This window comes from Lachnoanaerobaculum sanguinis (genome assembly GCF_033242365.1).
Taxonomy (GTDB): domain Bacteria; phylum Bacillota; class Clostridia; order Lachnospirales; family Lachnospiraceae; genus Lachnoanaerobaculum; species Lachnoanaerobaculum sanguinis.
Map to the genome: position 1 here is coordinate 1 of NZ_BTHK01000020.1, position 57,476 is coordinate 57,476.

General features: G+C 34.6%; 53 protein-coding genes and 1 pseudogene. 9 read left to right on the forward strand and 45 right to left on the reverse strand.

Translation table 11 applies throughout. The features are described from left to right. Positions 1 to 368: 368 nt before the first annotated feature. From SBH76_RS11565 to SBH76_RS11605, 9 genes are all read right to left on the reverse strand, one after another. Positions 369 to 1,508: a Fic family protein gene (locus tag SBH76_RS11565; RefSeq protein ID WP_317977910.1), complete on the reverse strand. Its 1,140-nt coding sequence runs from the start codon at positions 1,506 to 1,508 to the stop codon at positions 369 to 371. Positions 1,509 to 1,555: 47 nt separating this feature from the next. Beyond that, entirely contained in the window at positions 1,556 to 3,955 is a 2,400-nt protein-coding gene (locus SBH76_RS11570; RefSeq protein ID WP_317977911.1) for a cation-translocating P-type ATPase, read from the reverse strand. A gap of 9 nt (positions 3,956 to 3,964) precedes the next feature. After that, positions 3,965 to 4,645: a DUF1287 domain-containing protein gene (locus SBH76_RS11575; protein WP_034211737.1), complete on the reverse strand. Its 681-nt coding sequence runs from the start codon at positions 4,643 to 4,645 to the stop codon at positions 3,965 to 3,967. A gap of 8 nt (positions 4,646 to 4,653) precedes the next feature. Next, positions 4,654 to 5,364, reverse strand: coding sequence for a hypothetical protein (locus SBH76_RS11580; protein ID WP_317977912.1), 711 nt, complete (start codon positions 5,362 to 5,364; stop codon positions 4,654 to 4,656). A 33-nt stretch (positions 5,365 to 5,397) separates the two neighbouring features. Then, the gene (locus SBH76_RS11585) at positions 5,398 to 6,129 is read right to left on the reverse strand and encodes a DUF6652 family protein (RefSeq protein ID WP_317977913.1); all 732 of its coding nucleotides are present in this window, start codon (positions 6,127 to 6,129) and stop codon (positions 5,398 to 5,400) included. Positions 6,130 to 6,144: 15 nt separating this feature from the next. Then, positions 6,145 to 6,744 (reverse strand): peptide chain release factor H, encoded by a 600-nt coding sequence (gene prfH, locus SBH76_RS11590; RefSeq protein ID WP_034211733.1) that lies wholly within the window; start codon positions 6,742 to 6,744, stop codon positions 6,145 to 6,147. Beyond that, entirely contained in the window at positions 6,741 to 7,910 is a 1,170-nt protein-coding gene (locus SBH76_RS11595) for an RtcB family protein (RefSeq protein ID WP_331678156.1), read from the reverse strand. Before SBH76_RS11595 ends, prfH begins: the two co-directional genes overlap by 4 nt. A 183-nt stretch (positions 7,911 to 8,093) precedes the next feature. Continuing rightward, on the reverse strand, positions 8,094 to 8,876 hold the full coding sequence (locus tag SBH76_RS11600) for a YhfC family intramembrane metalloprotease (protein WP_317977914.1): 783 nt from the start codon (positions 8,874 to 8,876) through the stop codon (positions 8,094 to 8,096). 17 nt (positions 8,877 to 8,893) lie between these two features. Next, entirely contained in the window at positions 8,894 to 9,451 is a 558-nt protein-coding gene (locus SBH76_RS11605) for a putative ABC transporter permease (protein ID WP_317977915.1), read from the reverse strand. A 167-nt stretch (positions 9,452 to 9,618) separates the two neighbouring features. Between SBH76_RS11605 and SBH76_RS11610 the strand changes: the two genes are divergently transcribed. Further along, positions 9,619 to 10,380 (forward strand): CPBP family intramembrane glutamic endopeptidase, encoded by a 762-nt coding sequence (locus tag SBH76_RS11610; RefSeq protein WP_317977916.1) that lies wholly within the window; start codon positions 9,619 to 9,621, stop codon positions 10,378 to 10,380. 44 nt (positions 10,381 to 10,424) lie between these two features. On the opposite strand, the gene SBH76_RS11615 is transcribed toward SBH76_RS11610, so the two are convergent. Then, positions 10,425 to 11,519 (reverse strand): M14 family zinc carboxypeptidase, encoded by a 1,095-nt coding sequence (locus SBH76_RS11615; protein ID WP_317977917.1) that lies wholly within the window; start codon positions 11,517 to 11,519, stop codon positions 10,425 to 10,427. 382 nt (positions 11,520 to 11,901) lie between these two features. On the opposite strand from SBH76_RS11615, the gene SBH76_RS11620 reads away from it, so the two are divergent. Continuing rightward, complete coding sequence (locus SBH76_RS11620; protein WP_317977918.1) at positions 11,902 to 13,386, forward strand: aldehyde dehydrogenase family protein; 1,485 nt, start codon at positions 11,902 to 11,904, stop codon at positions 13,384 to 13,386. Between the two features lie 67 nt (positions 13,387 to 13,453). Here the strand turns inward: SBH76_RS11620 and SBH76_RS11625 are convergent, their stop codons facing one another. Together SBH76_RS11625 and SBH76_RS11630 are read right to left on the reverse strand one after the other, a co-directional pair. Next, on the reverse strand, positions 13,454 to 14,152 hold the full coding sequence (locus SBH76_RS11625; RefSeq protein ID WP_317977919.1) for a hypothetical protein: 699 nt from the start codon (positions 14,150 to 14,152) through the stop codon (positions 13,454 to 13,456). Between the two features lie 18 nt (positions 14,153 to 14,170). Continuing rightward, positions 14,171 to 14,962, reverse strand: coding sequence for a 4Fe-4S binding protein (locus SBH76_RS11630; protein ID WP_317977953.1), 792 nt, complete (start codon positions 14,960 to 14,962; stop codon positions 14,171 to 14,173). Positions 14,963 to 15,087: 125 nt separating this feature from the next. On the opposite strand from SBH76_RS11630, the gene SBH76_RS11635 reads away from it, so the two are divergent. From SBH76_RS11635 to SBH76_RS11645, 3 genes are all read left to right on the forward strand, one after another. Then, a complete protein-coding gene (locus SBH76_RS11635; protein WP_317977920.1) occupies positions 15,088 to 15,891 on the forward strand; it encodes an Nmad3 family putative nucleotide modification protein in 804 nt (267 codons plus the stop codon). A 206-nt stretch (positions 15,892 to 16,097) separates the two neighbouring features. Next, a complete protein-coding gene (locus SBH76_RS11640; protein WP_317977921.1) occupies positions 16,098 to 17,246 on the forward strand; it encodes a double-cubane-cluster-containing anaerobic reductase in 1,149 nt (382 codons plus the stop codon). Positions 17,247 to 17,266: 20 nt separating this feature from the next. Further along, positions 17,267 to 18,052, forward strand: a complete 786-nt coding sequence (locus SBH76_RS11645; protein WP_317977922.1) for an acyl-CoA dehydratase activase — start codon at positions 17,267 to 17,269, stop codon at positions 18,050 to 18,052. A 61-nt stretch (positions 18,053 to 18,113) separates the two neighbouring features. Here the strand turns inward: SBH76_RS11645 and SBH76_RS11650 are convergent, their stop codons facing one another. From SBH76_RS11650 to SBH76_RS11680, 7 genes are all read right to left on the reverse strand, one after another. Further along, positions 18,114 to 18,713: a T6SS immunity protein Tdi1 domain-containing protein gene (locus SBH76_RS11650; RefSeq protein ID WP_317977923.1), complete on the reverse strand. Its 600-nt coding sequence runs from the start codon at positions 18,711 to 18,713 to the stop codon at positions 18,114 to 18,116. 8 nt (positions 18,714 to 18,721) lie between these two features. Next, positions 18,722 to 19,468: a Fic family protein gene (locus SBH76_RS11655; protein ID WP_317977924.1), complete on the reverse strand. Its 747-nt coding sequence runs from the start codon at positions 19,466 to 19,468 to the stop codon at positions 18,722 to 18,724. A 116-nt stretch (positions 19,469 to 19,584) separates the two neighbouring features. Then, positions 19,585 to 19,902, reverse strand: coding sequence for a thioredoxin family protein (locus SBH76_RS11660; RefSeq protein WP_035619806.1), 318 nt, complete (start codon positions 19,900 to 19,902; stop codon positions 19,585 to 19,587). Positions 19,903 to 20,111: 209 nt separating this feature from the next. Then, entirely contained in the window at positions 20,112 to 20,798 is a 687-nt protein-coding gene (locus tag SBH76_RS11665; RefSeq protein WP_317977925.1) for an alpha/beta hydrolase, read from the reverse strand. Between the two features lie 32 nt (positions 20,799 to 20,830). Next, positions 20,831 to 21,304 (reverse strand): DUF3841 domain-containing protein, encoded by a 474-nt coding sequence (locus tag SBH76_RS11670; protein ID WP_317977954.1) that lies wholly within the window; start codon positions 21,302 to 21,304, stop codon positions 20,831 to 20,833. A 121-nt stretch (positions 21,305 to 21,425) separates the two neighbouring features. Then, on the reverse strand, positions 21,426 to 21,986 hold the full coding sequence (locus SBH76_RS11675) for a restriction endonuclease (protein WP_317977926.1): 561 nt from the start codon (positions 21,984 to 21,986) through the stop codon (positions 21,426 to 21,428). 99 nt (positions 21,987 to 22,085) lie between these two features. Further along, positions 22,086 to 22,682 (reverse strand): SdpI family protein, encoded by a 597-nt coding sequence (locus tag SBH76_RS11680; RefSeq protein ID WP_314097217.1) that lies wholly within the window; start codon positions 22,680 to 22,682, stop codon positions 22,086 to 22,088. Positions 22,683 to 23,225: 543 nt separating this feature from the next. Here SBH76_RS11680 and SBH76_RS11685 point away from each other — a divergent pair. Continuing rightward, positions 23,226 to 23,942 carry an alpha/beta fold hydrolase gene (locus SBH76_RS11685; protein ID WP_317977927.1) on the forward strand — a complete coding sequence of 239 codons (717 nt, stop codon included), beginning with the start codon at positions 23,226 to 23,228 and terminating at the stop codon, positions 23,940 to 23,942. A 25-nt stretch (positions 23,943 to 23,967) separates the two neighbouring features. Beyond that, on the forward strand, positions 23,968 to 26,553 hold the full coding sequence (mprF, locus tag SBH76_RS11690; protein WP_317977928.1) for a bifunctional lysylphosphatidylglycerol flippase/synthetase MprF: 2,586 nt from the start codon (positions 23,968 to 23,970) through the stop codon (positions 26,551 to 26,553). A gap of 31 nt (positions 26,554 to 26,584) precedes the next feature. Here the strand turns inward: mprF and SBH76_RS11695 are convergent, their stop codons facing one another. From SBH76_RS11695 to SBH76_RS11800, 22 genes are all read right to left on the reverse strand, one after another. Next, positions 26,585 to 27,496 (reverse strand): carbohydrate ABC transporter permease, encoded by a 912-nt coding sequence (locus SBH76_RS11695; protein ID WP_314097211.1) that lies wholly within the window; start codon positions 27,494 to 27,496, stop codon positions 26,585 to 26,587. A 9-nt stretch (positions 27,497 to 27,505) separates the two neighbouring features. Beyond that, positions 27,506 to 28,420: an ABC transporter permease gene (locus SBH76_RS11700; protein WP_314097208.1), complete on the reverse strand. Its 915-nt coding sequence runs from the start codon at positions 28,418 to 28,420 to the stop codon at positions 27,506 to 27,508. 19 nt (positions 28,421 to 28,439) lie between these two features. Further along, positions 28,440 to 30,191, reverse strand: a complete 1,752-nt coding sequence (locus SBH76_RS11705; RefSeq protein WP_317977929.1) for a type 2 periplasmic-binding domain-containing protein — start codon at positions 30,189 to 30,191, stop codon at positions 28,440 to 28,442. Between the two features lie 331 nt (positions 30,192 to 30,522). Then, a complete protein-coding gene (locus SBH76_RS11710) occupies positions 30,523 to 32,280 on the reverse strand; it encodes a sensor histidine kinase (protein ID WP_317977930.1) in 1,758 nt (585 codons plus the stop codon). Further along, complete coding sequence (locus SBH76_RS11715; RefSeq protein WP_317977931.1) at positions 32,259 to 33,395, reverse strand: response regulator transcription factor; 1,137 nt, start codon at positions 33,393 to 33,395, stop codon at positions 32,259 to 32,261. Before SBH76_RS11715 ends, SBH76_RS11710 begins: the two co-directional genes overlap by 22 nt. Positions 33,396 to 33,435: 40 nt before the next feature. After that, a complete protein-coding gene (locus tag SBH76_RS11720; protein WP_317977932.1) occupies positions 33,436 to 35,322 on the reverse strand; it encodes a beta-N-acetylhexosaminidase in 1,887 nt (628 codons plus the stop codon). Between the two features lie 24 nt (positions 35,323 to 35,346). Continuing rightward, the gene (locus tag SBH76_RS11725) at positions 35,347 to 36,783 is read right to left on the reverse strand and encodes an alpha-L-fucosidase (RefSeq protein WP_317977933.1); all 1,437 of its coding nucleotides are present in this window, start codon (positions 36,781 to 36,783) and stop codon (positions 35,347 to 35,349) included. Positions 36,784 to 36,998: 215 nt separating this feature from the next. After that, positions 36,999 to 38,495, reverse strand: coding sequence for a carboxypeptidase M32 (locus SBH76_RS11730; protein ID WP_317977934.1), 1,497 nt, complete (start codon positions 38,493 to 38,495; stop codon positions 36,999 to 37,001). 215 nt (positions 38,496 to 38,710) lie between these two features. Continuing rightward, a complete protein-coding gene (locus tag SBH76_RS11735; protein ID WP_317977935.1) occupies positions 38,711 to 39,424 on the reverse strand; it encodes a DUF3800 domain-containing protein in 714 nt (237 codons plus the stop codon). A gap of 85 nt (positions 39,425 to 39,509) precedes the next feature. Beyond that, the gene (locus SBH76_RS11740) at positions 39,510 to 40,787 is read right to left on the reverse strand and encodes an O-acetylhomoserine aminocarboxypropyltransferase/cysteine synthase family protein (protein WP_314097191.1); all 1,278 of its coding nucleotides are present in this window, start codon (positions 40,785 to 40,787) and stop codon (positions 39,510 to 39,512) included. 179 nt (positions 40,788 to 40,966) lie between these two features. After that, positions 40,967 to 42,076, reverse strand: a complete 1,110-nt coding sequence (locus tag SBH76_RS11745; RefSeq protein ID WP_317977936.1) for an Mbeg1-like protein — start codon at positions 42,074 to 42,076, stop codon at positions 40,967 to 40,969. Between the two features lie 138 nt (positions 42,077 to 42,214). Beyond that, complete coding sequence (locus SBH76_RS11750) at positions 42,215 to 43,009, reverse strand: carbohydrate-binding protein (RefSeq protein ID WP_317977937.1); 795 nt, start codon at positions 43,007 to 43,009, stop codon at positions 42,215 to 42,217. A gap of 34 nt (positions 43,010 to 43,043) precedes the next feature. After that, positions 43,044 to 44,249 carry a glycoside hydrolase family 88 protein gene (locus tag SBH76_RS11755; protein WP_317977938.1) on the reverse strand — a complete coding sequence of 402 codons (1,206 nt, stop codon included), beginning with the start codon at positions 44,247 to 44,249 and terminating at the stop codon, positions 43,044 to 43,046. A gap of 21 nt (positions 44,250 to 44,270) precedes the next feature. After that, the gene (locus SBH76_RS11760; protein ID WP_317977939.1) at positions 44,271 to 46,277 is read right to left on the reverse strand and encodes a heparinase II/III family protein; all 2,007 of its coding nucleotides are present in this window, start codon (positions 46,275 to 46,277) and stop codon (positions 44,271 to 44,273) included. Then, positions 46,274 to 47,677, reverse strand: a complete 1,404-nt coding sequence (locus SBH76_RS11765) for a sulfatase family protein (protein WP_317977940.1) — start codon at positions 47,675 to 47,677, stop codon at positions 46,274 to 46,276. The genes SBH76_RS11760 and SBH76_RS11765 overlap by 4 nt, the downstream gene beginning before the upstream one ends. 14 nt (positions 47,678 to 47,691) lie before the next feature. Next, on the reverse strand, positions 47,692 to 48,576 hold the full coding sequence (locus tag SBH76_RS11770) for a carbohydrate ABC transporter permease (protein WP_009662473.1): 885 nt from the start codon (positions 48,574 to 48,576) through the stop codon (positions 47,692 to 47,694). Positions 48,577 to 48,589: 13 nt separating this feature from the next. After that, the gene (locus SBH76_RS11775; RefSeq protein WP_317977941.1) at positions 48,590 to 49,498 is read right to left on the reverse strand and encodes a carbohydrate ABC transporter permease; all 909 of its coding nucleotides are present in this window, start codon (positions 49,496 to 49,498) and stop codon (positions 48,590 to 48,592) included. A 130-nt stretch (positions 49,499 to 49,628) separates the two neighbouring features. Continuing rightward, positions 49,629 to 50,957: an ABC transporter substrate-binding protein gene (locus SBH76_RS11780; RefSeq protein WP_317977942.1), complete on the reverse strand. Its 1,329-nt coding sequence runs from the start codon at positions 50,955 to 50,957 to the stop codon at positions 49,629 to 49,631. 84 nt (positions 50,958 to 51,041) lie between these two features. Beyond that, positions 51,042 to 52,115, reverse strand: a complete 1,074-nt coding sequence (locus SBH76_RS11785) for a LacI family DNA-binding transcriptional regulator (protein ID WP_317977943.1) — start codon at positions 52,113 to 52,115, stop codon at positions 51,042 to 51,044. 186 nt (positions 52,116 to 52,301) lie between these two features. Then, positions 52,302 to 53,414 (reverse strand): anaerobic sulfatase maturase, encoded by a 1,113-nt coding sequence (locus SBH76_RS11790; protein WP_317977944.1) that lies wholly within the window; start codon positions 53,412 to 53,414, stop codon positions 52,302 to 52,304. Next, on the reverse strand, positions 53,389 to 53,592 hold the full coding sequence (locus tag SBH76_RS11795) for a hypothetical protein (RefSeq protein ID WP_317977945.1): 204 nt from the start codon (positions 53,590 to 53,592) through the stop codon (positions 53,389 to 53,391). The genes SBH76_RS11790 and SBH76_RS11795 overlap by 26 nt, the downstream gene beginning before the upstream one ends. Before the next feature lie 38 nt (positions 53,593 to 53,630). Beyond that, complete coding sequence (locus tag SBH76_RS11800) at positions 53,631 to 54,167, reverse strand: histidine phosphatase family protein (protein WP_317977946.1); 537 nt, start codon at positions 54,165 to 54,167, stop codon at positions 53,631 to 53,633. A gap of 105 nt (positions 54,168 to 54,272) precedes the next feature. On the opposite strand from SBH76_RS11800, the gene SBH76_RS11805 reads away from it, so the two are divergent. After that, positions 54,273 to 54,458, forward strand: a complete 186-nt coding sequence (locus tag SBH76_RS11805) for a hypothetical protein (protein WP_317977947.1) — start codon at positions 54,273 to 54,275, stop codon at positions 54,456 to 54,458. Positions 54,459 to 54,479: 21 nt separating this feature from the next. On the opposite strand, the gene SBH76_RS11810 is transcribed toward SBH76_RS11805, so the two are convergent. After that, entirely contained in the window at positions 54,480 to 54,722 is a 243-nt protein-coding gene (locus SBH76_RS11810) for a type II toxin-antitoxin system Phd/YefM family antitoxin (protein ID WP_317977948.1), read from the reverse strand. 166 nt (positions 54,723 to 54,888) lie between these two features. Here SBH76_RS11810 and SBH76_RS11815 point away from each other — a divergent pair. Further along, positions 54,889 to 55,994, forward strand: a pseudogene (locus SBH76_RS11815) (transposase); the annotation flags it as partial. A gap of 228 nt (positions 55,995 to 56,222) precedes the next feature. Here the strand turns inward: SBH76_RS11815 and SBH76_RS11820 are convergent. Genes SBH76_RS11820 through SBH76_RS11830 form a run of 3 tightly spaced genes read right to left on the reverse strand, consistent with a single transcriptional unit; the run spans position 56,223 to position 57,206 of the window. Continuing rightward, positions 56,223 to 56,387 carry a hypothetical protein gene (locus SBH76_RS11820; RefSeq protein ID WP_317977949.1) on the reverse strand — a complete coding sequence of 55 codons (165 nt, stop codon included), beginning with the start codon at positions 56,385 to 56,387 and terminating at the stop codon, positions 56,223 to 56,225. A 14-nt stretch (positions 56,388 to 56,401) separates the two neighbouring features. Continuing rightward, on the reverse strand, positions 56,402 to 57,019 hold the full coding sequence (locus SBH76_RS11825; protein WP_317977950.1) for a hypothetical protein: 618 nt from the start codon (positions 57,017 to 57,019) through the stop codon (positions 56,402 to 56,404). 55 nt (positions 57,020 to 57,074) lie between these two features. Beyond that, positions 57,075 to 57,206 carry a hypothetical protein gene (locus tag SBH76_RS11830; protein WP_317977951.1) on the reverse strand — a complete coding sequence of 44 codons (132 nt, stop codon included), beginning with the start codon at positions 57,204 to 57,206 and terminating at the stop codon, positions 57,075 to 57,077. Between the last annotated feature and the right edge of the window lie 270 nt (positions 57,207 to 57,476).

Here is a 57,476-nt window from a genome sequence, read left to right on the forward strand (position 1 = left end):
TTAGAGGCCTTTAATAAATTTGCACATTCACAGCCACACAGAATTGAAGACGACGTAAAAAGCGCATAATAAAAGCCCCTTTGTGGGGGCTTATAAATTAATTATTTTGGGACATAATCATTTATGCTTGACATATGTATTTCAAATAAATTACACGATAAATTACACGCTTATAAGCCATATATAAAGTCTTGGTATACCACAAATAAAACTATATTTATAAAACACCGATTTTAATATCGACTTTATCATAGTCTGTTCTTTGATATCTTAGTCGCTATGCGTATATCTTGATATTTTTATTTTTATCATAGTCTGTACTTTATTATCTTGGTCTGTATTCAATCATCTTATTCTATATATCGCGACTATGATATCTTTCTATATTTCTGATATCTGCTTCTGGGCTTACCCGGTACGGTCATTTCTACCAAGCCCATCTCTATTGCCGGATTGAGATAATTTTTTCTGAAAGTAGGCTTATGTGTCATGCCAAGTCTAAGCATTATCTCATTTGTTGTAAGCACTTCATTACCAAGTACATTTACAAGCTTTTTTGCAAATGTATTCTCACTTGCCGGGTTGTTTGTACTAACAGCAGTATTTTTACTGCCTCCTGATACTTCTTTTCCAACCGTCTTTTCAGCACTGCCTGTAATACCGCTACCTAAAGACTTTTCCTGCTTTATACATTCTTCTTTTGTATAATCAACATCGGATTCCACCCTCCAAACCGATGTTTTCTCTACTATCTGCGCTTTCTTTAATGCAAAAAGGATTGTCTCAAGAATAAATTCTATAAATTTATTACTTTCTCCCGGTCTTCCTATACTGTATGTAAGCTCCTTATATTCCTGTATCCTGTTATAAAGTTCATTCTCAACAGACATACAAAAGAAAATATCCTTCCACTTACAAAGCAAAAGATCCAGCCATAACCTTGAAAGAGGTCCGTTCCCTGCCGCAAAAGGCTGTAAAAGTTCAAATTCATGATATACTATTGCACATTTTATTACAGGATGCAGCTCCGCTCTTTTGTACCATTCAAATATATCCCTTACAGCTCCCGGAATAAATCTTGAAGGAATTGTATTACTTTCAAATATTCCGCTGTCGTTGTTTTCCGCCTTATCTTCTCTAAACTCAGTTGACTCTATAGCAAAACCGCTCAGTATCATCTTTTGTGCAAAGAACAAATCATTTATCGAATATGGATTCAATTTAAATGACATATCATACGCTTCATAGAGATTTTTTACAACTCTCATATCCTTATGATTATCAATAAAATTTTCTCCATATATAAAGCCTCTTATCTGTTCAAATGAAATATCACTTTCTTCCATTGCCAAAGAGGCATATACTTTTTTAATTATGTTTTCTTTACGAATAAGCGGATTCATCTTACCGGAAAAGACAACTCCGACCCTTCCGACTTCTTCACTTATCTCAGTCAATAAATTTATCATTCTATCGCTCATGTTAAAAAGCGGACTATACTCTCTCATAACCAACTCCATAAAACAAAGTTTTCACTTACTACTTATACTATATCTTATTTTTTCTTTTGTTCAAGTTTTATTCTTATTTTTTCAAGTAATATTTGATTTTTTTCTACCAAAACCGTCATATTTCTAAATAAAGATTCCGCAGCAAAACCAAAAGTGAACATAAGAAGAATACTTATACCTGAAAGGTCTGTAAGTGCAAACAACTTTCTAAGGAATATACCTGTAAATATGAGACCTGCAACATTTAAAAATATTATTATATATTTTCTCAGATCAAGCGGATAGCTTATCTTGATCAAAATCATAAATCCTACTACCGACATAACCATGGTCGCAACAGTTCCGATACTGTCTGTGGATATTTCAAAAATCTCTCCAAATACTACAAGTGCAAATACCGCTATAACATCTGTCAAACCGCCGGGCAATGCTTTTATAAGCACATTTTTAATAAAACTTCCCTTTATCCTATTCTTATTCGGTTCAAGAGCCAACAAAAATCCCGGTATCCCTATTGTAAACATGCTTACAAAGGAAATCTGAGCAGGCTCCAGCGGATATGTAAACATAAAAACTGCAGATAATACAGCTAAAAGCAATGAGAAAATATTTTTCACCAAAAACAGGCTTGCAGAACGCTCTATATTATTGACAACTCTTCTACCCTCATATACCAGATCTGGCATATGTGCAAAGTCCGAATCAAGTAGTACAACCTGTGCGGCATGAGTGGCGGCTTCACTTCCTGATGCCATTGCTACACTGCAGTCCGCATCCTTCATCGCCAAAATATCATTTACACCGTCGCCTGTCATGGCAACAGTATGACCGTCTGCCTGTAAGGCTTTTACAAGCTTTTGCTTTTGTTTAGGTGTAACACGACCGAAAACCGTATAAAAAGATATTGCCTCCTGTATCTTTTTATCTGTATCAAGCAAAGTTGCATCAATATAATTTTCGGAATTTTCAATTCCTGCCCGAGAGGCAATTTGCGAAACGGTTAAAGGATTATCTCCCGAGATAACCTTTATACTTACACCTTGAGACTTAAAATAATTAAATGTATCTACAGCATTCTCACGAATGGGATTTGCAAAAGCTATAAAACATATAGGAGTTACTTTTCCTTTGATACCGTCTTCAATATCACTTCCGTCATACTTTGCAAAAAGTAAAACCCTACTTCCTTTTTCGGTATAGGCTAAAATCTCATTTTCAAAAGATATAAAATTATCTTTTAAAATAATTTCCGGAGCACCAAGAATGTAGCATCCCTCTTCAAATGTAATACTTCCGTATTTAAGAGATGAAGAAAAAGGTAGTACCTTTACAGGAGCACCTACAGCTCCTTTAATTCCTTTATTATTTGCATATTCTTTTAAAGCCTGCATGGTTGCATTATTATCTTTTGAAGCAAGGGCATATGAAAACAATAATTTTTCAAAATCCGAATAATCTATAGAACTGTTTGCACCTTTACATAAGAACACATCTTCCACTTTCATATCAGGTTCTGTAATAGTACCTGTTTTATCAACACAGAGCACATCAACTCTTGCCAAAGTCTCAATACTTTTCATATCATGAAGCAGTACTTTTTTTGTTGCAAGTTTCATAGTACTTAGGGCAAGCGCAACTGTGGTCAGCAAATACAATCCCTCAGGAATCATCCCCAGTACGGCGGCAACTGTTGAAGTTACACTTTTTCTAAGAGTATCCCCGTTTACATAAAAGCTTTGTAAAAATAAAACCGCACCTATAGGTATGATTACAATACCTACAGCCTTAACAATCAAATTGATATGCCTTATCATCTCCGATTGTTCTTTACTTTTCATAGTTTTTGCTTGTGTACTGAGTTTTGAAATATATGACTCATCTCCCACTTTCTCAAGTTTTGCATAGCATTCTCCGGATACTACAAAACTTCCCGATAAAAGCTTACTGCCTACAGCTTTTTCAATTTCATCAGACTCACCTGTAAGCAAAGATTCATTAACCTGAATACTTCCGGATATAACAATGGCGTCCGCACAGATTTGCTTGCCGGCTTTCAGAAGAATAATATCATCTTTTACCAACTCCTCAGACAATATATTTTGAAGTTCTCCGTCTCTTATCACGTCACTGTGAGGAGCACTTAAAAATTTCATCGTATCAAGTGTCTTTTTTGCACGCAACTCTTGTACTATACCTATAAGTGTATTTCCGATAATAACAGGTAGGAATGTAAGATTCCTAAACGAACCTACCATAATCAGTACTATGGAAATTATTAAAAATATCAGGTTAAAGTATGTACATACATTTGACAATACTATTTCCATAGTTGTTTTATCGGTTCCCATATTTAATTTATTTGTAAGACCCAATGCAATTCTTTGTTGCACTTCGCTATCTTTCAATCCGATAATTTTATTATCGACCTCTCTTATCTCATCCATAGTGTCAACTTAATTTTCTCTTTTCAATTCCCATCTGTAGTGACCGACTATTTCATCAGCCTTACTTTTCAGATATTTTTGTTCATATGCTCTTTGATATTTACTGCCGTGATGAATAATATATGGAATTCCATTTTTATCTCTTCTGTCGGATACTATTCCGATATGCTTTTTGAAAATAACAATATCTCCACCCTGCCACTCTTCTATCTCGGAAAGATCTGTAGTAAGACTTTTTGTATTGTTTTTAAAATACACCTGAAGATTTCTTACTCTGCGATAATCAATATTTTCATCAGGTGATTGTATGTCATAATTTTCCGGATGTTCATGTATATCCTTATCCACAAGTTTTTGTAAATCATATCCTGCACCGAAAAGTGCCGCAGCTACGACATCCGTACAAACACCATAACCGTCATTTGGTGTCCCACCTATATAGTATCTGCTCTCATACTTCGGTTTTGTCTGTATATACAAAAGAGCACTGTTTAATATATCACTCTGATCATCAATTCCGTCTTTATCCATATCAACACTGCTCTTAAACTGTTCTATATGCCTTTTATAAGCATCCTTAGGTCTCTTTACAGAAGTGCTTCTATGATAATGTCTTATAAATATCAGTAAAATCATTGCTGCAAGCAATATACCTGCAGCAATGATTTTAAAAATTTTCTTTGATTTCATTTATATACCTATACTATTCTAATTATTATGGCTGCAACAATTACCAGAAGCATCAGTATTATGGAAACTGATATAATTACGGCTTGTAATTTTCCTCTGTCTCTGTATTTATTTGAAATATACAAAATATCGATTAAATTTACCCCGGGTATGAATCGAAAAACCTTATGTCTGTTATATTTGTTGTTACTTAAACCATATTCATCTTTATAACAGCGGACCAGATAACCGGCCGCCAACATTCCCGGTGACAATAAAACATAGTACAGCAATAGTAGTATCATCAAAAATATAATACAGGGTATTGCAATAAACGGTACGAAAAAGATCATTGCCGGTACTACCATACATGCAATCAACATAAATATTTCGCCCACAGCTACACCAAAAATACATATTGCACACAATAATGAAATCGGAAACATTGCATATCCGTAAAAAAGAGCTCCGTCAATACAATAATTTATATCATTCCTTTTTATAGCCTTATTCACGCTTATGATTTGCAATATAAGCGGTATTAAAAGTAAGAAAAGATATACTATATGAGGTAAAATTTCAAATTCTTTTTTTACTGTAGTATTTAACTGAGATATAATAACATACGCCCATCTGTAAACCACTATATTATATATTATACCTAAAATCCAAGGAAAATGCTTTTGTGTAGATTCCTCATTTATAATACGGTCTTTTTCTAATATAAAATCATTTTCCATATCACTATATCTCCTTTTAATAATTATTATTTCTTAACATATTATATATAAAATAATACTTACAGCTATAAATATGCCGGTAGAAACGGCTGTAATTACAGCCAATTTCTTTGCCCTGTTCCAATAATGTATCGAAATATATAACGCATCTATCAAATCAGCCACCGGGACAAACTGCAGGAGTATATGTAAAACGCAGCTACCAAGTTTCATCTCTTTTTGTTTTCTACCGATAATTACAGTACCTACTGCCAAAACAAATCCAGGTAAAGCGGCTATAAAAGAGATTGCCAACATTATCGGTGAAAGTATAAAAGCCGCCATAAGTATAAACGGCGCAAGAAAAAGCGTTGCAGGTAAAATAAAGGCTATAAGTGAAATACTTAGTCCACCTAGAAATATAACAAGTGCCAGAAAAATAAAAAACAATGTAGAAGGCAAAATGGTATATTTAAAAAATAAAAAGCCGTTTATACAATAGTCTATATTCCCACTTCTTATCTCAGTCAACGCTCTACTGATTTGAACTGTCAGAAGTGTTATAAACGCAATAAGAAATACTATATTAAACCCTATAGATAGCCATTTATTTAAATTAAAGTACTTCATTCCGTAAATAACAAAACCGATCCACCCATACAATACCAAAAAATAAAGTATTGATATTAGCCACGGATATTTTTCCATACTTTTATTCTCACTATCTACAGTCTCTTTGATTATACTGATATCTTCTTCTACATTGTAATTTTCTCCATCACCCATAATATTACCTCAAGTTTATTTTTTTAGTCTAAATTTTTCACCCTCATATACTCTTATCGGATTGCCTCTTACTATCTCGGTATGCTTACTCCATGCATTGTTCTTACTTTGTTCAATTTGCGAAGTATTCTTATTTTTCAAAACAATTGCAAGTTTTCTAAGAGCATCCTTTTTATTCATAAGCTGACTTCGTTCTCTTGTTGAACTTATCCTTATTCCTGTAGGCACATGTATAACTCTTACTCCTGTTTCCACCTTGTTTACATTTTGACCTCCCGGTCCGCTTGCATGAAATTTCTCTACTATTATATCCGCTTCAGAGAAATTATCATCTACATTAACTGTTTCAGGAATAAGACTTACATCCACAAACCAGTTCTTTCTTTTATGCTCAGGCCTATAGCGACTTTTACAAATCCAAAGCATGGTACCTTCAAGATATGACAAATCCTCATCGGATGAAAGCATCACTGAATAAAAAGTTTCTTTTTCCTCTCCGTCCACATAACTTAAAATCTCTAAAGACGGAATTTCCTTCATTAAAGCTTTACATATACCGAACACAGCTCTTTGACATTCCACCGGGCCCATACCGGCACTTATTTGTAGAATCATTTTCTGTCCCCTCCCTTATAGTTATATATAGGAGTAAGAACATTTTCCACCTCTACGGTATCTTTTATAACTTCTTTTATATAGTCAATTCCTCTATATGCAAAAGGTGCTTCGTCCAAAGTATCCTTACTTATGCAGCTTGTATAGATACCCTTCATCTCTTTTTTGAACTCGGAAACCGTATGCGAAGAATTTACTTCTCCTCTTGAAAGTACTCTTCCGCTCCCATGCGGTGCCGAATTATTCCATTCTTCGTTTCCAAGTCCCCTGCCAAGTAAAACACCTTCCTTCATATTTATAGGAATTATTACCTTTTCATCCAACTTCGATGAAATAGCACCCTTTCTTAATATAGGCTGATTTCCTGAAAAATCCACATAATTGTGAGAACATGAAATTTCTTCTATTGCCTTCCACTTCATCTTTTTTATAATCTCAGCAGCAATTATTTTTCTGTTTAATATCGCATACTCTTCCACGATTTTTAAATCATGTAAGTAATCTTCCATCAAATTACCGCTAAGGTAGGTCATTTCAAAAGGAATATCATTTATACCTTTGTCTTTCAGTTCATCCTGTCCCGCTTTCATATAGTACTCAGCCACTTCTTTTCCAAGATGTCTGCTACCTGTATGCACTATAAGAAAAACTTCACCGTTCTTTGCTGTATCCAGCTCAATAAAATGATTTCCACCACCTAAAGTACCAAGACTAAGCAATGCTTTTTCAGATCTTATATGTGAAAAACATTTAAGATTACTTAAATCAATTCTGTCGGCATATGCATGTATATCTTTTCTTACAGCAAATCCGACCGGAACATTATCTCTGATTACGGTATCAAGCTTCAAAAAATCATTTCTTATTTTTCCGAGTTTTACCGAAAGCATGCCGCAACCGATATCTATTCCCACTAAAGAAGGTAAAATCTTTTTTCCCACAGTCATTGTAAGGCCTATAGGTCCTACCTTTCCCGGATGAACATCAGGCATTACCCTAATCTTTGCTCCCTGTGATACTTCATTATCACAAATCATTTTCACCTGAGACTTTGCCACTTCTTCCACCATGGACTTTTCCATAGTTTCATCACACATAATATACGCCTGTGCGTATTTTCCATTTAATTGTATCAAAATAAAAACCTCTGTTTTCTTCTGTTTCAAAGGCTTTATCGTTCATTCTCTAATAAAAAAGTTTAGAATAATAGACAGCGAACAACTATGCCTCTGTAGTTTATAGTTCCACTTATTGTATTATTCATTGTATTCCTCATAGTCATTCTCCTTTCGATCGCTATTATTTATTTTAACTTTATAATTATATCATAGCATTTTAAAAAACACATCTTAACTTTCTTCTACATATATCTTTCGTGAAAATAACGCAACTATTATTGAAACCACACCAAAGATAAGTTCTACAAATATCAGAGGTACATGAAATCCGTTTAATATAACTATCAAAGTATCCGCCACAAAATGAATCAAAAGTGCAGCAATAAATAAATATCTTTTCCCCTTAACACTTGACCATACAAGAACCGAAAGTGATATCTGTAATATCACTGCAAATATTCTCTCAACTATACCAAGTAAAAATACATATGACGGTGACATGGTCAAGGTGTTTACAGTGTCTTTAAGCTGTGTAAGATCATTTCCTCCTACATTGTCCAAAATAGTTGATATAAGTCCACTGTTTATTGAAACCGAAAGAGCCAGACTGCCTATCATAGTCAATCCCAAAACAGATGCGGCCTCAAAACCTCCATGCCCGGCTCCATACATACATGCATTTATATTTTTATCTTTATTCTTCCCGAGAATAAATTTGAATGCAACAAATCTTCCCGTTTCTTCAAATATTGCAGCCATAAGTCCACCGTACAGTGCGTAAAGTATTACATTATTTTTTATAGTCTCGCCAAACGGTAAAGCAAAAACAGCTCTGTGAACCGAGCTTTCAAGAAACATTACAAATACAACAAATACAATACCGCCTATAAAAAACGGAGATATATCCGCACGCTTCTTCTTTCTGAAATAAATAAAGAGTATAATTGGAATTGCAAATCCGGCTATACAGGATATAACCATAAATACCATACTTAAAAAAGGAACTCTATCCATTGTCTACCTCCTAAAAGTTATTTCCCTATAAAGTTGCTTCCCAAAAAAGGTCTAAGTCCCAAATCCACAATAAATATAATACCAAGTATTACAGTAAATATATTTACATTTTTTTGATTTGATTTTTCAATACAAAATCTGATTACAGGTTCTATCAGGTATATTATTATCAGTCCTCCAAGTCCGAATTTCACACTGCTCCACAGAGCAATCCTTCCTTCAAAATTACAGAAATAATTGCTGTAGTCCCACAACCAGTCACCCATTATAAGCTCCATAAAATAGCTACCGATAAGTTCAAGTATTGTAGTTATAAGCATAGTTGACAAAAATACCAAAACAAAAGATATACTTAGTCTTCCCAAATGTATTTTCTTATTTCTTATCGGCATCAAAAGTGTTATTAATATTATTCCTCCAAAACCGTAAATCGGCAAATACGGACCGAATAAAAATCCACGATTTACATATCCGACATGCGTTTCCAAGAGTCCAACCAGTACTTCATAAATCCATCCAAGGAATGCACCTGCCATAAACATAAGAAAGATATCTCTAAGTCTTTTTAATTTCATGTATCATCATCCTCCTTTTTTATATTGTATCCTAAAATTTCAAAAATTTCATTTATTTTATACATTGATTTTTCATATATATAGTTTATATTATTCTAGGCACCAAATGTTCAAGCAAATATTCTTGCTTTAGAAATATATTATATAGAAGAAAGAGAGATATAAAAATGAATTTTTTAGAAAAAATCAGACCGAAAGAAAAGCTTAAGTATTTGAGATGGTTTGATATCCTTATTGTTACCTGTATTATGTTCGGTATATTTATCATAACATCGACACAAATATTTATAGGATTACTTCAGTCTGATCCACAGGCTATACAAGATTCAGCGGAATCTATGGATATTGCCTCAGACGGTGCGGCCTATACCGGAAATTTTACATTACAGTCTATTCTTTTAATTATTGCGTTGCTGTACTTACTTATCAGAAACTTTGATTTTAAACAGTTGAAAATAAAATTACATTGGTCTGTAATTATTTGGGTACCGGTTCTTTTTTCAATTATGGGACTCTTTGGTGACCTTGTCACTACAGTGAGCGGCGACTACAACTATTTTGATCCTTCATTGCTTCAAGACATAAATCCGATGGAAGCATTAAATAAATTCCTGGCACTTTCACCGCTTGCAATCGGATATGCTTTTTTAAACGGATTTTATGAAGAATTTTTCTTTCTCGGTCTTTTGACCTCTGTAAAAGATGAACATAAATGGTATGTACTTGCATTTTCAACCTTGGTCAGAGTATCATTCCACACCTATCAAGGTCTTCTTTGGTCATTGGTAATAGGTGTGGTATATGGACTATTCTATTATTTCATGTACAAGAAAGTAATAAAGAATCTTTTACCGTTCTTTTTGATGCATGCAATGGCCGATATGTTCGGTTCATCACTGATATATTTGCTTATAAACTGGAATTATTAATAACAAAAGCCCTTAGGTATACTATCTACCTAAAGGCTTTTTCTTTATTTTCCAATAATATATTTTACAATATCAGGTAAAACGCCCGCATTTTGTTGCCAAATAGTCTCTATCTGTGCTTCAGGTACAGGTGAAGTTCCTATTCCTACCTCAACAGTAACACTTGGAATACCCTTCTCCCAATCAAGCCAATCCTTAAAGCCTGTACCGAATTTTGATCCGTCAGCTTCCGGTGCCACAAGTCTGTATCCTGTATGAGACGCCACTATATCAGCCATCGCTTTATCCTTTGCCAAAACTTCTGCAGATGCATGTTGATTTGACCAATAAATAATCTGTCCTTGTGTATGATAGTTAAGTACAGCCGAAAAATTCTCATTATTTACAAGTTTTATAAGATCCTGTGTCTCACTTTCAGAACCTGCACTTGCTCCCTTATAATATTCATTTGAAGGTTTTTTCCTACTGTCGGCTCTTTGATTCCATCCCTGAGTCGGGAAGTTGTGGTTGATATCAACACCGTTTAAATTATTCTTCCATTTATTTAAAAACCAGTTATACTTATCCTGATTTTCTTTAAGTCCCCATTCTGACCAGCTGTCAATTATCTCCTGTAATTTCTTCTTTGACTCTTCTTTATTAAGTCCTGCCATACCGCTTTGTGAAATCGCTACTCCATCAGGATTTAACATAGGAATATATTGTATACATACTGCGTCCAGACTCTTATCTCCTTCCGCTCTCTTATCAAGCATTTCCTTTACCTGACGCATTACTACTGAAGCTGTAATATATTCTCTGGCATGAATTGCTCCTATTACAAGAATCTTTTTTGAAGCATCTTTGTTTCCTATTACTATTCTGTATATATTTCTTCCATCAGGTGTTGTACCTATTGAATCCGATGTAACCCCCTCGTACTTTTGCTTAAATAGATTTATATCACTTTCCATCTTTTGATATGTATACATATCTGTGCTTAAAAATGTAAAATCTGTAGTTTGTACTACACTTTCTGTCTGCGCGGCCTTATAACTTGCCGAACTGTGTCCTATTATTCCTGCAAAGGCAGGTATTACCTGTGTCAGTATAATACATGCTGACAGTGTCATTACTCCTAAAACATATTTCTTTTGCATATCTTCCTCCGTTGAAAAACTCTTTCACAACTATACGATACTTTGAAAAAAATTACTAGTTACAAAACATTAAACAGATATAGAAAATTTGTCGTACTTTTGAAGAATATCCATTCATAAGTACCATATTATAATTATTTTTTACAATGTCTTGTGAATAAAATTTATCAATCCACTATGTTTCTAAATAAAAACAAGACGAATAAATCGGTATTATAATCGTTTTAGATGTAATAATTGTAACCATAGGCAGTTGAAATCTGTAATCTTATTGTTAAATTATCTACTTTTTAGAAAAATATAGCAATTTATTTTCTTTTATGCTAGAATCAATCTATAGTATTTTACTATAGATTAACAACTCGAAAGGAGTAATTTAATTATGGCAAAGAAACCGGACGAAAAATATGGACTTTTTATAAATGGTGAGTTTAGAGATTCAAAAGACGGTAAGTTTTTTGATACATACTCTCCTGCTACCAAAGAAAAAATCGCAAGTGTAGCCGAGGCTACTAAAGAAGATGTAGATGATGCTGTAAACGCTGCTTGGGCAGCTTTTGATTCTTGGAAGAACCTCGACAAGATAAAGAGAGCTGAGATTCTTTTAAAGATTGCTGATGTTATAGACGCAAACAAAGAGGATCTTGCTTATATCGAGAGTCTTGACAACGGTAAGCCTCTTCGTGAGACATTAAATGTAGATATACCATTTGCGGCAGATCATTTCAGATATTTTGCTTCCGCTATTCGTACAGAGGAAGATACTTCAAACTTCCTGGATTCAAAGACACTCTCTCTTGTATTCAGAGAGCCTATCGGTGTAGTTGGACAGATAGTTCCATGGAACTTCCCGTTCCTTATGGCGGCATGGAAGCTTGCACCTGTACTTGCATCAGGATGCTGTACAGTATTAAAGAGCAGCTCTTCTACTCCTCTTTCAATACTTGAGCTTGCAAAACTTGTAAAGGATATTATTCCTAAGGGTGTATTTAATGTTATCTCAGGCGCAGGAAGCAAGTCCGGACAGTATATCCTCGATCACAACGGATTTAGAAAGCTTGCCTTCACAGGTTCTACCGAGATAGGCTATTCAGTAGCAAAGGCTGCAGCTGAAAAACTTATACCGGCAACACTTGAGCTTGGTGGAAAATCAGCAAATATATTCTTTGACGACTGTGATCTTGACCTTGCCATTGACGGTGTTCAGCTTGGTATCCTCTTTAATCAGGGCCAGGTTTGCTGTGCAGGTTCAAGAGTTTTTGTACAGGAAGGTATCTATGATGAGTTTGTAAAGAGAGCTGTAGATCAGTTTAACAAGATTGTTGTAGGAAATCCTCTTGATATTAATACTCAGATGGGTTCACAGATAAATGAAGGTCAGGTAGCAAAGATTCAGGCATGTGTAGACAGAGCCGTAGCCGACGGTGCTACTATTGCATGTGGTGGTTCACGCTATACAGAAGGTGAGCTTGCAAACGGATCATTCTACAAGCCTACACTTATAACAAATGTAACCAATGATTCTTATGCTGCACAGGAAGAAATATTCGGACCTGTAGCAGTTATCATAAAGTTTAAGACTGAAGATGAAGTAATCAAATATGCCAATGAAAGCGTATACGGTCTTGGCGGCGGTGTTTGGACCAAGGATCTTAACCGTGCATTCCGTGTTTCAAGAAGTATTGAAACAGGTAGAGTTTGGGTAAATACCTATAATGCAATCCCTGCAGGAGCTCCGTTTGGAGGATATAAGACATCAGGTATCGGTAGAGAAACACATAAGGTAATCCTTGATCACTATACACAGATGAAGAATATACTTATCAAGCTTGACGAGAATCCAAGCGGATTCTATCCAAAGAAGTAATATAAAGAAAAGTATTGTAAAGAAAAACTCTCATTCCGGCAAAACCGGTTTGAGAGTTTTTGTGTCTTTATATATGTATTACATTTGGGTTTCTACCCTTACTCAAGTTTTCATGCCTTAAATAATTTCCATATTTCATGTTTGTTATTTTTAACATCACGATAGGAAATATAATAGACTTTATACAGTATAATGCCAAAAGAGTAAGAAACAACTCAGGTTTTACCCTGATAGTAAGTAGTTTTGTAGTATATCCTATATACAATACACCTACATTCAAGACCACATTAAATAATGTAGTAAGTACCGGAAATACTATATCCACTTTGGTACGTGGTGAAAAGCACTTAACGGCAAATAAAGACAGTACTGAAATATTCGTAATACATATGGGCTTATAATCATGTCTATAAATTACCATGGTTTTTACATTATAAAATGAGCATTCATGTTGATATAAGCTAAATTCGTTTATCCATGTATATGTAATATTTGATATATCCTCCCATGGAACCGTCAAATCTATCTTTTTTAAATAAATACCGTCCTTTGAAATAACACATTTTGTCACCACAAATGAAAAAACAACAAACATTACAAGCCATACAATATTCAGTATTGTACAGAGGTTTTTTGAATTAAATAAATGCTCTTCAAAATACATATCTTTGCCTTCACCTATGAAATAAATTACCATGGTGGCAAAGATGAATATAAACAATATCCATCTATAATATATGCTGTGAAATCTTATACCGTTTTTCATATCATACCTCATTTGTACTTACAATGCATCCTTAGGACAACTCCTGACACATTCCATACATAGAATACACTCTGTGCCATTTTTTCTTTTTCTTGAATTGTCCGTCATATCAACATCCATAGGACATACCTTTTTACATTTATTACAGGAAATGCATTTACCTGTATCACATTTTATTCTGACCAAAGAGAAATAACTCATAGGCTTTAGAAAAACTGTTATCGGGCAGATATATTTGCAAAATGCTCTGTTATCTTCAAATATATAGGCAAGTGCTATACCTACTATATAGTAGACTAAATTACCTATTATAAATGAAACGAACATAATTCTATCAAGATGCTTTACCTTTGCAATAAAGAGTGTTGCAACAAAACCTAATGAAAGTAAAAACACTATATATCTTATCCATTCAATATTTTTTCTTTCATGCTTATGAATCTTATATGGCAAAAAATCCAGTATCATTGCCGTCCAACATGCATATCCACACCATCCTCTTCCAAATATGATCGGCCCAAATATCTTTGCCACCACATAGTGAATAGTTGCAGCCTCAAAAACTCCTGTAAAAAGATAGTACCAAAAACCTTCTATTTGCATATTTTCATTCTTTATGATTCCCAAATATATAAGTATATAAAGCCCTACAAGCAATTGTACCACTCTTCTTGCATACTTATATTCTTTTACAAACAAAAAAATACCAAATGATATTGATATTCCTATATAACTGAAATTAAAAAAATAAAATAAATTATCCAATGCCAACCAAAGCACGACAGCAATTGTTTCAAATATAGAAAACATCAGTATAGGCAGTAAGTACTTCTTCAAATTATTGTCCTCGATTCATTATATATCTTCCTAAAGTTTATAAATGCTTTGTTTTTATTTATTGTATATGTTAAAATTATATCACAAGGAGGGACGACATGAAAGTAATATTGAGTAGAAAGGGAATGGATAGCGAATCCGGAAGAGTGGCAAGTCCAATACTTCCTGACGGTACTTTACTATCACTCCCTATACCCGATCGAAAAAGCAAGAAAAAATACGAAGATATACAGTATAAAGGACAAAACTATAGAGATATTATAACGCGGCTTCATCCGGATTTTGATTTTGAAAGTTATCCTACCTGTCATCTGGATCCTGATATATATGAAGATATTGATAATAGACCTGTTGACTGGGTTCCGGCATTTGGACAATGGGGAGTAGCTGCAACACATCTTGATAAATCATGCGTTGATGTCGGTGATATTTTTCTTTTTTATGGAATGTTTAGACAAACTGAGATTAAAAATGGAAAGTTATCCTACATAAAGGGTGCTCCTATCCGCCATATAATCTACGGGTATATGGAAATTGGTGAAGTTATAAAAGATGACAAAGAAATTGCAAGCAAGTACAATTGGCACCCACATAGTATAGAACCTTTCTATACCAATAACCGTATATATATTTCAAAGAAATGCTCTACATTTCATTATGATGATTCTCTGGTACTTACGCAAAAAGATCAGCCACGCAGAAGTGTGTGGCAATTGCCTTCATTCTTTGCAGAGAAAGGTATTGCTATTTCTTGGCAAGGTCATACTCATCCTGTTATCAAAGGTGATTCATCAATATTAAAAACCGCCTCCCGTGGACAGGAGTTTGTTATAACAACCGATACAAAAGAGCAGGAAGAAAATCTTTCTGACTGGGTAAAAGAAATAATAAGCCATAAGTAATAATAAACTTGATTTAAGCCGGATTTTGCCGGCTTTTTTATATTTGCTCTAAATATATTCGTATTTATTCATTAAATCGAATAATGCCATTCACATATTGAAAAATCAAATCACTAGATATATTGAGGATTTAGCCTATTTTTTATATAATTTACCTATATATTTTATTGAAATAGTGATATTTTATAAATTAGGAGGATTTCATTATGTTACGACTTCCGGATAACTTCGAGTCTTTTACAGATGCAAGAAAAGCCGGCTTTATAAAAATGAAGGAGCACAAAGACAATGGCGGAAAAATTGTCGGAACTTATTGCTCATTTGTTCCCACAGAGCTGATTATAGCTGCGGGAGCCATACCCGTATCGCTTTGTGCAACCAGTGAAGAACCTATAAGTGCTGCAGAAGCGCATCTTCCATCAAATCTTTGTCCTTTGATAAAGGCAAGTTATGGTTTTGCTCTTACCGATACCTGCCCATATTTTTATTTTTCCGACTTTATAGTAGGTGAAACCACCTGTGACGGAAAAAAGAAAATGTTTGAGCTTATGAATGATTTGAAGGAAACCTATGTTATGCAACTTCCGTCTTCAAGAGATGAAATTGCCCTTAATATGTGGGAGGCTGAAATACATAAATTTTGGAAAAAGCTTGAAGACTTTTATGGTGTAACAATTACCGAAGAAGATGTTAAAAAAGCAATATTATTAAAAAATTCCGAAAGAGATCTGGTACTTGAATATCTTGAACTTGGAAAACTCAATCCATCTCCTATCTCAGGATATGAAATCGGCACAAAACTTGATACACTTAGTTTTATACCAAGTATGGAAGAGCGTTGTAAGCAGATAAGGCAAAGAATTGATGAAGTAAAGGGCGATTGGGAGGCAAATTATAAGGGTAAGGTCGCAAGAAAACCGAGAATATTGATAACAGGATGTCCAAACGGCGGCGTACGAGATAAAACAATCAAAGTTTTGGAGGAGCTTGGTGCGGATGTAGTTGCATTTGACAATTGCAGTACAAACAGAGAAAAGATTGAAAAGGTAGATACCACTCTACCTGTAGCAAGAGCCCTTGCAAAAAAATATCTAAATATCAATTGCTCCGTAATGAGCCCTAATGACAGCAGACTCGGTTTTATAACAGATATGATAGATGAATATCAGGTAGATGGAGTGGTTGAAATAATACTTCAGGCATGCCATACCTTCTCTATAGAATCATTTAATGTTAAAAAGGCTGTAGTTGCCAAAGGTGTACCTTATCTGAAGATAGAAACAGATTATTCAAAGGCCGATGTCGGACAGATAAACACAAGACTTGAGGCATTCCTTGAAACTGTAGCTGTATAATGAGAGGATTAACTTAACAAATGGATAAAAGATATTATGTAGGTATAGATATAGGATCCACCGCCTCAAAGGTGGTAGTACTTGATGATGAAAAACTTGTCAATTCTTTTTGTATACCTACAGGCTGGAACAGTAAGGAAACTGCAAAAAATATTTTACAAAGGCTACAAGATGACGGACTTTCTGAAAATATGAGCTGTGCCGCAACCGGATACGGAAGAATCTGCGTAGATTATGCGGATAAAGTTATAACAGAAATAACCTGCCATGCCAAAGGTGCCTATGCACTGTTTGGAGTTGACGGGACCGTCATAGATATAGGCGGTCAGGATACAAAGATAATCAGCCTTGAAAACGGTATGGTACGAGACTTTCTAATGAATGATAAATGTGCGGCAGGTACAGGTAAATTTATCGAAGTCATGGCAAACAGACTGGGCACAGACTTTGAAGAACTTTATGCTCTCGCATCCAATGGTGATTCTCTGTCTATAAGCTCTATGTGTACAGTATTTGCAGAATCAGAGGTTATCAGCTATATAGGATCCGGTGAAAAAAGAGAAAATATAGCTGCCGGAGTAATAGATTCCGTAGCCAATAAGGTTATAAACCTCTCTCAAAAGCATGGTCTTTCAGGTGAAATCATGCTTACAGGCGGACTTAGCTACACACCGTATTTTATAGAGTTGATGTCGCAAAAACTTGGCAAAAAAATCCATACACATCATCTCGGAAGATATGCCGGTGCTATAGGAGCCGCAATTTCTTTAAGACCGAAAAACAGTACTCCTATAAATTTTAATTAAAAATATAAATGACTTTCTCATTTCACAAGGCTAAACTTGTATATGTGAAAGTCATTTTAATTTACCATTCAAACAATAGCCACTGATGAGTGGACGCGTCACCTTTATTTACATATTTTACTTCTTCCGCACCGCCTGTTACCAAAGCAGGTGCAAAGTAATATATCTCATTTAAAGGCAGAACTCCAAGCTTCTTTTTTGCCTCATCAAAAAGATTCCGCCTTAATATATCTTCTTCAACCTCACTGTCGACAAGATATTCTACAAACTCCTCCACGGTATATGCCACTACAAAAATCTTTCTGTAATGTATATCCAAAAAAGATATATCATATTCACCCTCACCAAGATTTCTAAAGTAAAACAAATCACCAAAGCCTGTCATCATAAAAGGAATTCTTGAATAGTCTTCTTTTCCAAGCCATCTATAAAAGCTGTCCATGTATTTTTCCGGATCTATAAGCTTTATAATACCGTCTCCATAATTACCAAAGCCATATTCCTTAATAAAATCAAGTATCTTCTCATTTACTCCGGCACTGCTGCAAGCACCTATTATATGATCTGACGGCTTTGTAAGATTCTTATCCGGCTTATATTTTTCTATAAACTTATCCCAAACTGATTTTTTGTTCTTTTTAAATGAATCGAATAATCCCATATTACACCTTACATTTCTCCAACCACAACTGTCTCTTCAAGAGTTGTACGTATAATCTCAAGTATTAATTCTACAAAAGCATAACTGTCAGCTTCTTTGTCCGACTTTCCAAGGGAATCATAATAATCTTGTTGTCTGCTTCGTATCAACTCTTCAATTGGCAGCCAATAAAACAGTTCATTCCATTTACCAAGTAATAAACTGTGCCACATCCTTCCAATACGCCCATTTCCATCCGCAAAAGGATGAATAAACTCAAATTCATAATGAAAAACAGCACTTTTAATCAGTGGGTGCATTTCTGAATTTTTATACCAGTCGAACAGTTCTTGAATTTGCATAGGTACAAATTTAGCAGGTGGCGCCATATGTACAACAACATCACCATCAAAAATTCCTACTCCACCACTTCTAAATGTTCCATTCTCAGGAATCAACCCTTCCATCATAACCCGATGTGCTTTGAGTAAATCTTTTACTGAATTAGGATCCAGTGAAAGCATTAACTCATATGTTTCATAAGCATTCTTAACTTCACGTATTTCATTAGGATTTCCCAGAATTCTCTTTCCATCAAGTATAGCAGTCACCTGTTCTAAAGAAAGTGAATTTTGCTCTATAGCAAGTGAAGAATGAATTGTTCTTATTCTATTTTCTTTTCTTAAATGTGGATTCAGCTTTCCATGTGAAAGTACTGTAATTCTTCCAACCTGCTCACTAATTGCAGCTACAAGATTTGTAATTCTGTCCGTCATATGAAACAGTGGTTTATATTCTCCCATTTTGTGTTTCCTTTTATTCTCAAAATATCAATAATATTTCTAAATTTATCCTGCTAAAACAAAATGCTACGCCTTCAACTTCTGCATCCTTATTTCCTCAATTCGAGATAACGCTCAATATCTCCAAGTAGTGCATCCAGACTGAAATAACCGCTCTCTCGTGCAACAAGTTGACCGTCCATATATACCAGTACAGTCGGTGCGGAGAAAATGCCCATCTGTGAACTGATTTCCATGTTTTTTTCTATATCTACATATCGGGCTTCTACCTCTTTATGCTCACTCATCCACTGTTCCAGCTTATACCGAATGGCATGGCAGGGTCCACATGTATCCGAACCAAACTGAAGGATAAGCACCGGTATTTTCTTTATTAAATCATTAATATCTTCTCTAAGATCATTCATAGTTCAAATTCCTTTCTTATTAATCATATCAGTCAGAGAACATACCGTATTATACCGGACTTTTCCCATGACTGATTAAACTTCCTATCTCCTACTCAAACATTATCCGTTACATTCGTTTGGAAAATCCATCTGTTTTGTTTAGACTTCCGAATCCCATTTTTTCTCTTTCATTTTTGAATAATTAAAATCTCTTTATTTTTTAAAAACTATAAAATTGCCTTTATTCCCTTTGCACTGCGAAGAATTGTATCTGTGAAATGATTACCCTTGTTTAATTCAAATATTACCTCACTCCCAAGGTTCTTAAAATATTCTGAAAGCTCTCTTGTATTATACTCTACAGTTTTTAATATAGGATTGCGTGTATCTGCCTCTTTATCCCCCAGAGAAAAATAGATTTTATCAGGTAACTTCCTACAATCATTCCTTTTACAATATTCCATAAAGTCATAAAACCAAAGAGAGCCTGACATACTTGCCACTCTGTCAAATACATCAGTTTTATACATAGCATAAACAGCAAAAAGACCTGCAAGCGAATATCCTGTTATTCCTGTAAATCCCGGTTCTCCCTCTATCATCTCCTTTGCCTTTGGCAAAATATCATCTATAAGCAATCTCAGATACTCATCTGCACCGCCGCTAAAAGATTTTTCTTTAGAATAGATTGAAGGCATATACCATGGTGACATATCATGGTTCCAATCAATATTTCCTACTACAAGTAGATTTAAAAAAGTGCAACCCATATTCTGTAATTCTTTATATACACCTTCACCGTCACCCTCAAAAGTATTAAAAACAATCAAAGGAGCATTTGTATCAGGTGACTTGTATAGGGTGACTTCTTTATCTTTTATATTGAATTTTACTTTATTATTATCTGTTATCACCTATACCTCCTACTACAGGCATTAAATTATATTTATCCTGCTAAAACAAAATGCTCTACCTTCAAAACCCATTCTTTTTTTAACTCCAAAAATGTTGCTTGAGTAGATTTCGGTACATACCAACAGTCGGTTACTTCATCTATACAAAAAACATTTTCCCAGCTTTTCAATATTTCATCTTCACTTGGATCTTCAATATCATCTTTTTCATATAACGGTAAATATCCGTCATTCAATATAACATGCCACATATCAAAGTCTGACAGTAAAACCATATTGTCAGGTATATCTATAGTTATCAAAACTACAGGTGTTCCCTTCTTACCTCCATATCTATGAATCCTCATATCAGGACATTTCCTTACACCTTCCCATTGGTACCATGCCCATACAGGATATATTACATCATTTGGCGGCATTCCGATACGTTTTTTCATCTGTTCGGCAATCCATTCATAATAATAACGTAATCCACCATCAAACGATAAATATTTTTCATTTGCTATAAGTCTACCTGTCTAAAGTAAAATATCATAAGCAGCCTTATGTTGAATAGTCCATAAAAGCATTCTTCTTCCTAATATTAATTCCAAGAATATGTATACAAAACATCTGTTATTCCGTTTATCACTTTCTAACCAAATTCAATAACGAATCATAGCCATCTATTACATCATAAACAACTTCGCCATTGCTAATTGCTTTAAAATGCTCCCTGGCACAATGTATCTTTGATTCCTCTATCAAACGAAGTTGCATTGAGCTCATTGTTCCCTTTGTTTCTGCAACAAAATATATATGCTTTACACTAACTTCACAGAAAGCAATATCCCAATCAGGATTATATCGTCCAACCGGAGTTGAAATATAAAAACCATCCGGAAGCTTTACATATACTTTAACATCTTTACTTATATACGTTTCTGTTAAAAATTTTTTTTCATTTGTAGAATCAAACACAATATGGTCATACAGATGTCTATTTACCTTCATAGCATTAATACCTAAACGTTCCTTTATTGTAGGATCTGTGAAAATATCTGTACTATATTCTTCTATAATATTATATGTAATATGCTGTATTATAGCAGTTGCCTTCTCATCATTAATAAGAGCTGCTGCCTTAATTATAAATTCCTCAGGATTATTTTTAAACTGCTCAAAAGTTGTAGATCTAATACCCTGCAAAATTTGTATTATAGCTTTTCTTGTGTATCGGAATATCCACTTTGTATAAAATTGATTTTATTCTATTCTTTAAATTATAAGGTATTCTTTAATTATTTTTTATTTTTTAGACAAATTATAAGAATATAAGATTGGTGCAACAATCGTTAAAAAAAGGCCTATAATTATATTAATCAAAAAACCAGTTTGAGATCTTACAAATATGTTGCAAATCAAAACAATTCCACCCAATATCCACAAAACAGCTCCTGCTCTATGTGTTTTGTCCCATACCTCGTCACTTTCTAATGTCCATTTAATTTTTATTCCTATTACATCATTGCGTTTTAAATTTTCAAAAGTGAAAGAAAAACCCAAAAACACTAAACCACATATGACAGATATCATTTGAGCAAAGTTCCAATTAAGATTAATTTTTGATGAATTAACTATTAACATGCATAGCAAGATACTTGTGAGATTTAATACTCTCCAGCCAATTTTACGTAATTTTTCTTTATGATTCTTATCAGATATACTTTTTATTCTATATTGGAAAAATATTACCAACGTACAATTAGTAATAAAATAATTAATAACAATTAATTTATTACTAATTGTACAAAATAAATTTGGAAAATCTTGATATAGATAAATCAAAACTATAAACGGAAGGAAAAATAATACGATTTTCTTTCTATCACTATAATTAAACATAATTAGTGTCCTCCTTATCGAATATTTATATCTACTTTATTATAAAAAATAAGCTGAATATTCTAAATCTAATTTTTTCATGATCAGCATCAATATTGTAATATTGATGAAACGCCATGCAAATTTCTGATTTTTCTCCAGTTTTATAAAATACGAAAATCCGTTATATTAACATTTTAAAAATGTCATCCTTCATACAAAGTCTATTTTATTACTATTTTTCAAATTATGCGACATATCCTGGATGCATCTTAATATCCATATATATTTATCCTCATATATTCCACTCTCCATTTGATTATAATACTTATCCTGTCCCATTGTACGGACTTAGTCCGTGGTATCATATTCCGGACAAAATATTTTTATTTCTCTTTACATAATTTAACACACTATATACAATAATACCATTTTTACCCCCGGTTTTAAATCTGATTTTCTATTCCCTACATATGAAAATTTTCTTTTATCCAAATTTAATTTGACAATTCATTTTCATTGTGCTAGAACTTGATACAAATAAAATATTGAAAGTGTGATGATATGGAATTTTATCGTAATAACGGAGAAAGAATCCATTATGAAATCATAGGAAAAGGCTTTCCGGTTGTCTTCTTACATGGAAACAATCTGGAAAGCGGTTATTTTAAAAAGCAAAGGGTTTTGAGCAAGTACTATAAGCTTATTTTTGTAGACAGCTTAGGACATGGTAAATCAGGAGATATTTTGGGAAAAATAAGCTTTTCTTATCTGGCAGACAGTCTTGATGAGCTACTTTCATATCTTGATATAAAAAAATGTCTGCTGGTAGGACATAGTGACGGTGCAAACCTTGCTATAAAGTATGCGGCGCTTCATAAAGAAAGAGTTGCCGGTATCTTGGCAAACAGCGGTAATATTACTTTTAAAGGTCTGAAATTTCTCCCGGGATACGCTTGTTATTTTGAAGAAGTCTTATATAATACTCTGGGTATAATCTTCCCCTTTTTTAAAAGGAGAGCAAAAGTCTCTCCACTCTTGCGTGAAGATTTGAATATTCCTAAGGAAGTTTTTTCTAAGTCAAACTATCCTGTCATAGTATTGGTCGGAGACCATGATATGATCAAAAGGGAGCACAGCAAGGCTATTGCCGGACTTTTTCCTAAGAGTAAGTTTATAGAGAGAAAAAACCAAGGACACAATATTCCAAAAAAGGACAGTAAATACTTTAACAAGACTATTTCAAAAATGGTAAGCTATATACAAAGTTGCACTATGTAATCTGCATTCTTCAAGGAGGTAAAAAATGCAAAAGATAATCTCTTTTTTTAAAAAATACAAAAATGTTATAAAAGGCATTTTGTTTGTCAGTATACTTATCTTGGTTCTGATAGAATTTTCCCATATGAGAAAGACTGTTTCTTTCAGTGCCGTAAAGGATATACTTCGTCATTTGTCTGTTTTACAGATTTTTAGCCTTTTTATTTTCGGTATTCTTGCAGTCTCTCCTATGATGCTGTATGACTATATACTGACAAAAGAACTTGGAAAGAAAATTTCTGTATTTAAGCTTATTGAAAACAGTTGGACTATAAACAGTTTAAATAATCTTATAGGCTTTGCGGGACTTGTGGATGTCGGACTTAGATACAGCTATTTTTCCGACGAAGAACAGGAAGGCAAAACAATGAAAGGCATATCAAAGGTAATGCCGTACTTTATGTCGGGGCTTTCTTTATTGTCGTTTGTATCATTGTTATTGCTGTTTTCTCATGATAAGAATAGTACTTTAAAGACATATAGTTTTGTGCTTGTACTTGCCTCGCTTATACTTCCGGCACTACTTTTCCTATCTACAAGAAAAAGGCTTGACTACTTCGGAAATTTGAGCAAAAAGAAAATACTTGCTCTCATATGCACCTCACTTTTGGATTGGCTGTTTGTATCCGGATTTTTCTTCTATGTAGGAAGAGTACTTGGTTACAATATTTCATTTGTAAATATACTTCCTTTATATTGTATTTCCATTTGTATAGGTATTGTTTCAATGATACCGGGAAGTCTTGGAAGTTTTGATCTGATAATGATAGGAGGCCTGCTCCATCTTTCATTAAACCATAATGAAGCTGCAAGTTGGCTTTTGCTTTTCCGTATTTTTTATTATTTTATTCCGTTCTTTATAGGACTGATTTTATTTATAAAAAGTATGGCAGGCCAAATAAATGACAAGTTTCTTGGTTTACCCGGGAAACTCTCAAACATAGTACGCCGTGGAATACTTCATTTCATGGCAAATTTCTTCGGCTTTTTCCTAATGGCAAGTGCAATACTTCCTGATGAAATTCATAACATACCTTTTATAGGGAAAATGGATCCAATCCGAGGTCAACTGCTCTTTCAATTTCCAAGTTTTCTTCTTGGAAGCCTTTTCTTCCTGCTTGGAAGATTGATAAAAAGACATTCTGCATTTGCAAAACCTTTTTGTGTTGTACTATGCCTCATTAGCCTTATTTATATCAATCTGGGCGGTTACTCTGTTTTTGGCAGTCTTTATATACTTGTATTTTTAATGCTTTTATATACTGAGAGAAACGGCTTAAACAGAAAGTCATTTTTCTATCCTTTAGAGGACAGAATAAAAGATATAGGATATATAGTTTCCAGCTTTGTAATCACTGTATTTCTTTTGTATGTATCAAGGGGAAATACAGGAGGAAACAGTTTGGGCTTTCTTCTCTTCCACCATAACGGTTTTCTCTCAAAGACTTCTATGGGAACACATTTTTTTAACGGATTTTTCATTCACTTTTTACATCTTTTTGCATACTTACTGATTATTGCATTCTTTTATATTGCCGTAGAATCTATGGCAAAGGATAAACATTTTTCATTTGGAGAAAAATTTGAAAAATCTCGTTATAAAGTGTTTTTAGAAAGTTTTGATAATACCGACTTAAATGCTTCTCTTGCATTTTTGGGAGATAAGCTTATCTATTATTACACTGAAGATGAAAAAGATCTCGTAGCTATTCAATTTGCCTTAGAAGACGGTAAGGCTGTTGTTATGGGAGATCCTATAGGTAGAAGTGAATATTTTAATAAAGCTGTATCTTCATTTATAAAAGACGCTGAAGACAAAAATCTTATACCTCTTTTTTATGAAATAAGTCAGGATATCACTTTACTCCTTCACAATTTCGGCTATGATTTTATGAAATTTGGTGAAACTGCAAAAGTTAATCTGGATGAATTCGATCTGACCGGAAAAGCCGGAAGAAAGTTTCGTGCTATCACAAATCGTGGAGAAAACAGTGGATATTCCTTTAAAGTAGAGGTTCCGCCTTTTTCAAATGATTTTTTGGATGAATTAAAAAATATTTCTGATGACTGGCTTTCGGGCAGGCAGGAAAAGGGCTTTTCTTTAGGGTATTTTGACAGAGATTATCTTTCACTTGCCCCCATTGCCTGTGTGCTTGACGGTTCCGGAAAGATTCAGGCATTTGCAAACTTTTTGGTATGTAATAACGATAATGAGTCAAGTATAGACCTTATGCGCTACGATCCTAAAACGGAAAGAAACGGTATTATGGACTATCTCTTTGTACGAATTTTTCTTCATATGAAGGAAAATAATGTAAGATACTTTGACCTTGGAATGGCTCCTCTTTCAAATGTAGGTCAGTATGACCACAGCTTTTTAAATGAGAAGCTTGCATTTTTAGTTTACAGCTTCACAAGTCGTTTCTATTCCTTCGGCGGTCTGAGAAAGTATAAGGAAAAGTTCGCTCCTGCTTGGGAGGCAAGATATTTATCCTACCCGAAAGACAGCAATCTGCTCTTTGATTTACTTACTATATATAAGATTGATAACAGACAGGTAAAAAAGGTATAAAAAACGGGTTGAAAACTCAACCCGCCTTTCTTTATCCTTTAACCGCACCTACCATTATTCCTTTTGAGAAGTATTTTTGCATAAACGGATATAGTGCAAAAATCGGTAGTGATGCCAATACTGTAATTGTCATTCTGATTCCCTTTGGTGAGATACTTGCCATTGCCTTTGTCATATCAGCTCCGCTTGAAGCTGTTTTTAATTGCTCTGCAAGTCTCTGTGCCTCGTTCAGATAATTATATAATAAATACTGTAATGTTGTCAGGGATTCATTTGCTCTTGTATAGATATGATTATCAAACCATGAATTCCACTGTCCAACTGCTACAAACACTACAACAGTCGCTATTATAGGTTTGCAAAGCGGAAATATAATCTTAAAAAAACATGTAATATACCCTGCTCCGTCCAAACTTGCAGATTCTTCAAGTTCAGGCGGCAGCTGCTCTATATATGTTTTTATCAAAATCATATTATAGGCGGAAATCATTGAAGGTAATATATATACCCAAAATGAGTTCAATAATCCATATGACTTCATTACAATATATGTGGCAATCATACCGCCACTGATATACATGGTAAATACTACAAAGCGATACAGTATCTTTCTCCCCGGCATCTTGTCCTTAGTAAAAAGGTATGCCAGAAAAGAGCAACAAAATACGGATGTTATAGTTCCAACCACAGTTCTTAACAAAGACATTAAAAGTGCCGGAAAGAATCCTTTTAAGGTTAGAATTTCTTTGTAGTTACTAAGTGTAAAACCGCTTGGTAATAAAACCGGTGTATTCACCGATGCTGCAGTTGTATCGCTTAATGAGTAGCAAAGTACATACCAGAACGGATAAATACATATAAGTGCAAGCAGTATCATCAGACAATAGTCAAACACTAAAAATACTTTTCTTGATGTTGAAACTTTCATTTTATTCTTATTCATAATGCCCCCTTAGATAACTGCCTTGCCTCTTATTTTCTTTGCAACCATATTTGCCGCTAAAACCAATGTTATACTTACAATTGATTTCACAACACTGATTGCAACACCATAGGAGTAGTCCATATTTTGAAGACCGATTCTATATGTATATAAATCAAGTACTTCAATATTAGGTGCTGTTAATGAGTTCTTAAATAGAAGGTATTGCTCATAACCGGTATTTAGAAAATTACCGATATTTAATATAAACAACACTACAAAAGTCTCCATCATCGCAGGCAAAGTAACATGAATTGCACATTTAAAATGTCCTGCACCGTCAACTCTCGCCGCTTCATATTGCTCCTGGTCAATTCCTGCAATAGCCGCCATATAAATGATTGAATTCCATCCCAAAGTCTTCCACTGTACAAGGAATGACTGAAACCAATATACTGCTTCGTTTGATCCCAGTAATGAATTTGAAGCATCTCCAAGTCCAAGTTTTACTGCAAGCATAGTTATAATTCCGTCTGATGCAAAAAGTGCCGTTGCAAGAGAGAAAATAATTACCCAGCTTATAAAGTTTGGAAGTGTTGTAAATGTCTGTACAAATTTCTTTACAGGACCGTTTCTGAGCTCATTTAATAAAATCGCCAGGAGCATAGGTAGCGGTGTCAAACATATATTTATAATTGCAAAAACAAATGTGTTCTTTAAAGCTCTTAAAACATTGTCATCTTTTAAAATCAGTTTGAAGTACTCAAGTCCTACAAAGTCACAATCAAAAATACTGACTCCCGGTACATAATCAAAGAATGAATATATCCAGCCAAATATCGGAACATAACTAAACAAAAAGACTATTGTGATAAAAGGTATTGCCATCCAAAGCAATTTATAATCTTTTGATCCGCTTTTCACAAATCCCCTTTTTCTGTTCATACACATGCTCCTTTCGTGTTTATTTGCTCTCTAAACTCTCTATTGCGCTCTTGGAATCCTCCCATGCCTTCTGCCACCAATCAATAGACTCTTTTACGCTTGCATCGGAAAGCTGCTGTAATAATGCTTCCTTAGCTGCGGCAAATGCCTCATCTGAATCTGCCTGTATAAGTCCTGGAAGTGCATTCTTTGTGATTTCAATACAGTTGCTGTCAATACGTACTATATTCTTTGGAATTGTTTCAAGGCACATACGAATTGTTGAATCCGATTTGCTAAGATCCATGTTGTCACCCTTTTCAACTCCGTTCTTTAAAAGATCGCTTGGTAATGAGATACCGAAATGTTCACAAAGTTCCAGCTCAGCTGTTGTAAGGCTGTCTTTCATTACATCTTCATCGTTCCAAAGACTAACTCTTCCACCGTCCGCTAAAACATTGTTGTAATCCCATCCGATAAGATTATCTACTCTTGAGTCGCTGATTCCACTCATCTTCCACTCTTCGGCACGACTTCCGTCAACCTTCATATTTATAGTATCTTCCGTTAAATGTGGCTTTCCGTCTGAACCCTTCTCCCAACGTCCTTCAACACCTGAATCTGAGCTTCTTGCAAATTCACCACTCTGTAAATAATCAAGCACCATAACAGCACGTTCAACATTTGGTGAATGAGAAGATACAAATAAGTATTTTCCTGTCCATCCTGCTTTGTTTTGCTCATTTACCCATCCTAATTTTGAAGGTAAAACAACATACTCTTTATCAGTTCCCTTATTGTTGCTGTTATATGTTCCGAAGTACCAGTTTACAGTACCGCCGATATACTGACCCTTAGTATACTTTTCTGTAAGATCCTCACCCTTTGTAATAAAGTTATCAGGATCTAATAATCCGGCTTTATAAAGTTTGTTATAGAATTCTACACCTGACCAGAAAGGTGTTTTAACGTTTTCATCCTTATCATACACATCAACTACAAGTGCATTTGTCTGTGCATCCTGAACATAAAGTCCGTCTTCAAGGTTTAAATATCCCTCTCCAAGACATCCTTTAAAGAAATAAGTATGAAGGTCCGCATCGTTATATGCACTCATTGCATATGTTTCTGCACCGTCTTCTGTCTTAGGATAAATCTCCTTCATTTTTTTCAATGCTTCGATATATTCATCATCATTAGTGATTGTCGGTGCTCCAATCTGCTTGTATAAATCCCATCGTACAACATAACCGTACTGAACTACAGAACCGTAGCTTTTTGCATAATCTTTAGAAACAACTCTAGGTGTAACAAAGTACTGTGCCTCACCATTGTCACCTTTAAATTTCTGCATGATTTTATTTCTGTAATCCATTCCGTCGGAGAATATATTTGGTGCGATATTCTTATAATCCACAAGGTTTACCGCATGTTTTCCTTTTAACACACCTTCGATATTTCCATCCGATATCTGCACTATATCACAAGTATTTCCACCTGATAAATCAAGGTTTAAGCTTTCCTGATCATAGGCCTTTGTTGTAATTGTACAGTTAAACTTTTCCTCAACCGCCTTGATTACTTCTGTAGGCCAAGCTCCTGTAGAAGAATCCGATAAAGATAATCCACCTATAGTAATATCCACATGATCTGCTGTGCTTACTTCCTCAGGACTGCTTGCCGCAGTTTTACTTCCCGATGCGGAATCGGCTTTTCCTCCGCCACATCCTGCCAAACATGACGCTGTTAATGCAACAGCACCTAAAATTGCCGTCAATTTCCTTGTTTTCATGTACTTTTCCCTCCTTGTAGCTTCTATGAAGCATTCAATGTTGAATCTACATCAATTCACGTTCAATTTGTTCGTTTTGATTTCGATTATTATTTTGTACCGGCCGTTAAAAATATTTCTTATTGAGCAAAATATTTTCTCTATCTAAGATAGAATTATATTATCATTTTAGACAGTTTCTTAAAATGTTTTATATTATTTGTCGATTGACTATTTTATCGTTTTTTTATTCTAAAAAACAAAACTTGACATATTTTATGATTATTGCACTTTATACCATAAAATATGTCAAGTCTTAGACTTCATTATTATTTTTAATAATTTTATATGACTAAACTCTTTCTTTATTTGTCATTTCTACATATTGATTAAATCGTATATGTACGATCAAGCCTAATTTAGGATCTGTTTCAACAGACATGCTGCCCTTATCCCCATACAGCAACCCTAAGCGTTTTGATACATTTGCAAGTCCTATATGATCTGATGTTTTTAGAGGTGATTTTATCTTGTTTCTTATTTGACTAAGCTCTTCTTCATTTAAGAATATCCCGCTGTTTATCACCTTTACATCCATATAATCATTACATTCTATCACAACTTCTATTGTACGTATCTCTTCCTGACTGCTTCCGTGTACAAAGCAATTTTCGATCAAGGGTTGTAATATGAATCTTGGGAATTCCAACTCATATAATTCTTTTTTACAACTCATTTTATATTCCATATCATGTCCATATCTAAGTTGCATCATAGCCGCATAATTTTCCAAGAATTCGACTTCGTTTTTTACTTTCCAAGTTAGGCTTGGATTCCTCAGTACAGGTGTAATTATTTTTCCAAGCCTTACCAAAGTATCCGCAACTATTGTGTTATTGGTCATCATTGCCATCCAACGTATAGAGTTAAGTGAATTTAATAGAAAGTGAGGGTTCATCTGATATTGAAGAGCCATAAGCTCTTCTCTTCTTTTTTCATCTTCTACCTGTTTTAATCTTTCTATATACGCTTTTATACTTTGTGCTGTGGAATATAATTCCTCATTTAACCTATCCAGCTCTTCCCAGCCAAGTTTTTTCGGTTTATCAATATTAAACTCCTGATTTTTAATATGATGCATATTTTTCATAAGCAGTTCTATCGGCTGAGTATATTTTCTACTCCAAATGACAGCAACAGTGACTGTCGCTACTATAGCAAGCATAATTACAATAATACCGAAATCTCTGATTTCATTGGCATCTTTTAAATATTCTTCTTTGGGAATCATATCACATAATTTCCATCCGTAAAAATCAAGCGGATATTCAATATTTTGTGTATCCGTACTTGTATAATATTCCTTGCCCAGCATACTCTTATCGACATCTGAAATTATTTGACCTTTTTTATCCACCAATATAGCCCTGCTGTCATTAAAGGCAACCGCCCTATAAGTACTTTGAATATCTATTTCATTTATTGCAACAAAAATAAAGCTCTCTTCTTCAAGGTTTATATTTACACCTACCGCCTTTATACCTACCAAAGAAGGTGTCTGTGACATTATTTTAAAAGGGCTTCTGTCATTTATGTCCAGCTCCCAGCTTGGTACCCAAGTAGTATAGGGATAATTTTCTTTTACCTTTTGCAAAACATTTAAAATTTCTCCGGATATTTCAGTATCACCGGTACGGTTTTTACCAAGTGCGGAAGAAACAATTCCAACTCCGTCTCCTTTTAATATTCCCAAAGCTGAAATTTCTCTGTTTACAAGCATTTCCGAATGAAAACTCTCGGAAATCTTCATTTTCAATCTGCTTTCGTCTATATTGCTGTTTGGATATTCATATCCGAACTCCCAGACAAGATCCGATATTACATATTTATTCAAACACAGTTCCGCATTTTTTAAAATATTTTCCAGATCCTTTTCAGCCTGTTCAAAGTTTAATAAAACAAGCCTTTCATTTCCGGCTTCCACCTTTTCCACAAAGTAGTGGTATGTGATGTAGAACATAAAGCTGATTATAATTATAAAGCTTCCGAGAATAGACAATAAAACCTTTTGTCTCCAATTCATACGATTTAACGGTTTAATTTTCTCCATCTTGCCGGTGACTCTCCTGTCTGTTTTTTAAAGTATCTTGAGAAATACTCCAAGTTCTGAAATCCGTTCTTTTGTGCAACCACAACTACCTTCTCATCAGTATTCATCAAGTCTTTCATGGTTGCAAGCAGCCTTATTTCATTTAGATACTCAATATAATTTTTTCCGGTTTCCTGTTTAAACAGATACGAAAAATAGCTTACAGAAAGTCCTATAGTACGTGAAATATCTGTTAAGGTCAAACTTTCTCTGAAATGTTCCTGCATATACTCGATTGACTTTTGAATCAATGCCTTACCGCTGTTTTCATCAATATTTATCTCATACTGCTGTACATAGGCTCTATCAAACCAGTCTTTTAAATTCTCAGCTTTTCTACGACTGCTGTGCGTGATTTTAAAACGAACTCCCAAAAAATCACCTATGGAATTATTGATTCTCTTTATTCTCTCATCCATCTTTTTTTCTGTACTTCTATAAAAAACACAGAATTCCTTGTCCTTTAGAGGAACCAACATTTCTCCCGGTATCTGACGGTTAACCAGTTCATATATAAAATCCATTGCAAGCTTATTTATCTTATCTTTATTTTCCTCCTCCAGACTAAACAGCAATAAATGTTCGAATATTTCAAAATCATCCTCCAAACTGATTACGGTATCTCCCAAAAGATATTTTGATATTATATCCTCAGGTTTTTCTAAATCAGGTATCACCTTTTTAGCTGTCCTTCCGATACTTATAAGATATTCTTTTGTCTGTTCCAGTACATTACATACTTCATCTATACTTATACTTGCCTTCAGTACATACGCATTGATATTATATGGTATCAATTTCCTTAGGGTTTCAAAATCATTCAGGCAGGAAATTACTACGATCGCACATTCCTTATCTATTTCTCTGACTCTTTTAACAAGTTCAAGACCGTCCATTCCTTCCATTCTAAGGTCCGTTATCAATATGTCAGGATGTATCTCTTCAAAGAGCCTGTATGCTTCCACACCGTTGTCTGCCAATGCTGCAACTTCCATTTCATATTTACTCCATGGAATTGAATTTTGCAAACCCAATCTTACTAATAATTCATCCTCAGCAAATAAAACCTTATACATTTCTACCCCCTTTATTTGCTCTCTAACTTGTTATCGTATTTTATATTGTATCCACTAAATCCGATCCGCTGATTATTTGGCTCCAGCGATTTTCTCGTTTATCTGCTTTATCCCCAAAATACGGTAATCTTTTCTCTTCAAGTTCTTCAAGGCAAGGTATTTTCCCATCCAAATAATTTAAAACTCTTCTTTTTGTACTTTCTAATCTTGTGATGACTCCGCCAAGCTTTACATCCATTAGCTCATATCCCCATGGCTTTGCATCGCTCATCCATAAGTCTTCTCTGAGTGTTTTCATAACTTTAAGATTTTCTATTGTATCCGGAATTTCTTTTTCACAGATAGTTTTTAATGTATACAAATCACTTGCTTCATATGAAGTTTTTATGCGTACTCCTAAATCCGCTTTTATGCTCAAAACCTCTGCCAGTTTTTCATAATATGAAAACAGTTCCAAGTATTTTTTAGAGTGCTTTTCACTTTCCATAACATTTAATCTTAAGCTGTCATAATAAACCTTGGTATCTACAGCGGATTCCTTTACATGATAATCAAATATCCCTGTCAGAGGATCTTGATAAAGTAGATACTTAGAAGGATTTTCTGCAGCTTGATTTGACTCTTCTTTTTGGAAAAGCGAATCAAATCTGTCAAGCACCATAAAGTCATCTAAATATCCGCCTGTACAATTTTGGAATTCTTCTTTAAATTCTTCGCTGTCATAGTTTTTATGAAAGCCTAAATAACCGAATAAAGTAACTCCCGGCAAAACCGCATCTATAGGTGTCTCTGCACCGTTATCAAGCCAGGCAGTACATAGTACTTCATCCAGTTTAAACTCCTTACATGTTTGGAGTGCCGATATTGTACATTCAAAAGTTTTTGAGTAGTTTGGAGCTATTCCGTTCCATACCCATGATCCTCCCGCAAAAATCACATTATTTGAGATTTGCATATGAACTTTCAACATCTTTTCATATATCTTTTCGTCATTGTGATAATAATCCCAATATACAAGTCCAACTTCTTTTTCAGGCTTTTCCCAAAGGCTACAATCAACATTGTCCTCAATGTCATAGTATCCCTTACCTGTGTTTGCTGTTATATACATATCGCTCCACATCATAGGGCTTAAATCCAACTTTTTGCATATATCAAGGACCTTTTTACAATGTCTCTTTATTAATATGGAACTCTTTTCATATCCGTTATTTTTAAGATAATTTCCAAGACCCAGAGAAACAGCCTCATCCATTCCAAGATGTACACGCTTTGTAGAAAAACTCTCCTTTACAGAACGAAGCAATTTTTCAATAAAAATATATGTTTCTTCTTTTCCTACCTCCAGTATATCCACTGAATCCTTGATGTTCTCTTTCCCCGGCCATTTTAGGGCATTATGTAAATGTGCCAATGTCTGAATACATGGCACAAGTTCAATCCCGAATACAGAAGCATATGAATCTATCTCTTTGATTTCCTCTTTTGTGTATCTTCCTCGATATATTCCAAAATAAGGCTCATCAGCTACCTCATAAGTGTCCTCCGTATAGAGCATAAGCACATTTATTCCAAGTTTTGCCAGAACTCGAATAATGCTTTTCACTTTTTCTACTCTAAATATAGCATTTCTTGAACAGTCAAGCATAACACCGTTTTTTTCAAAATATGCCTTCTCCGTATTTTCATATGTGTTTTTATATAAATTACAAAGTATCTTTGTCAGCCCTCTGTAATAATGAGACAGTTCTTTACAGATAATGCTTATAGCATTTCCTTCTTTTTTTACCGAAAGTTCATCGCTTTCACAAAATTCTACATTAATATCCAACTGCTCGGTACTTTGTTTATATTCATCTATAAGTATTCTTGTACCGGTCTTTAATTTATCTTCTGAAAGTCCGGTATTTTTACATAAAATTTTCATTACTCATACTCCTCATATATTTTATCAGTATACTCCAACAAAAGACATTACCGGTGCCACCCTGGAATCTTCAATTTCTATAGTAAGATTATCAGTCTTAGTACCTTTTAAATCAATAATTCTCTTATATCCTATAGTGGTTCCTTCGAAAATTTTTATTTTATTTCCTGACTCATCGTTAAAATACACATTGAATTTTTCAACTCTTTGACTGAAGGTTATTGCTTCTTTTAAAACTAAATAATTCAGTTTCTTACACTCATCAAATTTTATTTCAATCAGTAATTTATTTTCACCTTCTTTATTCATAAAATATGTATTATAATCATCTGTTCGCATCATGTCAGGCGAATTACCTCTGCAATCATGCTCCGGAACAGTCGTAATCAATGCATTTTTTAAAAGGTTATCTTTAAATGTATCATTTATAAACTCACCCAATCTCTTTAAGATGGCTATATCTTTTTCATGAATTATTCCGTTCTTCATAGGGGGAATATTCAATAAAAGAGTTGTATTTCCACCAACTGATTTTAAATATATGTCTTTCAGATTCTCAAATGAACGAACTTTATCATCCTCTTCTTCATGATAAAACCAGCCCGGACGAATGGATACATCTGTTTCTGCCGGATACCACACCAGTTCTTTTTCATTTTTGAGACGCTCTCTGCTTCCAAGATCTGACTGAGTCTCATCCAAAGGTCTGTCTCTAAACTCTTCATTGTCTTCATGCTGGCTTAATTCGGCTGTAATTGACGGATCTGTCATATCTTTTGCAACAACACTCCATTCACTTTCTCTGACTTCACCTGCCTCATTTCCACACCATCTTACATCAGGTCCGGAAATAGAAATAACTGCATTAGGCTGTAGTTCACGCATTACTTTATAGTATCTGTTCCAATCATACTTTTGAACCTTACCGTTAGCCCCTTCACCACAGGCACCGTCAAGCCAGATAGTGTAGAGTTCTCCATACTCTGTCAACAGTTCTGTAAGCTGATTTACATAGTAATCATCATACTTCTTACCTTTTCCATAGCTACTGTTATTTCTATCCCACGGTGAAAGATAAACACCGAATTTTAGTCCGAATTCTTTACATGCTTCTGACACTTCTCTAACTATATCACCGTTTCCGTTCTTGTATGGTGAATTCTTTACACTATGTTCCGTATATTTTGACGGCCAAAGACAAAAACCGTCGTGATGTTTGCAGGTAAGAATCAATCCCTTCATACCGGCATCTTTAGCAGTCTTTACCCATTGCCTTGCATCAAGCTCTGTAGGATTAAAAATGGATACATCTTCTTTTCCGTCACCCCATTCACTTCCTGTAAAAGTATTTACTGTAAAATGAATAAAACAAAAAAACTCCATTTTTTCATATGTAAGCTGTCTCTCACTTGGAACTACCTTGATCAGTCTTATATCTTCTTCTATTCCGATATAGCTCATTATCTTTCTCCTTGTACTTTATATAAATTTTTCTTTATTAAAGCTATCTGTCTATAAATTTTATCATATTATAGACGATAATATCATTTTTAAACATTAATTTAAATCATTTTTTATTTATATTTTTGTAAAAGCTTTATCTTTTGTGAGATTATTTTATATGAGCCCACTAAAAAAGACATACCCGTTTAAACTGATATGTCTTTAATACTTTTCTATAAATTATATAACTTTGTATACTTCTCTTCTATATAATCAAGGAAATAATTTACATTAAATTCTTCTCCTGTTACCATCTTCATAAGCTCAGGCGCCTCATAACGGAAACCGTATGTATGAATATTTTCCTTTAACCAATTCATTACTACATCAAATTTATTATTTTCCAGTAAATTGTCTACATCCAGATCTTTTTTCATTGCATGTACATACTGTGCCGCAAATGCTGTTCCAAGTGCATAGGTTGGGAAATAACCAAAGCTTCCGTCTGACCAGTGCACATCCTGTAAAATACCAAGCTTATCATTTGGTACATCTACACCAAGATACTCTTTATACTTTGCATTCCATGTCTTATCAAGTCCTTCTGTAGAAATAGTACCGTTAAATAATCCCTTTTCTATCTCATAACGAATCAAAACATGTAAAGGATATGTAAGTTCATCCGCTTCCGTACGAACAAATGACGGCTTTGAAACATTGATTGCCTTATAAAAATCTTCAAGGCTTACATCTCCAAGTTGCTTAGGGAAATATGCCTGTAACTTAGGATAATTATATTTCCAAAAAGCCATAGTACGTCCAAGGTAGTTCTCGCATAGACGTGACTGTGACTCATGCATTCCTGAAGATACACCCTCTGATAAAATCATTCCGTCATACTTCGGGTCTATATTGTGCTCGTAGTATGCATGTCCGACCTCGTGTACCGTTGAAAGTATTGCGGAAGCTACATTATTTTCTATATATTTTGTAGTTGTACGACAATCATTCTCACAAGTCCAAGAGGTAAACGGGTGCTCAGATTCATTTTGATAACCCCATGAAGGATCAAAATGTACATACTTCAGTAAATCATCCATAAACTTTTTCTGATCTTCAATAGGAAAGCTTTGATGTAGAAAATCCTCGTTAATCTGCTTTGCCTTTGTTACCTTACCGATAAGCGGAACTAATCTCTCTTTTAAAGCATTAAAGAACGCATCATATTTTTCTTCGTCCATACCCGGCTCATAATCATCAAGCATCTGATTATAAATACTCTTATCGCTGCTTCTGTAACCGTATAACTTTTTTTGGCTCTCTATTACTTTCTTCAAGTATGGCTCAAATATAGAATAGTCAGCCTTAGATTTTGCAAGTATCCATGCATCAAATGACTCATCGCAAAGCTTTTTAAATGCCACAAATTCTTCCTTAGGTATGCAAACGGTATCCAACGCCTTCTTATAATAGAGCTCTATAGCACGTCTATCCTCGTCATTTACCTCCGGATCATCCTTTAAGTCCTTTAATATATCTATGATTTCAGGATCTGTTTCCAAGCTGAAAAGCTCTCCTGCCAAATAAGCAGATCTCTCATCTCTATAAGCAGCTCCTGCACTTGGTGCAACTGTCTGCTTATCAATTCCTATAATGTTTAATGCCATTTGGTATGCAGAACATTTAAATAACCAGTCCTGATACTTCTTTAGTTTTTCTTTTGTAGTCATAGTTTCCTTTCTTTAAAAACATTTACAAATTTTACACTATTTATAAAATAAAAAGACCAGCCTATATAGCTGATCTTAAGTCTTAAAAATAATCAATGGCCTAATAGTGACGCCAACACATGACGCTTACCTAGAAAACGGCACTTAAATAGGACTTACTGTTGATATAACCATGTTAGCATATCCAATCAACCATGTCAATATAATACCTTTATTTATACCGGAAATTTAAATAAACACTTTAATATTTTTGCATCTTTTAATTTTTGAATATCCTCTTTATAACCACCGGTTTTCATATGAGAATAATATAAATTGGCAAAAACATCTGCTATTTGTATAATGTTATTATTTGCCGAGTCAAAATATTGGACAGCAAACTTTCCACTTGTTGTACCGTTCATTGATAATTCTGTGTTTAAGTAATTTTCTAAAAAGTACTTAGATTCTGTCTTTTCATTTCTCTCATCTAATTGAAGAATACAATCTTCATTCGGTAAATATCCGGTATTGATAAAATATTCTAAAGCAAGCCTTAGTGTATAATTAAATACTCTTGCTGTATTTTCACAAAATTTATCAGTAAGCTTCTTATTCTCTATAATAATATAATACAGTTCAAAGGAATGCTTTTGTACAAAAAACTCCACGAATTTTTGTTTCATTTCTTTATCAAATTGAGAGCCCTTAAGTTCCCTAAAGTTACCTTTAAAGAACATCTTTCCTCCCTCTTTGATTACCTGTCCTGTACCTGGCTTTACTTTATCACAATCAAGCATTAATAATCTATCAAAATTAGAGGAAACAAAACGCTTATATGACTTTTTTATAGAATCTTTATCTAGAACTCTGACTAATGCAATAATAAAATATTCATTCCCCGATATATGATTATTAATTGAACCCGATTCATCTATGTAAATAACCAAACAGCATTCCTCCTTTCCTAGTATTCATATATGAAGTATTATTCTAAAATTTTTATACATCATTTGGAAGATTACTCCCTTGAATTTACTTTTCCAGCGCCTGCTCTATATCAGCTATTAAGTCACGGACATCTTCTATTCCGACAGACATTCTGATAAGGTCAGGTGATACTCCTGCTGCTCTAAGTTCATCATCATTCATCTGTCTATGTGTTGTAGATGCAGGATGAAGTACACAGGTTCTTGCATCTGCCACATGAGTAACTATTGCAATAAGCTCCAAAGAGTCCATAAACTTAACTGCAGCTTCTCTACCTCCTGCTATTCCAAATGATATAACACCACATGAGCCGTTTGGAAGATATTTTCTAGCCAACTCATGCTGACTGTCATTTTCAAGTCCTGAGAATGATACCCATGATATCTTAGGATGTTTTTCAAGATGTTTTGCAATAGCAAGTGCATTCTCAAAATGTCTCGGCATTCTTAAATGCAATGTTTCAAGTCCAACTCCAAGATAGAATGAATTTTGAGGTGAAGGAATTGCTCCGAGGTCACGCATAAGATTTGTTGTCATCTTTGTAATATATGCCCCTTTACCGAAACTTTCTGTATACACTATTCCATGGTAAGTTTCATCAGGAGTTGTGAGCCCTTTATATTTATCTTTATACTTACTCCAATCAAAGTTTCCGGAATCTACAACAACACCGCCAAGTGCATTAGCAGTACCGTTCATATACTTTGATGTTGAATGTGTTACAATATCAACTCCCCATTCAAAAGGTCTACAAAATATCGGTGTAGGGAATGTATTATCAACTATAAGCGGTACACCATGCTCATGTGCAGCTTTTGCAAACTTTTCAATATCCAAAATTCTAAGTGCAGGATTTGCTATGGTCTCGCCAAATACAAGCTTTGTATTCGGCTTAAATTTAGTAGCAAGTTCCTCCGCTGAAATATCAGGATCCACAAATGTAGACTCGATACCCATATTTTTCATTGTATTGGCTATAAGGTTATATGTTCCTCCGTAAATAGCTGAAGAAGCAATTACATGATCCCCTGCACCTGCTATATTAAGTATCGCATAAAAGTTTGCCGCTTGTCCTGATGATGTAAGTATAGCCGCTACACCGCCCTCAAGTTGACAAATCTTTCTTGCTACAGCATCATTTGTTGGGTTTGCAAGTCTTGAATAAAAATATCCGGACTCCTTTAAGTCAAACAAATCTCCCATCTGCTGTGAAGACTCATATTTAAAGGTTGTAGATTGCACTATCGGAAGCACTCTGGGCTCACCGTTTTTAGGCTCATAACCGCCCTGTACACAGATTGTATTTATATTGTATTTTGACATAGTATTTCTCCTTTTTATACATATATTTCGCAATGATTTTATGCAGGTATGCATCCCTTACTCTATACGAAAATGAGTATACTTTATTATCGGAATAATATCAAATATAATGTTTCTATCCATGTACAATATTTAATATTTTAATGTAAGTAAGAGAACTTAAAATTATAATACTTGTTTTATCCTTTGTTTTTACTTATGGATATATTATCAATAACCGCTTCCCCACCTGCCTGCAATACACCGCTAAATGCACTTATCAATTCATCTCTCTTTTCCTTTGGAAGTTTAGCCAGGCTCTTTATAATTATCCCGACATTTTTTAATAAGTTCCCTCCAAATTCTTTAAATGTTTTTGCTTCTGTCTCTTCAATCAGAGCAAACACTGTAGAGACCAAAGACTCCCTCGTTTCATCATCAGTTTTTTCAAGCCAGGTTCCCAATGAAACATTTATAAAATTGCTCATATCATCCAGTTTAGACTCAACAAATTCAGTTCTCATTACTTCCCACGTCATAGCATCATGCTGAAAAATACCTTTTGCACTGCTCTTTACTACCTTTTGCTCACCCTCATTTGAAAGTAATTGACCTATTATTGATGTCTGAGGTACTATACTGTATATTTTATTAACAATCTGTTTATATTCTTCTGTATTAATAATCTCCTCCCTAAATCCCGGGCCGTCATTATTATATATTTTAGTAATACGCTTCTTTATTTCATCATTACAAAAAGCTGCTGCATACATTGCAAAATTTCCACCTTTTGAATGTCCGCCAAGCATAAAATCACCTTTAATCAGCTTTGATACATCATTTAAATAATCAAGCGCTTCCTTTGTTCCCTCCGTTTCCGACATACAACTCATCATAAAATCTTCTTTCCAGCCCGTTATAGTGCTGTCAGTGCCACGAAAAGCTATATAATTAGTTTTATCGGGAAGAAAAAATGTTACTGCAGAAAATTGTTTTATTTTTTCTTTATCAAAAATATCTCTATAATATCCAATCCTTGTCTCCCTAAATCGCTCCCCCGCTACCATCTGTTCAAGTAAAAGAGGTGCCCTCTCTGTAAATTGTCCTTTATCTTTTATTTCATCCAAAGAATATTTCTCACAAAATGTCTTCAGTACTTCTTCAATACCGTATATACCTTCGTTATCCGAAAACAACTCATCAAAATTCATATAAGATATATATGACAGTATTACATTATCTATATCATTGAAATGTGATACCGATAAACTTATATCATTTCTCCATTTTAAATAATCCAATAATTCCATATTTATATTTTCCTCTTTGATTATATGATTAAACTTTTATTTTATATAATACCATGATACAACTTATTGTTATTATTTACAAATAAGAGTGGGCTAAAATCAACCCACTCTTACATTTAAAACCCATATTAAATTTCTTCAATCTAAGCCCTCAACTCCCCATACTTCAATTTGTGTAAGTGCCGGGAACGGAGATTCTCCCTCCGCCTTTATAAGATTTTCAAGCACAAGGCTTTTTATTTTTCTTTCCTTCATCAAAAAACACTGTGGCTTTTCGGATTTCTCAAGTTTTAGCGTTTCACTGCTGCCGTCATCAAAATTAATATCTGCACTTACCCAATAATTATCATGCGGATAATCCGCTCTAAGAGTAAGCCTTATTTCATTTACAAGTACTTCTCTTCCAAAATCTAAGGTAAGAGCTGCTTTTGGATCTCTGTTAATACCCCAACTCTGATAAGGATATTTACCATGAGATGAGTTTGCATACATTCCGTCTACAGCATTTCTTGCCGCAAATACCGCCTCACCTCTGGTCTCAACATTGGCAGAGGCATGCGGATAAAATGTATTATTCTCATGCTGGTCATAAACATTTAACGCAAGGTTTTTTTCTTTACTTATCTCCTCATCGGTAGCATATCTTGCTTCAATATAGTGAGTCGCTCCTGTAAAGCTCTTCGGTGAATAATTCGGTCTGTTATTTGCAGGAGGAATGAAAAATTCAATACTTCTACCGGGAATATAGATAAATGCCTCTCTCATACTGTCCTCAAAACGTACTACACAGTACCTTCCGGCTTTATCCGTATCAAGTACTATTCTGTCTCCATCCATATATTCACTGCAATATACAAGTTCAGCCTTATTATCTCCCTCAAAGCCACAGGCTTTTTCTATCTCTCCACTACCTACTATTTTAAGTTTAATCATATCTACTCCTATTAAAGTACAAAAGTCACTGTTCTTACCAATACATTTTCCAATCAGGTCTTGAAAGTCTTGTAAGAGCCTCCATAAAGAAATAATCTCCCCAAATCACACACTCATCTACTCCGCTGTTTTTGCAAGTATTATAAGGTGTTTTCTTTGCATATGTTCCATGCAAAAGCTGACCGTTTGATATACTCTTATCTTTAACCTGATAATTCTTTATAAGAGAATACATGATTTTCTTTGCAACTGAAGTATAGTAGGCTCTGCTTTCTTCATCCAGATATTTACTCATTTCCAAAAATCCGCATACAGCTATTGCAGCTGATGATGAGTCTCTTGGCTGTTCATTTTCATCTCCGTCACCGAAACTTAGATCCCAATATGGACAAAGATCTGTAGGCAGATGCTTTAGGAAATACTTTGATACTCTCTCAAAATATTTTATATAGTCCTTATCTCCGGTATTCTTATAGGCAATGGCAGTTCCATAAATTCCCCATGCCTGTCCTCTGGCCCATGCGCTGGCATCCTTATACCCTTGACAGGTTGCGCCGTGAGAAAATTCTCCGGTATCCGGATCAAAGAATATCGTATGCCAGGTAGAATCATCATCTCTTATTATATACTTCATTGTAGTAATTATATGGTTTTTGGCAATCTCGGCATAATGCTCATCCTTTGTCAATTCACTTGCCCGGTAGAGTAGCGGCACATTCAACATACAGTCTATTATAAGTCTGGCATTATCTCTTGCCCACATTTCTCCCCATGCCTGTATATATTTTCCTTCAGGACGATATCTGCTGCAAAGCTGATCTGCCGCCTTTATTGCCGCCTCCTTTGCATTTTCATAAGAAATTAGGCTGTAAGCTGCCACACAGGAAGGTATATAAAGAAATCCCATATCGTGATGGTCTATATAATGTCTTATATTTATTCTCTCTAAAAAAGAATCCACCTGTTTTTTTCCTGCTGTTTCAAATAATTCTTTGTCCTTCTCATTCTTTGCATTTTCATAGGAAAGCCACACTTCACCTGTCCAAAAACCGCTTGTCCAGTCGGTATTAATACCCGGTGTATAAAAATTCCCCTCACTGTTTGCATCCGGAAAATGCTCTTCAAATGCGGGTAAGTTGTTCTTTACCTGTTCCATACACATATCAAGAGCCTCACTAATCATATTGTCTGTGGCTTCCGGGTATTTTTCCAATAAATCAATATCAATCCATTTATCCACTTAACTAATCTCCTTTTAATACTACCATTTAAGTACTGTCATATATTCGGGATTTTTATGTAATTCGGCAACCATAGTTTGTCCGAGTCCATATACTCCTCTTATACCGTTTAAGTCACTATGATTTCCAACATCATTTTTAATGAGAACCACACTGTATTTCTCCTTGTTTCTTGTAATTACATATCCTTGGGCTGTATCCTTTGAAAGCATAACATCATAAGCGAAATTGTATACATCTTCTTTTACGATCTCTATTTTCCGGTTTTCCACGCTTTTTACAATCACTGTAGTTAAAAAGTATGAACCTCTTGTATTTACTTTAAGAGCAGCAGTTTCTTCTATTTGATTATAATGTCTTGAAAGTGGAGAAGTAGTAATTTCAGGTAATACTTCACCTCTTTCATCAAAGCACATTATACTGAATTCACACTTTTTCCCTTGCCCTATTATCACATTATTTTCTGCTTTTAAACTAATATTATTTCCGAATGCAAAATGCTGTAATAAGTCATTTTCTTTATTTCCTATAATTTCATCACTTATAATAATGATACCTGATATCGGTGCTACAATACGCCTTCTAAGAAGCACATTCAAGTCCATATATCCGCAGTGAAAGCCTTCAAATAACAGATGGTTTTCCTTAAAAACAAAAGTATTTCCCATGGAAGGAGGTAAACTTTTATAAATCCATGAATCCTTGCACTCTGCATATTCACTGTTATTTATAATGGGTACATTGTGAACCTTACTACCCTTAAGTCTGTATCTTTCCTCTACATCTTTATATGTAAAACGCCCGCTGTCCCTAAGTATTGCTTCACCGTCAAACCAAAGTTCCACATGAAGTTTATCCTGATGTCCGTGCCCTCCACCAAGACTTGTATTTCTAAAATAAATAAAGTCCGAATTCTCATTGTAGGAGTCTCTCCATATTGCTTCACCGCTTTCTTTGGCTGTAATAAGCCCTCCCGAGAGTCTTTTACTTTCTAATTTTTCATAGGATAGTGTTCCCTCAATACCAAAAAGCCACGCACTTTCAAAGTCAAGCTTCTTATAGCCTGCAAATTTAAGTGAACTGTCTTTAAACAATAATGCCGCCCTACTTAGCAGATCTCTTGCATCGGTATCATCTGAATCTCCGGTCAAGAATTGATGATGATTTGGATAAGTATGTTGTAAAGTAGCAAAGGCCATATTTTTTATGATGTTTTTTTCATCTTCCGAAAAAACTTCATCATTATAAAGCTTAGCAACTCTTAAAACCTCAAAATATGCATCCAAGACTTCATTATGATACATTGGAGATACTTCCCATTGCATTCCGTCATCATGTATCTGTGTATGAAGCGCCATCTTTAGAAAATAAATTGCTTTCTTTTTATAATCATCGTTTTTGAGCACCTGTGAAAGTACATATAAACCTGCATACTCCATTACTCCCCAGTTACTTTTTATGGAAAAGCCCTCTTTAGGATTTGTTGCCAAATGATTTGCATGTACTGATAATGCAAAGAAAAACTTTTCTTTTATTTCATCCGTAATAAGAGGATGAGATGTAAAAAATGACATTGCCCTTACCCAGTAGTCTGCACGAAGCCCTGTCTCAAGTGTCCTCCAAACTTTTGAGTCGGCATTTTCAATATCGATATTTTCATTTATCCAATTAAGCAGCTGATTTAGAAAGGTTTTTACATATATATCATTTTGTTTGATCCAAAACGCCTGCCCCAGACATATCCAATACCTGTGTCTGTTTAATTGAAAAATAAATTCTTCATCTTCATTAAAGGAGTAATTCCACTTTATTTTTTCACCAAAATTTACCGGTTCATTTGTAGCTTCCATGTCCCATGGTAATCTGAAAAGAAATGTATTCTCTGTAAGTTCATCTGCAGTTTGAAGAACAATATCTCTCATATCTTTGCAATTTTTATTACAAAAATCCGCAATTTTTTTATACTCATCTTTTTTGAATGCAAAATGTTCTTTAAAATCATCCCACAACAAATCTATATTATTCATAGTTCACTGTTCCAGTTTTTATAAAAACCGTCATTTTGACGCTTCAGCCATTTAATAACTTCTTCTTCCAGGTTTCCTGCCAGCTGTTTATTTTCTTCCAATTCTAAATCAATAGTTGTTTTTTGAAGCGGATCATTTTGTATATCATAAAGATATCTTTTTGAATTAGAGATAACATCATAACCCAGCTCCATAACATAGGTATATTTTCTTGTTCTAACACCACGCCATCCATACTCGGCAGGATTCTTACCCGCTTTTTTAAATTTTTCTACAAAATCCGCTCTGCCGGGGCATGCCATGATAAAGCTTACCCTATCCTCATTCTCATCACCTTTAATAAATTTGGCACAGTCCTCGCCTTCAACTGTTTCCGGTATATCGCAACCTAAAAGTCCCAAAACCGTAGGCATCATATCCTGACTTCCCATACATGTAGAACATCTCTTATTATTATTTCCCGGTACATGTACTACAAAAGGAATTTTTATTGATTCCTCGTACCAGACATGCTTGCCCATCAGTCCATGTGAGCCCATCATATCCCCATGATCCGCCGACAAGATTACAAGAGTATCTTCGTACAGATTATTTTCTTTCAGATAGTCAATCAACCTTCCAAACTGCTTGTCAAGACCGCTTATAGCAGCATAATACTGCTTTGTTGTGAGCTTTAATTCTTCTTCACTCATTGCGGCATTTTCACCGGTGTGATGATGAATATTTTCAAAGATAACATTTTCCTTTAACTCCACATCATCATACAGTTTTAAGTATTCATCCGGAACTTCACTGTATACGCTATGTGGAGGATTCCAAGATATATACATGGCAAAAGGTTTTGATTTGTCTCTTATTTTAGATAAATAATCTATCGCCTTATCTGTTTCATGCTCAGGTGACCATTTATTTACCTTAATCATCTCATCAGTGTCATGCCAATAATGTGGTGATAAATGCATATCATAAGTACCATATGAGTACCAATAATCAAACCCATGCCTTCTTACTCCCGGCGGAGTATATGCATCCCAATCTCTTGCACCTGACTTTGGAAATTCACAAATATTTTGTTCGGGTTCATCTAAATGCCATTTCCCTATATATGCGGTTTCATAACCGGCTTTTTTCAGTACCTGACCTACACAAATCTCTTCATCTTTTAATCTTAAAGATAATCCCTTCTTACAGTTTGTAAAAAATCCCGATGACAGCGGATATTTTCCGGTCATAAGGCTGGCTCTATGAGGAGAGCAAACCGGAAAGGTACTGAAAGTATGGTCGCAATAGGTTGACTCTTTGCAAAAATTATCCATATTCGGAGTTTTAACCGGATCTTCCTTTGCATATCCTATCGCTCCGGCTCTCCATTGATCTGCAAAAACAAACAATAAATTCATTTTGTGCTTCCTTCCTATCCCTTCACGCCTCCGGTTATTCCACCGATAATCTTCTTTGAAAGTCCGATGTAGAGTATAAATGTCGGAATAAATACAATTATTACGGAAGCAAATAAGCCTGACCAGTCACCGCTGTATTTCATTCCGTTTATCATCGAGAATAATCCAAGGGCTACAGGTCTTAGTTTCTCTGAATTTACAAATAAAAGTGAAAGGAAATATTCATTCCATATCGCTATAAAATTAAAAATTGTTACCGTTACAACTCCACCCTGAGCCAGTGGGAACACAATCATCCAAAAAGCTTTTATCGGATGACATCCGTCTATAGCCGCCGCCTCTTCATAAGCACTTGAAATATTGGCAAAATATGCCATAAGAAATGTAGTTGTATAAGGTACCTTTATAGCTACAAACAAAACTATAAGTACAATTCTGTTTGAAAAAGCATTACCAAGTAAACCTGCTCCCGCCACCAATGTATACAAAGGTATTATTACCATTATAAGAGGAACACCCATAGTTCCTGCCAATGCGGAGGTAAGAAATTTTCTTCCCTTGAATTCAAATCTTTGTAAAACATAAGCATATGGAGCACATACAAGAATAATAAATACACAGGATAAAACCGCATAAATGAGCGAGTTTACAAAAAATACGGAAACATTTGATGATACCCATGCTTTAGCATAGTTCTCAAAATGAAGTCCTGTTTTAAATCCTAAAATATCTCCAGAAAATATATCTGCAGTAGTAGACAAACTTGCAGCCACTACCCAACCTAAAAGCACCGCAGTAAAAGCAACCCAAAGTATCAGTATTATATATCCGGGTAACAGTTTAATCTCTTTTGACAAGTTAAAAGGTGCGGATTTTTCTTTGTTTTTCAGCATTTTCATAATCTAACCTTTCTTAAAATTCCAAATCATCATCTTTAAGAACTCTATTGGCAACTCTAAATATAATTATTACCAAAGCGCAAAGAATTATACCTATTGCCGCACCTGCACCCGCATCACGAGAAATCATATCGGCAGTTTCAGCTCCGAATACTTTGGTATACATATATACCATAGGTACTACTGTTGAGGTATCTGCAGTTAAAGGTGAGAAAAGCTGTGACCATATAAAGAATCCTGCAATACTTATTGACCACATAATAATATTTGTCCTTAAAATTCCTCTTAACAGAGGCAGTGTTATATGAAAAAACTGTTGAACCTTATTTGCACCGTCTATGCCTGATGCTTCATAGTATTCCTTACTTATTCTTTCAATTCCGCTTATCCATATAAGCATATGATGTCCTATCATTCCGAAGCAGTAAGAAAATAAAAGTGCATAGAATTTATGCTCAGCATCCAGCCACTGTATTTTTGCCAAGCTCTCCAAACCGATCATTCTAAAGAAAGTTGTAAAAAATCCATAGGAGGAATTAAAGGCATATTGAATCCACATTGTAGCCATAGCTACCGCACTGATTACATTCGGCAAATATATTGCCGCCTGAAAAAATCCCTTTCCCCTTATTCCGCTTGTCAAAATGATGGCTATCAATAAAGAGATTGAAAGTGTAACTATACCTCCGATTGTCCATATCTTTGCTATATTAATAAGTGACTGTATAAACAATGGTGCATTAAACAAATCCACATAATTTCCTAAGCCTCTAAATTCCCATTTGTTTATCGGATCCGTAATTTCCACTATCTTAAAAAAGCTCATAATTACGGTTCTTATTATCGGGTAAATAAATACTCCAAGAAACAATATTGTTCCGGGAATAGTAAATGCCCAAATCATAATTTTATTGCGTTTCATAAATATTTTCCCTTCTGAAACAGGCAAGAGCCCGGCTTTTAGCTTATTATATTAAATTCAGTAATTATTTAAAAAGGCAGGTCAAATAACGACCTCGTTACCCACCTGCCCTCTTTCGTTCATTTAGAATTTATTTTCCTGCTGCCTTTTTCATATTTTCAACAAATTCAGCACCTGTAATCTTACCTGAGTAAAGCTTAATTAAGTTCTCCTTTAATGCCGGTGTGATCTCCGGATTGCTTTCCGCACCACCCATGATCTCTGTGCAGTTATCAAAGTATGGCTTTACATCAGCCAACTGCTCAGGCCATGAAGGATTCTGTGAATCTGCAGGAAGACTTATACTCTCCTTGGCAAGCTTCTCGTCATATTCACCTCTTGTCATCTTCTCAATAAATCCGAATGCAGCTTCTTTATTCTTACATACTGAAGTAATAGCAAAGCTCTGTCCACCAATCATCATAGCTTCTGTGCCGTTAATTCCGTTATTAACTTCAGGATATCCGAAAAATCCCCATTCAAAATCAGGTCCTGTAATATTTTTAACTTCATTCACAACATATGTTCCTACAGCATACATTGCAACCTTACCTGTAGCAAATTCAGTATTCTGTCCTGTAGGGAATACGTTTGAAGCCACAAGTTCTGAGAAATAACCCTTTGAGGCAAGCTCTGCCAAGTCATTAGCTGTTTGTAAAACTTCAGGTCTGTCCCACTCATTGTTGTTAATAGTTTCCTTTAAGCCTTCACTTCCTACAAGTCTTCCAAGATGCATACCGAAAGCCTGTGGTACATATGCATCATCAGTTGTAATCGGAGTTATTCCGGCATCTTTAAGCTTTTGACATGTTGCAAGGAACTCATCCCAGTTTGTAGGTACCTTATCAATACCTGCTTCTTTGAAAAGCTTTTTATTGTAAAAATAAGCGTTTGCCTTGAACTGATATGGAATCTCTTTAAGTACGCCTTCATTATAGCTTCTGAAAAGCTTCATCATTGTAGGATTTGAACGTGACTCATAATCACTTTCTTTAACCAAATCCTCAAGACTTATAATACGATCACCGTAATTGCTCTTGTTTCCCTGTCCGTCAAAGAAGTCAACCTGCTGTTTTGCATCAAGTGCCGGAATCAAACCTTCTTTAATTCCCTTACGTCCTTTAAACTCCACTTCAATTTCTACACCGGTTTCTTTTTCATATGCTTTTACAGCCTCGGCGATAACAATTCCCTGCGGCTCTGTAGCTTCCCAGTTTGACCAGTATACGAGCTTAACTCCGCTGTAATCAGGTCCTTTAGCCGTATCATCCTTTGACTCACCGCTTGTGCCCTCGCTTGATGCTTGAGCTGCTGTAGTACTTTCCTTGGCTGAATTGTTACCACAACCTGCCAGTGCCGACATAATCATTGCGCCGGAAATTACTGCAACTCCAACCTTTTGTAAAAACTTTCTCTTCATATAATCCTCCTTGAATATGTATATTCACACATTTTATTAAACTGTATTCCCCTTCGAAAAACAGCAAATATAGTTCTAAAAAATTCAATCCGCACAGAGATCCGCATTATTTTCAAGAGCGATATCAATTCTGCATGGTATAACATCAGGTACAGACATGTTTTTTATTAAGCAATCCACCATAATCTTAAAAGCCATATATCCTTTATCATAAGGATTTTGGTCTATAACTGCCGACATTCTCTTCTGCTTTAGAAATTCTAACGTTTCTTCATTTAAGTCGGTACCGATTATAGGTACTTTTTTATTCTTACCATGTTTTTCAAGTGCTTCAATAAACGCTCTGTTATCATGAGAGGTAAGTGCATATATAAGACATATATCACTATACTTATCAAGCGCCTCACAGGCGTTTTTATAAAGTTCGCCTCTATGATCCATATTCCTTGTATATCCTGTTACAAGTTCTATTATCAGCTCCGGTTTGTTTTCTTTTATATAATTACAAAAGCTTTCCAAACGTCCCTCATGTATCTTTGAATCTTTACGTCCACAGGAAACAAGTATTCTTCCGCTACCTTGAGTAATAAGCCCTGCAAGCTCGGCTGCCACTTTACCAACCTGTATTTCTCTTGGCGGAATGCTGATGAGACCTTCAGGAATTTCGATGTGATCATCTATAACCAGCACTCTCATATCCTTTGCCAACATCCTTTGAAACTGCATGAGTACCTCAGATGCTCTTGTAAAAGAAATTGTAATAACGCCGCCATATTCATTTGGTCCCTTATCGGCAATCTCTTTTAACTGCGCAAGTTGCTCTTCTTCGTTATCACATACAAAAGGACTTATTTCTATATTCAGTCCTTTAAGCTCCTGTGCACCTTTGTTAATGCCAAGCCATAAATAATCAAAATAAATCTTTTTCTCCCATTTGTCTTTTGGAAGCACTACAGCAACTTTACTTGTTTTTCTTTTTATTGAGGCTGCAGCATAATTTTCCACATACCCCATTTCTTTTGCTGTTTCCAAAATTTTAGAACGAAGTTCGTTGCTTATCCCTTCTTTTCCTCTAAGTGCTCTGTGAACCGAAACAGCCGATATACCAAGTTCTTTTGATATATCCTTTATGGTTACCTTTTCTGAAGCTTTTTTCATAAATAATCTTTCTCCAATCTTTTAAAATCAAAGCCGGATATTAAGTTAAATTATCGTTTGCGTAACCGTTTACTTATGTGGTAAGTATATACCTAAATCGCTTTATTGTCAATATTTTTATTTATATTGTATAAAATGATTTTTACTTTAAAATATGCCTTATGTGCATACGTAATATAGCCGTTTTTATCTTAAGCTGTCAGCTATTTCAAGTATTTTATCATAATAGGCATCAAAAAATATCTTATATGCTTCACAGAAATAATTACTGTATAATCCTGTATCAGGATTTAAATCTCTATTGCGCTGACATCCGCCTCTGCATACCTTGTAATATTTACAATCTTTGCAAGCATTATCCAACTTAAATGACTTTTCTATAAAGCCGATTTCCGACCTCTTTTTATTGATATCATCCATATTATTTTCATTGAAATTTCCAAGGCAATATTCATCCATAGCATAAAAATCACATGGATAAACACTTCCGTCAGCTTCCACTACCGTCTGAATACCACATACTCCACGTTGCTCACAGGATTCTGCCATATATCCTCCTGCGAGATTTATATAATTTATAAACTGCCTGTTGTATGGATCTTTTCCATTTTTATAATCTTTGTACCACAGATCAAATAAATCAATTAAAAACTTTCCATAAACTTTTGGTGTTAAGGAATAAAGCTTAGCTCCACGCACTTCATTTATCGGATCAAGACATGCTATGTACTGTTGGTATTTCCATCCCTGCTTATTATAAAATCTGTAGATATCTGAAATATTCTTTGCCACCTTAGATGTAACCACTGTAAGAATATTATAATCCACCTTATGCTTATCAAGCAGTTTTGCCGAATTTAATATTCTGTCAAAAGTATTGTCTCCGTTTTTTGAATGTCTATAAGAATCGTGTATTTCTCTTGTACCGTCCACCGACAATCCTATTAAAAAATTGTTTTCCTTAAAAAAAGAACACCATTCATCCGTAAGGGCAAAACCGTTTGTCTGAAGGGCATTAGTTACTTCTATATTATTTTTATTGTACTGTTTTTGATATGCCAATGCCTTTTTGAAAAAATCAATACCACATAATGTCGGCTCACCTCCCTGGAAAGCATAATGTATGCTCCCCTCCGCCCTAAGCATGGTTTTTCTGATTGTGTTTTTCAAAGTCTTTTCAGACATAAATCCATAGGAATTTTGCAAACGCTTACTTGCCTCATCACAGTAAAAACAATACTCACAGGACATATTGCATAGACCTGATGCAGGCTTAATCAAAACAGTTATTGGGGGCATGGGATCTCCTTTTTGTTGGTGTAAATTTTAGTTCAAACTCTTTTGCAAGTAATGCATCAACTTCATCTGCAGAATACACTCTTCCTGCTTTTATAGAAGCATATCCTTTCTTCAGTTCCGTATCGAGTTGCTCTCTAGTCATTGTAGCAACAGACAACAGTATAGATTTATCTGTCATAGTAGCACCTCCATTTTCTCATAAAACTATTGTAATAATTATTTCTCTACCACAACATAACTTCCGGTTTTGTAATGTATATTTGACTTTTCATACCTAAAACCCTCATCCTTAAAAGCATTCAATAGAGTATGCATAAAAAATCCATGTGTTATGACTATAGCATCCTCTCCATCCCTACAAAGCATATTTACAAAACTTTTCGCACGTTTTTTTGTAATCAATCTTCCTTCAATCTGTCTTCCAATGTTAAAAAACCACTGAATCCGTCCTGCAAAATTCCAAAACCACAATGGCAATCTAAGCTTTGAATCAAAAGCGGACCTTAAAGGCACTTCATCTATCAATCCTGTTTGTCTAAGGTGGGTTTGTCCGAATATACTTATAGCAGTCTCTCTACTTCTTGACAATGTACTTATATAAATATTTTTATAATTATAATCCGGTAAGTTTTGCTCAGTGTGTTCGACAAAAGATCTATCGTATTCTTTGCAGGCTTTATCAAATTCGTCTGAGGTATAACATTTTTTCCATATATATTTTACTTCTGAATGTCGCATAATAATTACTTTCATGGTACCTCCCGAATAAATCCCGAATAAATCATAGTGATTTCGACCGCTCTATATCGTTTTTATGATAAAATACTGATATAACAATGATTTAAAGGAGATTGCATTATGATTAATATTTGTCCCGTATCTGATTTTAGAAATAATATTGAACAAGACTCTGCACTCACAGACGACATTGAGCATAAACTTGATGAAGCAGATGAGGTCGCAGAGAATTCCGACGTCCGTTATTCTGCTTCCAAGGTCTTTGGAAAAGTAAGGAGCAGGATAAATGCGCGTAAAAAAGAATAACCTGTTTTTTGGAGAGAGTAATCATTTGGCAAGCACCTCATACGCCTCGCGGTTCTTTTCAATGAGACGCTTTGACAGCGCAAGAATATCTTCATCTGATACAAACTGTTCTCTCTGTGCCTGATTATACTCAATCAAAAGGTACCGCGGAGAATTGTTTTTAAGAATCACTACTGAACCTTTCTCATCGACCATACGAGCTATACGGGAAAGGTTCCGGTTTGCTTCCGTGATAGAAACTGAATTCTCAGTATTCACGTTCATTAATAGAACCTCCTGTCTATTTGATAATTTTATTAGGCGTTTGCGAAACGCCAAAAGCCTTATAAATACGACACTTTTTTGTTACTGAATATAAAAATCTCCTCTAGACTTGTGATATAATGGAGTTGCAACAAACATAAATCACATCCCTAAAGAAGACATTACTATGATATCACAAAAACAACTCTCTTTGGCAGATATTTTTGAAGATTGTAAAGATATTTTTGAATCTGACAAACCTCATTTTCTTACCCTGCTCGAAAATCACATTGACCTTGATGAAATTATTCCGTTTTCTTTTTACAATCATTATTATGCAGCCACAGGTAGAAATCGAAAATATCCTTTGACCGCTATGCTTTGGGCTTTGATTATTCAACGCCTGTTTTCTATTCCTACAGATTCTCTTTTACCGGTATTCCGTCATTATTCCAGACATCTTAGAGAATTCTGCAGCTTTACCAAAGTTCCTGATGCCTCTAAAATAACTCGTTCTAAGCAGGATTTTTTATTGGACTTAAAATCTGTTTTTGATAAGCTTGTTGATATAACTGAACCGATATGTCAAGCTATTGATAGCAACCTTGCTTCTATACTTTTGTTTGACACTTCAGGTGTTGAAGCTTATGTAACCGAAAATAATCCAAAATATGCCAATCGCATTATCAAGCAGCTTAAATCCTATGCAAAATCTATGAATTTTGATAGTTCTTATGACCCTTATAAGGTAGCATACGCTTCTATGCCCACATCAGCTTCATCAAACCATGAGGTTAAACAGCAATTAACAGACATTTCTGCTACGCTTACAAGTTTGGTATTATTACCAATGGACTTGGAATTGTTCGTTCCATTTATTTCTATAATAAGGATTATCTTGCTTCCCATCCTGACATTGTAGTTGAAAAGAAAGCAAAGTCCCCGGATAAAGACAAATCGCTTGCTGATTCCAAAGCTTTACTTCCTACCTTAAAGGACTTTAAAACAAGGCATCCAGGTATTAGACCATCTATATTCCTTGGTGATGCAGCCTTTGATACCATTGAGATTTACAAATCACTTTTTTAAGATTTAAATTTCCAAAAAGTATTTATTCCTTTAAAAGTTAAGCTCTCAATGGATAATATTAAATATACATTCAATGAAAATGGTATTCCTTGTTGCCCTCATGATTCTTCACTTCCTATGAAACGTGAAGGAAGTAAATCCCATTTAAGGAGCAAGCTGTCTACAATGAAGTTCGTTTGTCCAAAAATGAAATTGGAATACAACTGACAAGACAAGTCCAAATTGATATTTATTTCTGATATTTTTTGACAAAATATTGCAAATATAAAGGGGGGTTTTCCTTCTCATGATCCGTTCTACTTTTCACTGTTGTTTTTTCTTACTAATTATTCCTTCACTCTGTTCTCTCCATACAGATATTATTTATATTCAAAAAGACCAAAATATCTTGATAGATAAATGGCCTTTTCTTTGTTATTTATATTTTCTCATTCATCCAAGAAAAATGTAGCATACTGACAAAACAGCAGAAATTATAGCTAGTATCTTGATTATTTGTCGTTCATTATCTTTCATAAACTGATTTTTGCACACATTAGGTAACCACATAAATACTACCGTTATAAGCCATGATACACTTACTATTATTCTCAACATAATATCCCCTAACCTTACTGTGGTTTTATCCAATAAAAAGTCGCTAATGTTTGTGGTACTAATGTGTATATTCCACTTATAATTACACCTCTCCCCTCATTATTGAAAGTAATCAACCCTGCAGATACACCTAACGCTGTTGCTACAATTTTAGAAACAAGCGGTTCAGGTATCCAAGTAGACAATGCAACTCCAATACCTGTTCCTGCCACTACTTTATTACTTAAATTATTATCTAAATATATCTCAAAAAGGTTAAATGAAAGCCACTTTACTTTGGTTACACCACTATTTGAACTTCTCATAAACATTGCCGGAGTATTTTCAACAATTGTTATAGTGTCACCATCAGCTAAAACGCTAGCATAAACGCCTCTCTCTTCCATCTTTTTTTGTACATAATCTACATACTTATCAGTAACCCTAACGCTTCCATCTGAATTTAATTCCAAGTACCCGGAAGTCACCATCTCATAATTTTCCGGGTCAAGATTGTAATTATCGTCACTCGCCACCATTAATTGGTCATTAGTATCAGATTTATTCTTCATCGCAAAAGCTGAAAAGCTAAAACTAAATAGCATAACTAGAACCATCAAAACACTTGTAAAAATTTTAGACAACTTCTTCATATTATTCCTTCTCTAATATACTTTTTATAATTCAAATTTAAAAACATTTCATGTCCTAATAACTCTGAAAATTATTTCGATTTTTATATCTCTGAGGATTGTTATAGTTCATAAATTCCACCTCCTTACTTTCTTTATAATGGTCTTCCACTATTGCAAGCTGAACACCTATAAGTTTCTTTTCCATACAAATCAAAAACTTGATACATACAAACTCCTAAAGCATTTGCTATATCGTTTGCAATCTTTAATGTAGGAATTGTTTTTCAGTTTCTATTTTATTTATACTGACTCGTGATACTCCTCTCCATATAATCAAGTGTTTTTTTAATAAATTCAATACTTTTTGATACCTGTCATTGAATAGAACTAAGGTTATGGAGTGATCTTTACCTCATACAGGGCAGATATATAGTAATAATGGGTGCACCAAATAAAACGTCATCACTATTCGTTC

Bases quoted from the DNA above. Each gene is read 5' to 3' on its own strand.
- SBH76_RS11565 (WP_317977910.1), bottom strand. From the start codon at position 1,508: ATGAGAGAGTATAGTCCGCTTTTTAACATGAGCGATAGAATGATAAAT.
- SBH76_RS11570 (WP_317977911.1), bottom strand. From the start codon at position 3,955: ATGGATGAGATAAGAGAGGTCGATAATAAAATTATCGGATTGAAAGAT.
- SBH76_RS11575 (WP_034211737.1), bottom strand. From the start codon at position 4,645: ATGAAATCAAAGAAAATTTTTAAAATCATTGCTGCAGGTATATTGCTT.
- SBH76_RS11580 (WP_317977912.1), bottom strand. From the start codon at position 5,364: ATGGAAAATGATTTTATATTAGAAAAAGACCGTATTATAAATGAGGAA.
- SBH76_RS11585 (WP_317977913.1), bottom strand. From the start codon at position 6,129: ATGGGTGATGGAGAAAATTACAATGTAGAAGAAGATATCAGTATAATC.
- prfH (WP_034211733.1), bottom strand. From the start codon at position 6,744: ATGATTCTACAAATAAGTGCCGGTATGGGCCCGGTGGAATGTCAAAGA.
- SBH76_RS11600 (WP_317977914.1), bottom strand. From the start codon at position 8,876: ATGGATAGAGTTCCTTTTTTAAGTATGGTATTTATGGTTATATCCTGT.
- SBH76_RS11605 (WP_317977915.1), bottom strand. From the start codon at position 9,451: ATGAAATTAAAAAGACTTAGAGATATCTTTCTTATGTTTATGGCAGGT.
- SBH76_RS11610 (WP_317977916.1), top strand. From the start codon at position 9,619: ATGAATTTTTTAGAAAAAATCAGACCGAAAGAAAAGCTTAAGTATTTG.
- SBH76_RS11615 (WP_317977917.1), bottom strand. From the start codon at position 11,519: ATGCAAAAGAAATATGTTTTAGGAGTAATGACACTGTCAGCATGTATT.
- SBH76_RS11620 (WP_317977918.1), top strand. From the start codon at position 11,902: ATGGCAAAGAAACCGGACGAAAAATATGGACTTTTTATAAATGGTGAG.
- SBH76_RS11625 (WP_317977919.1), bottom strand. From the start codon at position 14,152: ATGAAAAACGGTATAAGATTTCACAGCATATATTATAGATGGATATTG.
- SBH76_RS11630 (WP_317977953.1), bottom strand. From the start codon at position 14,962: ATGTTTTCTATATTTGAAACAATTGCTGTCGTGCTTTGGTTGGCATTG.
- SBH76_RS11635 (WP_317977920.1), top strand. From the start codon at position 15,088: ATGAAAGTAATATTGAGTAGAAAGGGAATGGATAGCGAATCCGGAAGA.
- SBH76_RS11640 (WP_317977921.1), top strand. From the start codon at position 16,098: ATGTTACGACTTCCGGATAACTTCGAGTCTTTTACAGATGCAAGAAAA.
- SBH76_RS11645 (WP_317977922.1), top strand. From the start codon at position 17,267: ATGGATAAAAGATATTATGTAGGTATAGATATAGGATCCACCGCCTCA.
- SBH76_RS11650 (WP_317977923.1), bottom strand. From the start codon at position 18,713: ATGGGATTATTCGATTCATTTAAAAAGAACAAAAAATCAGTTTGGGAT.
- SBH76_RS11655 (WP_317977924.1), bottom strand. From the start codon at position 19,468: ATGACGGACAGAATTACAAATCTTGTAGCTGCAATTAGTGAGCAGGTT.
- SBH76_RS11660 (WP_035619806.1), bottom strand. From the start codon at position 19,902: ATGAATGATCTTAGAGAAGATATTAATGATTTAATAAAGAAAATACCG.
- SBH76_RS11680 (WP_314097217.1), bottom strand. From the start codon at position 22,682: ATGTTTAATTATAGTGATAGAAAGAAAATCGTATTATTTTTCCTTCCG.
- SBH76_RS11685 (WP_317977927.1), top strand. From the start codon at position 23,226: ATGGAATTTTATCGTAATAACGGAGAAAGAATCCATTATGAAATCATA.
- mprF (WP_317977928.1), top strand. From the start codon at position 23,968: ATGCAAAAGATAATCTCTTTTTTTAAAAAATACAAAAATGTTATAAAA.
- SBH76_RS11695 (WP_314097211.1), bottom strand. From the start codon at position 27,496: ATGAATAAGAATAAAATGAAAGTTTCAACATCAAGAAAAGTATTTTTA.
- SBH76_RS11700 (WP_314097208.1), bottom strand. From the start codon at position 28,420: ATGAACAGAAAAAGGGGATTTGTGAAAAGCGGATCAAAAGATTATAAA.
- SBH76_RS11705 (WP_317977929.1), bottom strand. From the start codon at position 30,191: ATGAAAACAAGGAAATTGACGGCAATTTTAGGTGCTGTTGCATTAACA.
- SBH76_RS11710 (WP_317977930.1), bottom strand. From the start codon at position 32,280: ATGGAGAAAATTAAACCGTTAAATCGTATGAATTGGAGACAAAAGGTT.
- SBH76_RS11715 (WP_317977931.1), bottom strand. From the start codon at position 33,395: ATGTATAAGGTTTTATTTGCTGAGGATGAATTATTAGTAAGATTGGGT.
- SBH76_RS11720 (WP_317977932.1), bottom strand. From the start codon at position 35,322: ATGAAAATTTTATGTAAAAATACCGGACTTTCAGAAGATAAATTAAAG.
- SBH76_RS11725 (WP_317977933.1), bottom strand. From the start codon at position 36,783: ATGAGCTATATCGGAATAGAAGAAGATATAAGACTGATCAAGGTAGTT.
- SBH76_RS11730 (WP_317977934.1), bottom strand. From the start codon at position 38,495: ATGACTACAAAAGAAAAACTAAAGAAGTATCAGGACTGGTTATTTAAA.
- SBH76_RS11740 (WP_314097191.1), bottom strand. From the start codon at position 40,787: ATGTCAAAATACAATATAAATACAATCTGTGTACAGGGCGGTTATGAG.
- SBH76_RS11745 (WP_317977936.1), bottom strand. From the start codon at position 42,076: ATGGAATTATTGGATTATTTAAAATGGAGAAATGATATAAGTTTATCG.
- SBH76_RS11750 (WP_317977937.1), bottom strand. From the start codon at position 43,009: ATGATTAAACTTAAAATAGTAGGTAGTGGAGAGATAGAAAAAGCCTGT.
- SBH76_RS11760 (WP_317977939.1), bottom strand. From the start codon at position 46,277: ATGAATAATATAGATTTGTTGTGGGATGATTTTAAAGAACATTTTGCA.
- SBH76_RS11765 (WP_317977940.1), bottom strand. From the start codon at position 47,677: ATGAATTTATTGTTTGTTTTTGCAGATCAATGGAGAGCCGGAGCGATA.
- SBH76_RS11770 (WP_009662473.1), bottom strand. From the start codon at position 48,576: ATGAAAATGCTGAAAAACAAAGAAAAATCCGCACCTTTTAACTTGTCA.
- SBH76_RS11775 (WP_317977941.1), bottom strand. From the start codon at position 49,498: ATGAAACGCAATAAAATTATGATTTGGGCATTTACTATTCCCGGAACA.
- SBH76_RS11780 (WP_317977942.1), bottom strand. From the start codon at position 50,957: ATGAAGAGAAAGTTTTTACAAAAGGTTGGAGTTGCAGTAATTTCCGGC.
- SBH76_RS11785 (WP_317977943.1), bottom strand. From the start codon at position 52,115: ATGAAAAAAGCTTCAGAAAAGGTAACCATAAAGGATATATCAAAAGAA.
- SBH76_RS11790 (WP_317977944.1), bottom strand. From the start codon at position 53,414: ATGCCCCCAATAACTGTTTTGATTAAGCCTGCATCAGGTCTATGCAAT.
- SBH76_RS11795 (WP_317977945.1), bottom strand. From the start codon at position 53,592: ATGACAGATAAATCTATACTGTTGTCTGTTGCTACAATGACTAGAGAG.
- SBH76_RS11800 (WP_317977946.1), bottom strand. From the start codon at position 54,167: ATGAAAGTAATTATTATGCGACATTCAGAAGTAAAATATATATGGAAA.
- SBH76_RS11805 (WP_317977947.1), top strand. From the start codon at position 54,273: ATGATTAATATTTGTCCCGTATCTGATTTTAGAAATAATATTGAACAA.
- SBH76_RS11810 (WP_317977948.1), bottom strand. From the start codon at position 54,722: ATGAACGTGAATACTGAGAATTCAGTTTCTATCACGGAAGCAAACCGG.
- SBH76_RS11820 (WP_317977949.1), bottom strand. From the start codon at position 56,387: ATGTTGAGAATAATAGTAAGTGTATCATGGCTTATAACGGTAGTATTT.
- SBH76_RS11825 (WP_317977950.1), bottom strand. From the start codon at position 57,019: ATGAAGAAGTTGTCTAAAATTTTTACAAGTGTTTTGATGGTTCTAGTT.
- SBH76_RS11830 (WP_317977951.1), bottom strand. From the start codon at position 57,206: ATGGAAAAGAAACTTATAGGTGTTCAGCTTGCAATAGTGGAAGACCAT.